Source organism: Serratia sp. J2 (genome assembly GCF_046269175.1).
Classification (GTDB): domain Bacteria; phylum Pseudomonadota; class Gammaproteobacteria; order Enterobacterales; family Enterobacteriaceae; genus Chania; species Chania fonticola_C.
The window spans coordinates 1-46,882 of sequence record NZ_JBKABN010000036.1 but is presented as its reverse complement, the minus strand read 5'-3'; the positions used below and the strand labels follow the sequence as shown (position 1 = coordinate 46,882).

The 46,882-nt window shown below is 50.7% G+C and carries 41 protein-coding genes and 2 tRNA genes; 32 read left to right on the top strand and 11 right to left on the bottom strand.

Annotation, left to right across the window (positions count from 1 at the left end):
- The first annotated feature begins 15 nt into the window (after positions 1 to 15).
- Positions 16 to 1,188, top strand: coding sequence for an Obg family GTPase CgtA (gene cgtA, locus ACKWMY_RS25315; RefSeq protein ID WP_024529080.1), 1,173 nt, complete (start codon positions 16 to 18; stop codon positions 1,186 to 1,188).
- 88 nt (positions 1,189 to 1,276) lie between these two features.
- Here the strand turns inward: cgtA and pmrB are convergent, their stop codons facing one another.
- The 3 genes from pmrB to dacB are packed head-to-tail and all read right to left on the bottom strand — an operon-like array spanning position 1,277 to position 4,445.
- Positions 1,277 to 2,341, bottom strand: coding sequence for a two-component system sensor histidine kinase PmrB (gene pmrB, locus ACKWMY_RS25310; RefSeq protein WP_074031604.1), 1,065 nt, complete (start codon positions 2,339 to 2,341; stop codon positions 1,277 to 1,279).
- Positions 2,338 to 3,000 (bottom strand): two-component system response regulator PmrA, encoded by a 663-nt coding sequence (gene pmrA, locus ACKWMY_RS25305; RefSeq protein WP_024529078.1) that lies wholly within the window; start codon positions 2,998 to 3,000, stop codon positions 2,338 to 2,340. The genes pmrB and pmrA overlap by 4 nt, the downstream gene beginning before the upstream one ends.
- Positions 3,001 to 3,011: 11 nt before the next feature.
- Positions 3,012 to 4,445, bottom strand: a complete 1,434-nt coding sequence (dacB, locus tag ACKWMY_RS25300; RefSeq protein ID WP_059199541.1) for a serine-type D-Ala-D-Ala carboxypeptidase — start codon at positions 4,443 to 4,445, stop codon at positions 3,012 to 3,014.
- Between the two features lie 304 nt (positions 4,446 to 4,749).
- On the opposite strand from dacB, the gene greA reads away from it, so the two are divergent.
- On the top strand, positions 4,750 to 5,226 hold the full coding sequence (gene greA / locus ACKWMY_RS25295; protein WP_021179044.1) for a transcription elongation factor GreA: 477 nt from the start codon (positions 4,750 to 4,752) through the stop codon (positions 5,224 to 5,226).
- 115 nt (positions 5,227 to 5,341) lie between these two features.
- Here greA and yhbY read toward each other — a convergent pair whose 3' ends face one another.
- Entirely contained in the window at positions 5,342 to 5,635 is a 294-nt protein-coding gene (gene yhbY / locus ACKWMY_RS25290; RefSeq protein ID WP_021807520.1) for a ribosome assembly RNA-binding protein YhbY, read from the bottom strand.
- A gap of 143 nt (positions 5,636 to 5,778) precedes the next feature.
- Here yhbY and rlmE point away from each other — a divergent pair, with 143 nt between their 5' ends.
- From rlmE to yedF, 19 genes are all read left to right on the top strand, one after another.
- Positions 5,779 to 6,408 (top strand): 23S rRNA (uridine(2552)-2'-O)-methyltransferase RlmE, encoded by a 630-nt coding sequence (gene rlmE / locus ACKWMY_RS25285; RefSeq protein WP_021179046.1) that lies wholly within the window; start codon positions 5,779 to 5,781, stop codon positions 6,406 to 6,408.
- A gap of 56 nt (positions 6,409 to 6,464) precedes the next feature.
- Positions 6,465 to 8,396 carry an ATP-dependent zinc metalloprotease FtsH gene (gene ftsH / locus ACKWMY_RS25280; protein ID WP_024529076.1) on the top strand — a complete coding sequence of 644 codons (1,932 nt, stop codon included), beginning with the start codon at positions 6,465 to 6,467 and terminating at the stop codon, positions 8,394 to 8,396.
- 138 nt (positions 8,397 to 8,534) lie between these two features.
- Entirely contained in the window at positions 8,535 to 9,368 is an 834-nt protein-coding gene (folP, locus tag ACKWMY_RS25275; RefSeq protein ID WP_024483367.1) for a dihydropteroate synthase, read from the top strand.
- A 7-nt stretch (positions 9,369 to 9,375) separates the two neighbouring features.
- On the top strand, positions 9,376 to 10,713 hold the full coding sequence (gene glmM / locus ACKWMY_RS25270; RefSeq protein ID WP_409487288.1) for a phosphoglucosamine mutase: 1,338 nt from the start codon (positions 9,376 to 9,378) through the stop codon (positions 10,711 to 10,713).
- A gap of 249 nt (positions 10,714 to 10,962) precedes the next feature.
- The gene (secG, locus tag ACKWMY_RS25265) at positions 10,963 to 11,298 is read left to right on the top strand and encodes a preprotein translocase subunit SecG (RefSeq protein ID WP_024483369.1); all 336 of its coding nucleotides are present in this window, start codon (positions 10,963 to 10,965) and stop codon (positions 11,296 to 11,298) included.
- A 67-nt stretch (positions 11,299 to 11,365) separates the two neighbouring features.
- Positions 11,366 to 11,452, top strand: a tRNA-Leu gene (locus ACKWMY_RS25260).
- 60 nt (positions 11,453 to 11,512) lie between these two features.
- Positions 11,513 to 11,589, top strand: a tRNA-Met gene (locus ACKWMY_RS25255).
- A 217-nt stretch (positions 11,590 to 11,806) separates the two neighbouring features.
- The gene (gene rimP, locus ACKWMY_RS25250) at positions 11,807 to 12,259 is read left to right on the top strand and encodes a ribosome maturation factor RimP (RefSeq protein ID WP_024529072.1); all 453 of its coding nucleotides are present in this window, start codon (positions 11,807 to 11,809) and stop codon (positions 12,257 to 12,259) included.
- 21 nt (positions 12,260 to 12,280) lie between these two features.
- Entirely contained in the window at positions 12,281 to 13,789 is a 1,509-nt protein-coding gene (gene nusA / locus ACKWMY_RS25245; protein WP_409487287.1) for a transcription termination factor NusA, read from the top strand.
- Between the two features lie 23 nt (positions 13,790 to 13,812).
- Positions 13,813 to 16,500: a translation initiation factor IF-2 gene (gene infB / locus ACKWMY_RS25240; protein ID WP_024529071.1), complete on the top strand. Its 2,688-nt coding sequence runs from the start codon at positions 13,813 to 13,815 to the stop codon at positions 16,498 to 16,500.
- Between the two features lie 69 nt (positions 16,501 to 16,569).
- Entirely contained in the window at positions 16,570 to 16,980 is a 411-nt protein-coding gene (gene rbfA, locus ACKWMY_RS25235) for a 30S ribosome-binding factor RbfA (RefSeq protein ID WP_021179053.1), read from the top strand.
- Positions 16,980 to 17,924, top strand: coding sequence for a tRNA pseudouridine(55) synthase TruB (gene truB / locus ACKWMY_RS25230; RefSeq protein WP_024529070.1), 945 nt, complete (start codon positions 16,980 to 16,982; stop codon positions 17,922 to 17,924). Before rbfA ends, truB begins: the two co-directional genes overlap by 1 nt.
- Positions 17,925 to 18,039: 115 nt before the next feature.
- Positions 18,040 to 18,309 (top strand): 30S ribosomal protein S15, encoded by a 270-nt coding sequence (gene rpsO / locus ACKWMY_RS25225; RefSeq protein WP_010279698.1) that lies wholly within the window; start codon positions 18,040 to 18,042, stop codon positions 18,307 to 18,309.
- Positions 18,310 to 18,549: 240 nt separating this feature from the next.
- Complete coding sequence (gene pnp / locus ACKWMY_RS25220; protein ID WP_024529069.1) at positions 18,550 to 20,670, top strand: polyribonucleotide nucleotidyltransferase; 2,121 nt, start codon at positions 18,550 to 18,552, stop codon at positions 20,668 to 20,670.
- A 129-nt stretch (positions 20,671 to 20,799) separates the two neighbouring features.
- Complete coding sequence (gene nlpI, locus ACKWMY_RS25215; RefSeq protein ID WP_024529068.1) at positions 20,800 to 21,684, top strand: lipoprotein NlpI; 885 nt, start codon at positions 20,800 to 20,802, stop codon at positions 21,682 to 21,684.
- Positions 21,685 to 21,801: 117 nt separating this feature from the next.
- Positions 21,802 to 21,882, top strand: a complete 81-nt coding sequence (yrbN, locus tag ACKWMY_RS25210; RefSeq protein ID WP_096335046.1) for a protein YrbN — start codon at positions 21,802 to 21,804, stop codon at positions 21,880 to 21,882.
- The gene (locus ACKWMY_RS25205) at positions 21,872 to 23,818 is read left to right on the top strand and encodes a DEAD/DEAH family ATP-dependent RNA helicase (RefSeq protein WP_024529067.1); all 1,947 of its coding nucleotides are present in this window, start codon (positions 21,872 to 21,874) and stop codon (positions 23,816 to 23,818) included. The genes yrbN and ACKWMY_RS25205 overlap by 11 nt, the downstream gene beginning before the upstream one ends.
- A gap of 138 nt (positions 23,819 to 23,956) precedes the next feature.
- Positions 23,957 to 25,171, top strand: a complete 1,215-nt coding sequence (gene yedE, locus ACKWMY_RS25200) for a selenium metabolism membrane protein YedE/FdhT (protein WP_024529066.1) — start codon at positions 23,957 to 23,959, stop codon at positions 25,169 to 25,171.
- Positions 25,168 to 25,407, top strand: coding sequence for a sulfurtransferase-like selenium metabolism protein YedF (yedF, locus tag ACKWMY_RS25195; RefSeq protein WP_021179059.1), 240 nt, complete (start codon positions 25,168 to 25,170; stop codon positions 25,405 to 25,407). The genes yedE and yedF overlap by 4 nt, the downstream gene beginning before the upstream one ends.
- A gap of 194 nt (positions 25,408 to 25,601) precedes the next feature.
- On the opposite strand, the gene ACKWMY_RS25190 is transcribed toward yedF, so the two are convergent.
- Entirely contained in the window at positions 25,602 to 26,627 is a 1,026-nt protein-coding gene (locus ACKWMY_RS25190; protein WP_024529065.1) for an LLM class flavin-dependent oxidoreductase, read from the bottom strand.
- Between the two features lie 203 nt (positions 26,628 to 26,830).
- Between ACKWMY_RS25190 and ACKWMY_RS25185 the strand changes: the two genes are divergently transcribed.
- From ACKWMY_RS25185 to ACKWMY_RS25175, 3 genes are read left to right on the top strand one after another with little or no spacing between them, the layout of a single operon-like run.
- Positions 26,831 to 27,802, top strand: a complete 972-nt coding sequence (locus ACKWMY_RS25185; RefSeq protein ID WP_024529064.1) for an HlyD family secretion protein — start codon at positions 26,831 to 26,833, stop codon at positions 27,800 to 27,802.
- On the top strand, positions 27,784 to 28,938 hold the full coding sequence (locus ACKWMY_RS25180) for an ABC transporter permease (protein WP_024529063.1): 1,155 nt from the start codon (positions 27,784 to 27,786) through the stop codon (positions 28,936 to 28,938). The genes ACKWMY_RS25185 and ACKWMY_RS25180 overlap by 19 nt, the downstream gene beginning before the upstream one ends.
- A complete protein-coding gene (locus ACKWMY_RS25175) occupies positions 28,935 to 30,077 on the top strand; it encodes an ABC transporter permease (protein WP_409487286.1) in 1,143 nt (380 codons plus the stop codon). Before ACKWMY_RS25180 ends, ACKWMY_RS25175 begins: the two co-directional genes overlap by 4 nt.
- A gap of 34 nt (positions 30,078 to 30,111) precedes the next feature.
- Here the strand turns inward: ACKWMY_RS25175 and ACKWMY_RS25170 are convergent, their stop codons facing one another.
- Together ACKWMY_RS25170 and ACKWMY_RS25165 are read right to left on the bottom strand one after the other, a co-directional pair.
- A complete protein-coding gene (locus ACKWMY_RS25170; RefSeq protein ID WP_409487285.1) occupies positions 30,112 to 30,990 on the bottom strand; it encodes a U32 family peptidase in 879 nt (292 codons plus the stop codon).
- Positions 30,991 to 30,998: 8 nt separating this feature from the next.
- The gene (locus ACKWMY_RS25165) at positions 30,999 to 31,994 is read right to left on the bottom strand and encodes a peptidase U32 family protein (protein ID WP_021179065.1); all 996 of its coding nucleotides are present in this window, start codon (positions 31,992 to 31,994) and stop codon (positions 30,999 to 31,001) included.
- 288 nt (positions 31,995 to 32,282) lie between these two features.
- Between ACKWMY_RS25165 and ACKWMY_RS25160 the strand changes: the two genes are divergently transcribed.
- Positions 32,283 to 32,804 carry an SCP2 domain-containing protein gene (locus tag ACKWMY_RS25160; RefSeq protein WP_309047422.1) on the top strand — a complete coding sequence of 174 codons (522 nt, stop codon included), beginning with the start codon at positions 32,283 to 32,285 and terminating at the stop codon, positions 32,802 to 32,804.
- On the top strand, positions 32,798 to 33,301 hold the full coding sequence (locus tag ACKWMY_RS25155; RefSeq protein ID WP_024529060.1) for a GNAT family N-acetyltransferase: 504 nt from the start codon (positions 32,798 to 32,800) through the stop codon (positions 33,299 to 33,301). The genes ACKWMY_RS25160 and ACKWMY_RS25155 overlap by 7 nt, the downstream gene beginning before the upstream one ends.
- On the opposite strand, the gene ACKWMY_RS25150 is transcribed toward ACKWMY_RS25155, so the two are convergent.
- The 4 genes from ACKWMY_RS25150 to ACKWMY_RS25135 form a co-directional block, all read right to left on the bottom strand.
- Positions 33,288 to 33,584, bottom strand: coding sequence for a GIY-YIG nuclease family protein (locus ACKWMY_RS25150; protein WP_024529059.1), 297 nt, complete (start codon positions 33,582 to 33,584; stop codon positions 33,288 to 33,290). The two genes, ACKWMY_RS25155 and ACKWMY_RS25150, sit on opposite strands and share 14 nt — an antisense overlap.
- A 109-nt stretch (positions 33,585 to 33,693) precedes the next feature.
- Positions 33,694 to 36,720: an ATP-binding protein gene (locus ACKWMY_RS25145; RefSeq protein ID WP_409487284.1), complete on the bottom strand. Its 3,027-nt coding sequence runs from the start codon at positions 36,718 to 36,720 to the stop codon at positions 33,694 to 33,696.
- A 31-nt stretch (positions 36,721 to 36,751) separates the two neighbouring features.
- Complete coding sequence (locus ACKWMY_RS25140; RefSeq protein ID WP_029711170.1) at positions 36,752 to 37,405, bottom strand: response regulator transcription factor; 654 nt, start codon at positions 37,403 to 37,405, stop codon at positions 36,752 to 36,754.
- Positions 37,406 to 37,808: 403 nt separating this feature from the next.
- Positions 37,809 to 38,336 carry a LuxR family transcriptional regulator gene (locus ACKWMY_RS25135; RefSeq protein WP_261160649.1) on the bottom strand — a complete coding sequence of 176 codons (528 nt, stop codon included), beginning with the start codon at positions 38,334 to 38,336 and terminating at the stop codon, positions 37,809 to 37,811.
- Positions 38,337 to 40,208: 1,872 nt separating this feature from the next.
- Here ACKWMY_RS25135 and ACKWMY_RS25130 point away from each other — a divergent pair.
- The 6 genes from ACKWMY_RS25130 (at position 40,209) to ACKWMY_RS25105 (ending at position 46,810) form a co-directional block, all read left to right on the top strand.
- Positions 40,209 to 40,730 (top strand): fimbrial protein, encoded by a 522-nt coding sequence (locus ACKWMY_RS25130; protein WP_074031595.1) that lies wholly within the window; start codon positions 40,209 to 40,211, stop codon positions 40,728 to 40,730.
- Between the two features lie 65 nt (positions 40,731 to 40,795).
- On the top strand, positions 40,796 to 41,533 hold the full coding sequence (locus tag ACKWMY_RS25125; RefSeq protein WP_074031594.1) for a molecular chaperone: 738 nt from the start codon (positions 40,796 to 40,798) through the stop codon (positions 41,531 to 41,533).
- A 35-nt stretch (positions 41,534 to 41,568) separates the two neighbouring features.
- Positions 41,569 to 44,106 carry a fimbria/pilus outer membrane usher protein gene (locus tag ACKWMY_RS25120; RefSeq protein ID WP_409487283.1) on the top strand — a complete coding sequence of 846 codons (2,538 nt, stop codon included), beginning with the start codon at positions 41,569 to 41,571 and terminating at the stop codon, positions 44,104 to 44,106.
- A gap of 17 nt (positions 44,107 to 44,123) precedes the next feature.
- The gene (locus ACKWMY_RS25115; RefSeq protein WP_199063856.1) at positions 44,124 to 45,323 is read left to right on the top strand and encodes a fimbrial protein; all 1,200 of its coding nucleotides are present in this window, start codon (positions 44,124 to 44,126) and stop codon (positions 45,321 to 45,323) included.
- A gap of 80 nt (positions 45,324 to 45,403) precedes the next feature.
- A complete protein-coding gene (locus tag ACKWMY_RS25110) occupies positions 45,404 to 46,033 on the top strand; it encodes a response regulator (RefSeq protein WP_409487282.1) in 630 nt (209 codons plus the stop codon).
- Between the two features lie 138 nt (positions 46,034 to 46,171).
- Positions 46,172 to 46,810: a helix-turn-helix domain-containing protein gene (locus ACKWMY_RS25105; RefSeq protein WP_409487281.1), complete on the top strand. Its 639-nt coding sequence runs from the start codon at positions 46,172 to 46,174 to the stop codon at positions 46,808 to 46,810.
- Positions 46,811 to 46,882: the final 72 nt, after the last annotated feature.

Genomic DNA, 46,882 nt, shown 5'->3' with positions numbered 1-46,882 from the left:
TTACGGAGACGGTAAATGAAGTTTGTAGATGAAGCAGCGATCCTGGTCGTGGCAGGTGATGGCGGTAATGGTTGCGTCAGCTTCCGCCGCGAAAAGTACATCCCGAACGGTGGGCCAGATGGCGGTGACGGCGGTGACGGCGGTGACGTCTACCTGGTGGCAGACGAAAACCTGAATACCCTGATCGATTACCGCTTTGAAAAATCCTTCCGTGCCGAACGTGGCCAGAATGGTCAGAGCCGTGACTGTACCGGTAAACGCGGTAAAGACGTCGAAATCAAAGTTCCGGTCGGTACCCGTGTGCAGGATCAGGGCACCGGTGAGATCCTCGGTGATATGACCCGTCATCAGCAGCGTCTGATGGTGGCGAAGGGCGGTTGGCACGGCCTCGGCAACACCCGTTTCAAATCCTCGGTAAACCGTGCTCCGCGCCAAAAAACGTTGGGTACCAAGGGCGAGATGCGCGATATCCTGCTGGAGCTGCTGCTGCTGGCGGATGTGGGCATGTTGGGCCTGCCGAACGCCGGTAAGTCGACCTTCATTCGCGCGGTTTCTGCCGCCAAGCCAAAAGTGGCGGACTACCCGTTCACCACGCTGGTACCGAGCCTGGGCGTGGTACGTATGGACCATGAACAAAGCTTCGTGGTGGCGGATATTCCTGGCCTGATCGAAGGCGCACATGAAGGTGCTGGCCTGGGGATCCGTTTCCTGAAACACCTGGAGCGCTGCCGCGTGTTGCTGCACCTGGTGGACATTGCGCCAATCGACGAGTCCGATCCGATAGAGAATGCCAAGGTCATCATCAACGAGCTCAACCAGTACAGCGAGAATCTGTCACACAAGCCACGCTGGTTGGTGTTCAACAAAGTTGACCTGCTGGACGAGGAAGAGGCCGCCGAGCGCGCCAAGGCGATCGTAGAAGGTATGGGCTGGGAAGGTAAGTACTACATGATCTCCGCTGCGAACCGCGAAGGCGTTAACGCGCTGTGCTGGGACGTGATGAACTTCATCAATACGCAACCTAAAGCCATGGCGATCGAAGAAAGCGCGCCAGAAAAAGTCGAGTTCATGTGGGATGATTACCACCGTGAGCAAATCGCTGAAGTGGAAGCTGAAGCGGACGACGATTGGGATGATGACTGGGATGAAGATGACGACGAAGGCGTCGAAATCGTCTACCAGAAGTAATTCTGCGCAATAAAACAAGGGCTCGGTTCAGTGAACCGGGCCCTTGCTGTTTGTTGAGGTTGCTGAAACCTCAATCGATGGTGCGACGTTAGTGATTTAAAATATTATCAGGTAACCAGCACTGTGCATCCAGGCCGTCGGCATCGGCGCGGTTTTCCAGGCGTAGACAGCCACGGTGCAACTGAACGATACGGATCACGATATTCAATCCCAGCCCGCTGCCGCCATAACGCTGATCCATCCGGCGGAAGGCCTGAGTCAACTCTCCGGCCATTTCTTGTTTGATACCCGGCCCCTCGTCGAGCACCTGCAATCGTTGCCCATCGTTCTCGGGAGTGAGCTGAACACGAATGACACTCTTCTCGGGGCCATAGCGGTGTGCATTTTCAACCAGATTACGCAGCATCAGGCGCAGCAGCACCGGATCGCCATGTGTCACCGCACTGGCTGGCAGTTGCCAGACAATCTTTTGCTCGCGCAGAGCGGCGAGCTCATCCAACTCTTCCTGCAATGGCTCAATAACGTTGGCTACCCAGTCAAACTGCTGGTAATGGCCGCTGGCGAAATCCTGCCCGGCGCGCGACAGCATCAGCAATTGCTCAACCACGTGCATCAGTTGGTCAATGCGGGCGATCAATTGTTTACTGCCCGCAACTCCCTGTTGCTCCATCAGTTCCAGATGCAGCCGGATCCCCGCCAGTGGCGTGCGTAATTCGTGGGCTGCATCGGCAGTGAACAGCCGCTCTTGCTGGATGGTATGGTCAAGGCGTGAAAAAAGCTGATTCAATGCCTTGGTGACCGCCACCATCTCCAGACTGTCGCTGGTTATCGGCAACGGCGTCAGATTGTCTGCCGAACGTTTCTCCAGCTTTTCCTGTAGTTGATTCAGCGGCCGGATAATCCAACTGATGGCCCAGAAGGAGGCCAGCAGGGTCACTATCATCATGATCAGCGAAGGGGCAAGCAGTGACGCGATCGCCTCGGCAATCTCGGTATCGACTCGCTCGTTGCGTACTTTGGCCGACAGGGTTTCATCCACCAGGAAACTGATCTGCTCCTGGCTTTCATGCCATAGCCAAAACGCGCTGATAAGCTGGGTGACCAGCAGGATCAGGGCCAACATCAGCAACAAACGACGGCGCATGCTAATCAAGATGCGGGCTCCAAACGGTAACCGATGCCACGTACGGTGCGGATACGATCTTTGCCCAATTTACGGCGCAAATTGTGCATATGCACTTCGAGGGTATTCGAGCCCAGATCGTCGTTCCAGGTATAAAGATCTTGCTGCAGTAACTCACGGTTGACGGTTTGCCCAGCCCGCATCATCAGACGCGACAGAATGGCAAACTCTTTCGGCGTGACGTCTATCGCCTGCTGTTGCAGATACACCTGCTGGCTGGACAGATTGAGCGTCAGATCGTCCTGTTGCAGTAGGTTATCGCTGTGGCCCTGATAGCGGCGGAGCAGTGCCCGTACCCGGGCTTGTAGCTCAATCAGAGCAAAGGGTTTGACCAGATAGTCATCGGCACCGGCGTCCAGGCCATCGACACGGTCTTGCAACGCGTCGCGTGCGGTGAGGATCAACACCGGGATGCTGATTTGCTGACGGCGCCACTGCCGCAGCAGGGTGGCACCGTCAATATCTGGCAGGCCGAGGTCGAGGATCACCATGCTGTACTGGCTGGTGACGATCAGGCCATTAGCCTGCGCAGCACTGGCCGCACAATCACAGGCGTAGCCTTCGTTAGACATTGCCTGCGCAACGCCTTGCTGCAATAACTCATCGTCCTCAACAATCAGTAGCTTCATGCCCTTGGGCCTCAATTGTTCTGATAGATATCCCGATACAACCGGCTTTCGAACCGCACCAGCGGCGCTCGGCGCTGTTTCTGATCTTCTGGTGGCACCGCGTAACCCGATAGATATTGGACAAAGGCAAGACGCTGACCGCTGGCCGTAGTGATAAAGCCAGCCAGGTTATAGACCCCTTGCAGCGCCCCGGTTTTGGCAGAAACCTTACCGTCGACCCCGGCTTCATGTAGGCCACCGCGATAGCGCAGCGTGCCATCATAACCGGACAGCGGCAGCATCGAGATAAAGTTGAGCTCGCTGTCGTGCTGAGCAATATATTGCAACGCCTGCATCATGGTTGCAGGTGCCAGCAGGTTGTGGCGCGACAGGCCAGAGCCGTCCACCACGATGCTGTTACCTAGGTCTACCCCGGCCTTCTGGCGCAGAACCTGGCGTACTGCATCTGCTCCCGCGCGCCAGGTACCCGGTACGCCAAAGCGTTCATGGCCGATGGTGCGAAACACGGTATCGGCAATCATGTTGTCCGACTTCTTCAGCATGATTTTCAGCAGGTCATGCAACGGTGCAGACTGCGTCTGGGCGATCACCGTGCCCGTCATCCCTGGCTGGGTTTGGCGTTTCAAATGGCCGCCAATCTGGATCCCTGACTTGACCAGCTCATCTTTCAGGATGGCACCGGCATAGCTGGCTCCGTCTTGAATGGCGAATGCCAACGGCAGTGGTTCACTGCGCTGGGTCAGGCATCCGGTCAGTGTAAAGCGGTTCAATTCGCCCGGCACCACATCCAGCTCACAATATTGTGCATCCGCAGAGCCTTTCGCCAGCGTTCTTACCTGGCTGAACATATTGACCGGGTAGAATGAGGCCACGCGAATAAACGCCATCTCACCGGGGTTAGGGGCGCTGTAAAGGGAAACCGAGAAACAGTTGCGATCGACAATCGCTGCCGCTGGCGGGGCGCTGAAACATTGGGTCATATCGTTCCAGGGCCAGCCGGGCGCTTTGTCATGGCTGGCAAATACCGAGGTATCGACCAGTACATCGCCGCTGATTTCGCGAACTCCCTGTTTTTTCAGTTCCGCCACCATATTGCGCAGATTCTGCCGCTTGAAGGTGGGATCTCCGCTGAAACGGGCGATAAGGTTGCCACGCAACACGCCATCCGTGATGTTGCCCTGACTTTCCAGTGTCGTGGTGAAGCGATAATCCGGCCCGAGCTGTAACAAAGCCGCCAGCGCGGTAAGCACCTTCTGGGTGCTGGCCGGGAGTGCCATTTGCTGTGAGTGATAGTCGATGGTTGGCGTAGTCGCGCCAATCTTCTGAACGATCAGGGCCAGGTTCGCCCCATCAGGCAAATATTGTGTGTAATCTTCAACCGGGGCCGCATGGGCATTAACAGCAAATGCGCAGGCCAATACACTGACAATTCGTGAAAAACGCATAATCTCGGGGTAACAGCTGGATAACGTGCTGTCATACTACGGTGCATCAAGGGATAAAGTAAACGATGACCCTTAAGGAACTCTAGGCTAAAATGCGTATCAAAATGCAAAATCGATGCTGACTTGGAACAAACCTCCGAGCTCGGTTTCTTTTGTTTATCGCCTGGAGACGGAAGGCGCAACGCCTGCCGTAATTTCATACGAACACGTCAGGATGACGCTAATGCCCTGGGGATGTCGAGCTGCGCTTAGCTTGCTACACCACGGGTATATTTGAACAGGATAGATTTAGAGGTATTTAACGATGAAACAGATCCCGATGACCTTGTTTGGCGCAGAACAACTGCGTGAAGAACTAGAATATTTGAAAGGTGTGCGTCGCCCGAAAATCATTGCCGACATCGCCACCGCACGCGAACACGGTGACCTGAAAGAAAACGCCGAGTACCATGCCGCTCGTGAACAGCAGGGTTTCTGTGAAGGGCGTATCCAGGAAATCGAGGCCAAACTGTCCAATGCGCAGGTGATCGACATCACCAAAATGCCTCAGACTGGCCGCGTGATTTTTGGTGCTACCGTCTCGGTGATGAACCTGGATAGCGAAGATCAGGTGACTTACCGCATCGTGGGTGATGATGAAGCAGACTTTAAGAAAAATCTTATTTCTGTCAACTCACCGATGGCTCGTGGCCTGATTGGCAAAGAGCAGGATGATGTTGTTGTCATCAAAACCCCGGGTGGTGATGTAGAATACGAAATTCTGAAAGTGGAATATCTTTAATTTCGCCCGAGTTGGTTAAAAGTTCAGCAGGGTTTTGTAAAGAAAGGAAAAAGGCCGCAAGCGGCCTTTTATCTGAGCCCGGCGCATGGCACCGTCTCAGCAAACAGATTGCGGATTAGCGTGGCAAAGTGATCTTGCGCTCTTTCGACGGGCGGTAAAGAATAAGCGTACTGCCGATCACTTGCACATTGCAGGCACCCGTTTCACGCACAATAGCGTCGGCGATCAGGGTTTTGGTTTCGCGATCTTCGGCTGCAATTTTTACTTTGATCAGCTCGTGATGCTCCAGAGCCAGCTCAATTTCAGCCAACACCCCTTCGGTGAGACCGTTATTACCCAGCATGACCACCGGTTTTAACGGATGTGCCAGGCCTTTCAGGTGTTGTTTTTGTTTATTATTCAGATTCATTGTCTTTTTTGCTTAAGTTGGGATTGAAAACGGTACATTCTACCGCCATCTCATGTGTATCACCAAATCGGTCTGCACCGAATTGAGTTTACGTGAGAAGCGAACCTGGCATGAGACTCTTTTTAGGATAGTTGGAATACTCGATGGCAAATAAAAAGCGTTCGGCCAGTTCCAGTCGCTGGCTCCAAGAACACTTTAGCGATAAATATGTGCTGCAGGCGCAGAAAAAAGGGCTGCGTTCGCGTGCCTGGTTTAAACTTGATGAAATTCAGCAAAGTGACAAACTGTTCAAGCCGGGTATGACGGTCGTTGATTTGGGGGCTGCACCGGGCGGTTGGTCGCAATATGTGGTAACCCAGATTGGTGGTAACGGGCGTATCATTGCCTGTGATATTTTGCCAATGGATCCTATCGTTGGCGTCGATTTCCTTCAGGGCGATTTTCGTGATGAACTGGTCCTCAAAGCACTGTTGGAACGTGTAGGTGATAGTAAGGTTCAGGTAGTCATGTCTGACATGGCCCCGAATATGAGCGGCACCCCGGCGGTCGATATCCCAAAATCGATGTATCTGGTGGAATTAGCACTGGAAATGTGTCGTGATGTTCTCGCACCAGGCGGTAGTTTCCTGGTGAAGGTGTTCCAGGGAGATGGTTTTGACGAGTACCTACGGGAAATTCGCTCCCTGTTTACGAAGGTTAAGATTCGTAAGCCAGACGCTTCTCGCGCACGTTCGCGTGAAGTGTACATTGTAGCGACAGGGCGGAAACTGTAGTACCCTAACGCTGTTTGTTAACACAGTTGTAATATGAGGTTAATCCCTTGAGTGACATGGCGAAAAACCTAATTCTCTGGCTAGTCATCGCGGTCGTTTTGATGTCGGTATTCCAGAGCTTTGGGCCCAGCGAGTCTAATGGCCGTAGGGTAGATTACTCTACCTTCATGACCGAACTGACCCAAGATCAGATCCGTGAAGCGCGCATTAATGGGCGTGAAATCAACGTTGTCCGTAAAGACAGCAACAAGTACACCACTTACATCCCGGTCAACGATCCGAAGTTACTGGATACGTTGTTAACCAAAAACGTGAAAGTTGTTGGTGAGCCACCGGAAGAGCCAAGCTTGCTGGCTTCTATCTTTATTTCCTGGTTCCCAATGCTGTTGTTGATTGGGGTCTGGATCTTCTTCATGCGGCAAATGCAGGGCGGCGGCGGCAAGGGCGCGATGTCCTTCGGCAAGAGCAAGGCCCGTATGCTGACGGAAGACCAGATCAAGACCACTTTTGCCGACGTTGCAGGCTGTGACGAAGCAAAAGAAGAAGTGAGTGAACTGGTAGACTACCTGCGCGAACCGAGCCGTTTCCAGAAGCTGGGCGGCAAGATCCCGAAAGGCGTGCTGATGGTTGGCCCTCCGGGTACCGGTAAAACCCTGCTGGCGAAAGCGATTGCCGGCGAGGCGAAAGTCCCGTTCTTCACCATTTCGGGTTCTGACTTCGTCGAAATGTTCGTCGGTGTGGGTGCATCCCGCGTCCGTGACATGTTCGAACAGGCCAAGAAAGCGGCACCGTGCATCATCTTTATCGATGAAATCGACGCCGTAGGCCGCCAACGTGGCGCAGGTCTGGGCGGTGGTCACGATGAACGTGAGCAAACGCTGAACCAGATGCTGGTTGAGATGGACGGCTTTGAAGGCAACGAAGGCATTATCGTCATCGCGGCAACTAACCGTCCTGACGTACTGGACCCGGCGTTACTGCGTCCAGGCCGTTTCGACCGCCAAGTGGTGGTTGGGCTGCCAGACGTGCGTGGCCGTGAGCAAATCCTGAAGGTGCACTCCCGTCGCGTGCCTTTGGCACCAGACGTTGATGCTTCTGTGCTTGCACGTGGCACTCCGGGCTTCTCCGGTGCGGACTTGGCCAACCTGGTCAACGAAGCGGCCCTGTTCGCAGCACGTGGTAACAAGCGCGTGGTGTCGATGGTGGAGTTTGAAAAAGCCAAAGACAAGATCATGATGGGTGCGGAACGTCGCTCCATGGTGATGACGGAAGCGCAGAAAGAATCGACCGCCTATCACGAAGCGGGCCACGCCATCATTGGCCGCCTGGTTCCTGAGCATGACCCGGTGCATAAAGTCACGATTATTCCTCGTGGCCGTGCGCTCGGCGTGACCTTCTTCCTGCCGGAAGGGGATGCGATCAGCGCCAGCCGTCAGAAGCTGGAAAGCCAAATCTCCACCCTGTACGGTGGCCGTCTGGCAGAAGAAATTATTTACGGGCCGGAAAAAGTCTCTACCGGTGCATCGAACGACATTAAAGTCGCTACCTCGATCGCCCGCAACATGGTGACCCAATGGGGCTTCTCCGAGAAGCTGGGGCCATTGCTGTATGCGGAAGAAGAGGGCGAGGTGTTCCTGGGCCGTTCCGTGGCCAAGGCGAAACACATGTCGGACGAAACCGCACGTATCATCGACCAGGAAGTCAAATCCCTGATTGAGCGCAACTATATTCGCGCACGTGCGTTGCTGATGGAAAACATGGACATCCTGCATTCGATGAAAGATGCACTGATGAAATATGAAACCATCGATGCACCGCAGATCGACGACCTGATGAACCGTAAAGATGTGCGTCCGCCAGCAGGTTGGGACGACGTGGCGAAAAGCAACAACTCCGACAACGGTGGCACACCAAAAGCGCCAACGCCGGTAGATGAGCCGCGTACACCAAACCCAGGCAACACCATGTCTGAACAGCTCGACAAGTAATATCGGCTGTAGCGTAAAATAAAACCCCGGCCAGCCGGGGTTTTTTATTGCTGGCTGCAAATTGCCGCCTCTCTTGGGTGTGAGGGGCGGGATCCACTCCAGGCAACAGAGTAGTATTGACTCCAAGGTAGATTAATCATGCAGTTAACCGTGCGCGACCAAATCCTCGATCTCAACCATCCTCGGGTGATGGGGATCCTCAACGTTACCCCAGACTCCTTCTCTGACGGTGGGCGGCATAATTCTCTGAATGATGCTCTGCTGCATGCGCATGCGCTGATTTCGGCGGGTGCAACGATGATCGATGTGGGGGGCGAGTCCACGCGCCCGGGCGCTGCTGAGGTCAGTGAAGAGGAAGAGATTGAGCGCGTCGTGCCGGTAGTTGAAGCTTTGGCGCAGCGGTTTGAAATCTTTATCTCAGTGGATACCTCAAAAGCCGGTGTGATCCGCGAATCCGCTAAAGCCGGTGCGCATTTGATCAACGACGTTCGCTCGCTGCAAGAGCCTGGCGCGTTGCAGGCAGCCGCTGAAAGCGGTCTGCCAGTGTGCCTGATGCATATGCAAGGCGAGCCGCGTACCATGCAGCAAGCACCGCATTACGATGACCTGATGGCGGACGTTAATGCGTTTTTCCAGCAGCATATTGACCGCTGTATTGCAGGTGGCATAGCAAAACAGAAATTGTTACTCGACCCAGGCTTCGGTTTCGGTAAGAATTTAGCGCATAATTATCAGCTTCTGGCCCGATTGGCGGAATTTCATCACTTTGGCTTGCCACTGCTGGTGGGGATGTCGCGTAAGTCGATGATTGGGCAGCTATTGAATGTTCCACCCGAACAGCGGGTGATTGGCAGCGTTGCCTGTGCGGTGATTGCCGCGATGCAGGGGGCGCAGATAGTCAGAGTGCATGATGTCAAAGAAACCGTCGAGGCGATGCGTGTCGTCGAGGCAACACTTTCAGCTAAGGGATAGTAGAGACATGAGCGAACGCAAATACTTTGGTACCGACGGCATTCGTGGCAAAGTGGGTGACAGCCCGATAACCCCAGAGTTCGTCCTCAAGTTAGGTTGGGCGGCCGGCAAGGTATTGGCGCGCCATGGCTCCCGCAAAATCATCATCGGTAAAGATACCCGTATCTCTGGCTATATGCTGGAGTCAGCGCTGGAGGCCGGTTTAGCGGCGGCGGGGCTGTCTGCTTCGTTTACCGGCCCGATGCCAACCCCAGCGGTGGCTTATCTGACCCGAACGTTCCGTGCGGAAGCCGGGATCGTGATTTCTGCCTCACATAACCCATTTTACGATAACGGCATCAAGTTCTTCTCCATCGATGGTGCCAAACTGCCTGACGATGTGGAGGAAGCGATTGAAGCGGAAATGGAAAAACCGCTGACCTGCGTCGAATCTGCCGAGTTGGGTAAAGCCAGCCGCATTGTCGATGCTGCAGGGCGCTATATCGAATTCTGTAAAGGTACCTTCCCGAGCGAACTGAGCCTGAACGGGCTGAAGATCGTGGTGGACTGCGCCAACGGTGCTACCTATCACATTGCCCCAAGCGTTTTGCGTGAGCTGGGTGCCACGGTGATCGCTATCGGTTGTGAGCCGGATGGCATGAACATCAACGAAGAGTGTGGCGCTACCGATGTACGCCAACTGCAGGCGCGCGTGCTGGAAGAGCAGGCACACGTTGGCCTGGCCTTTGATGGCGATGGCGACCGCGTGATGATGGTGGATCATCTGGGTAACAAGGTCGACGGCGATCAGATCCTCTACATCATTGCTCGTGAAGGCCTGCGCCAGGGGCAACTGCGCGGCGGTGCCGTGGGTACCCTGATGAGCAATATGGGCCTGGAGCTGGCACTGAAGCAGCTAGGCATCCCGTTTGCCCGTGCCAAAGTGGGTGACCGCTACGTACTGGAAAAACTGCAAGAGTTGGGCTGGCGCATTGGGGCGGAAAACTCCGGCCACGTGATCCTGCTGGACAAAACCACCACCGGGGACGGTATCGTCGCTGGCCTGCAAGTGTTGACGGCAATCGTGCGCAATAACATGAGCCTGCACGACCTGTGCAGCGGTATGAAATTACTGCCACAGATCCTGGTCAACGTGCGCTTTGTCGGTGAGCATAACCCGCTGGAGTCAGAAGAGGTGTTGAAGGTCGCTGAGCAGGTCGAAGCCGAATTGGCCGGTCGTGGTCGCGTACTGCTGCGTAAATCGGGTACTGAACCGCTGATCCGCGTGATGGTGGAAGGCGAAGATGAACAGCAGGTTATCGCGTTGGCGCACCGTATTGCCGATGCGGTCAAGCTGGCAGGTTAACACGCTGTTTTTACGCAGGTACGTTGTCAGTGCCTGCGTAATTTCCCGATCAGCCCTGTTTTTGCTGTTTTTTTCCGCAAACGCATCGGTGGTTGCAAATTGCCCTTGCGCGCTCAGGCGGCTTTGGTTAGTATTCACACCCGCTTCAGTGGGCTGTTTTAGTGACACGCCACGCCTTCTTTAGTTTGGAAGCATCTGGGGTGAGAAGCATTTGGCACGCGGTGAACCCGCAAGGATACAGGTACCACTATGTACGAAGCTCTTCTGGTAATTTTCTTGCTGATATCGATCGGGCTAGTCGCTCTGATCATGCTACAGCAAGGTAAAGGCGCTGATATGGGAGCCTCATTCGGAGCAGGTGCTTCTGGCACGTTCTTCGGATCGACCGGTTCAGGCAACTTTATGACCCGCATGACGGCTGTTCTGGCGACGTTGTTCTTCGTCATCAGTCTGATCCTGGGCAACCTGAGCACCAATCAGGGCAAGAAAGGCAGTGAGTGGGAAAACCTGGGTCAGCCAGCGCAAACTGAGCAGACTAGCACTCCGGCAGCACCAGCTAAACCGGTCAGTGATATCCCGCAGTAAGCCTGAAAAGTTTGAAAGCGGTTGTTTTAGACCTCAATAGAAACAGCCGTTAGCAGTAAAAATCAGTACCGAGGTGGTGGAATTGGTAGACACGCTACCTTGAGGTGGTAGTGCCCTAACGGGCTTGTGGGTTCGAGTCCCATCCTCGGTACCAAATCCCAGAGATAACTTGCGTTTTTGCAATTATCGGCGTAATATTTGCCACGTTTTCGGACGCGGGGTGGAGCAGCCTGGTAGCTCGTCGGGCTCATAACCCGAAGGTCGTCGGTTCAAATCCGGCCCCCGCAACCACTTTCCTTTAAGTGTTTATTTTCAAATACACTTTTCGATTGAATTCCGCTTTTCTCGATCAACATTTGAAAATGACACTTGCTAGAAAGTTGCACCGAAGCCGCTTTGCGGCAAACAGGGTCCAGTTGCATAAAGCCCCGAATTTTCGGGGTTTTTTGTTATTTGGCAACAGAATCACTGGGCTATTAGGCCCTTTTTTTATGTCTTGGGGGTGGGCTTGTCCACATTAGAGCAAAAATTAACAGAGATGCTTTCCGCACCGGTAGAGGCGTTGGGCTTTGAGCTCGTAGGCATCGAATTTATTCGGGCGCGCCAATCGACACTACGCATCTATATTGATAGTGACAACGGAATCAATGTTGATGATTGCGCTGATGTCAGCCACCAGGTCAGCGCTGTACTGGACGTCGAAGATCCGATCACGGTCGCTTACAACCTGGAAGTCTCCTCTCCTGGCCTTGAGCGCCCTATGTTTACCGCGGAACACTATCAACGTTTTCTCGGTGAAGAAGTCAGCGTTGTTCTGCGTATGGCGATACAAAACCGCCGCAAATGGCAGGGCATCATCAAGTCTGTAGAAGGCGAGATGATCACGGTTACTGTGGATGGGAAAGATGAAGTGTTCGCGCTGAGCAATATTCAGAAAGCGAACCTGGTACCCCACTTTTAAAGTTTGGATGAGGCAACTAGGATGAACAAAGAGATTCTGGCTGTTGTTGAAGCAGTTTCCAATGAAAAATCCCTACCACGTGAGAAGATTTTCGAAGCCCTGGAAACCGCTTTAGCCACCGCCACCAAGAAAAAATATGAGCAGGAAATCGAGGTCCGTGTCAGCATTGACCGTAAGACTGGCGATTTCGACACCTTCCGCCGTTGGGTTGCCGTTGATGAAGTGACCCAGCCAACGCGTGAGATCACGCTGGAAGCTGCACAGTATGAAGATCCGTCCATGGAACTGGGCGGCTATATCGAAGATCAGATCGAATCTGTGACCTTCGACCGTATCACCACTCAAACGGCAAAGCAGGTTATCGTACAGAAAGTACGTGAAGCCGAGCGCGCGATGGTGGTTGACGCCTTCCGCCAACACGAAGGTGAGATCGTCACCGGCGTGGTGAAAAAAGTTAACCGTGACAGCATTGCGCTGGATCTGGGTAGCAACGCCGAAGCGGTCATTGGCCGTGAAGACATGCTGCCACGCGAAAACTTCCGCCCGGGTGACCGTATCCGCGGTGTACTGTACGCAGTACGTCCGGAAGCACGCGGTGCGCAACTGTTCGTCAGCCGTTCCAGCCCGGATATGCTCAAAGAGCTGTTCCGCATCGAAGTGCCGGAAATTGGCGAAGAAGTGATTGAGATTAAAGCGGCAGCCCGCGATCCTGGCTCCCGTGCAAAAATTGCCGTCAAAACCAACGACAAGCGTATCGACCCGGTCGGTGCCTGTGTCGGTATGCGCGGTGCCCGCGTCCAGGCCGTTTCGAGCGAGCTTGGCGGGGAACGTATTGATATCATCCTGTGGGATGATAACCCTGCACAGTTCGTCATTAACGCCATGGCCCCGGCAGATGTTGCCTCGATCGTGGTAGATGAAGACCGGTGCACGATGGACATCGCCGTTGAAGCCAGCAACCTGGCACAGGCGATCGGCCGTAATGGCCAAAACGTGCGTTTAGCTTCCCAACTGTTGAAACAGCATCGTGATGATGATCGCTGGGAACTGAACGTGATGACGGCGGACGATCTGCAGGCCAAGCATCAGGCCGAGGCTCATGCCGCCATTGATACCTTCACCAAGTATCTTGATATCGACGAAGATTTCGCCACCGTTCTGGTCGAAGAAGGCTTCTCTACTCTGGAAGAACTGGCTTACGTGCCAATCAAAGAGCTGCTGGAAATCGACGGTCTGGATGAAGATATGGTTGAAGCGTTGCGCGATCGCGCCAAAGCTGCATTGACCACGCTGGCCCTGGCACAGGAAGAAAGCCTGGGCGACCAAAAACCTGCTGATGATTTGCTCAACCTTCCGGGTCTTGAGCGCAGCATGGCCTTTAAACTGGCCGCGCGTGGGGTTTGTACGCTGGAAGATCTTGCCGAGCAGGGTGTTGACGATCTGGCTGATATTGACGGGCTTAGCGATGAGCAAGCCGGCGAGCTGATTATGGCCGCACGTAATATCTGTTGGTTTGGCGACAACGCGTAATAACTGTAGCAGGAAGGAACAGCATGACGACAGATGTAACCGTAAAATCGCTGGCAGCAGAGATACAGACACCGGTTGATCGCCTGGTACAGCAGTTTGCTGATGCAGGGATCAACAAGTCTGAGACCGACTCTGTGACACAGCATGAGAAAGAAACCTTACTGGCGCACCTAAACCGTGAACACGGTAGTGCGCCAGGCAAACTCACGTTGCAGCGCAAAACGCGCAGCACCTTGAATATTCCGAGCACCGGCGGTAAGAGTAAATCGGTGCAAATTGAGGTCCGCAAGAAACGCACTTATGTAAATCGCGATCCGCAGGAAGCCCAACAGGCTGAAGCGGCTGAGCAGGCACAGCGTGAAGCGGAAGAGCAGGCAAGGCGCGAAGCGGAAGAGCTAGCGAAACGCGAAGCAGAAGCTAAGCGCGCAGCCGAAGAGCAAGCCAAACGTGAGGCCGCGGAGATTGCTAAGCGTAATTCAGCGGAAAAAGAAAAAGTGACCAATCAACATACCGACGAAATGACCAAGCCAGCTCAGGCAGAAAAAGCACGCCGTGAAGCCGAAGCCGCCGAACTGAAACGTAAAGCGGAAGAAGAAGTACGCCGTAAGGTGGAAGAAGATGCCAAACGCGTAGCGGAAGAAGCGCGCCGTATGGCCGAAGAGAACGGTGAGAAGTGGGCCGAAGCCGAAGCAGCAAGTGCTGCGGTTGAAACAGCCGACTACCACGTAACCACCTCCGAGCACGCTCGTGCTGCCGAAGACGAAAACGACGCCAAAGTTGAAGGTGAGCGCCGTAGCCGTACTCGCGGTGGCAAAGCGACCAAACAGAAGAAAGGCAACAAGCTCTCCGAGTCTAAAGCAGACCGCGAAGAAGCTCGTACCATGACCCGTGGCGGTAAAGGCAAGCGTAAGCCAAGCACCCTGCAGCAGGGCTTTAACAAGCCGGCTCAGGTGGTTAACCGTGACGTAGTGATCGGCGAGACCATCACCGTTGCTGAACTGGCTAACAAGATGGCGGTAAAAGGTTCTCAGGTCATCAAAGCGATGATGAAGCTGGGCGCTATGGCCACCATCAACCAGGTCATCGACCAGGAAACCGCACAGCTGGTTGCCGAAGAGATGGGCCACAAAGTTATCCTGCGTCGTGAGAACGAGCTGGAAGAAGCGCTGATGAGCGACCGTGACACCGGCGCGGGCGCCGAGTCTCGTGCGCCAGTCGTGACCATCATGGGCCACGTTGACCATGGTAAAACCTCTCTGCTCGACTACATCCGCTCCACCAAGGTGGCGGTTGGCGAAGCAGGTGGTATTACCCAGCACATCGGTGCTTACCACGTAGAAACCGAAAACGGCATGATCACCTTCCTGGATACCCCAGGCCACGCAGCGTTTACCTCAATGCGTGCTCGTGGTGCTCAGGCGACCGATATCGTGGTTCTGGTAGTAGCAGCAGACGACGGCGTGATGCCACAAACCATCGAAGCCATTCAGCATGCTCAGGCGGCTAAAGTGCCATTGGTGGTTGCGGTTAACAAAATTGACAAACCAGAAGCCGATCCAGACCGCGTTAAGCAAGAGCTGTCGCAGTATGGCGTTATGCCAGAAGAGTGGGGTGGTGAAGCTCAGTTCGTCCACGTATCTGCGAAAGCCGGTACCGGTATCGACGAACTGTTGAACGCTATCTTGCTGCAGGCTGAAGTTCTTGAACTGAAAGCGGTTCGTAGCGGCATGGCGAGCGGTGTGGTAATCGAATCCTTCCTGGATAAAGGCCGTGGCCCAGTGGCTACCGTGCTGGTACAGGAAGGGACGCTGAACAAGGGCGATATCGTCCTGTGCGGCTTCGAGTATGGCCGTGTTCGTGCGATGCGTGACGAATTGGGCCGTGAAGTGACCTCTGCAGGTCCGTCTATCCCGGTTGAGATCCTGGGGCTGTCCAGCGTTCCTGCTGCGGGTGACGAAGCGACCGTCGTGCGTGACGAGAAGAAAGCGCGTGAAGTTGCGCTGTACCGTCAAGGCAAGTTCCGCGAAGTTAAACTGGCTCGCCAGCAGAAATCTAAACTGGAGAACATGTTCGCGAACATGACCGAAGGTGAAGTTTCTGAACTGAACATCGTGCTGAAAACCGACGTACAGGGTACCTGTGAAGCGATTTCCGATTCACTGCAGAAACTCTCCACCGATGAAGTGAAGGTGAAGATTGTGGGTTCTGGCGTAGGTGGTATCACCGAAACCGACGCAACCCTGGCTGCGGCATCCAACGCCATCATCCTGGGCTTCAACGTGCGTGCGGATGCTTCTGCCCGCCGCGTGATTGAGTCAGAAAGCCTGGATCTGCGTTACTACTCCGTGATCTATAACCTGATCGACGAAGTGAAGCAGGCGATGAGCGGTATGTTGGCGCCTGAGTACAAACAGCAGATCATCGGTCTGGCTGAAGTACGTGATGTGTTCAAATCACCTAAGTTCGGCGCTGTTGCCGGCTGTATGGTGACCGAAGGCAACATCAAGCGTCACAACCCAATCCGCGTGCTGCGTGACAACGTGGTTATCTATGAAGGCGAGCTGGAATCCCTGCGCCGCTTCAAAGATGACGTTAACGAAGTCCGTAACGGTATGGAATGTGGTATCGGCGTTAAGAACTACAACGACGTGCGCGTTGGCGACATGATCGAAGTGTTCGAAATCATCGAGATCCAGCGTACCATCGCTTAAGCCTCGAAAAACGCTTAAATCTGTTTTAGGGGGGCCTTGTGCCCCCCGATTTGTCTGGAGGGTTTCCAAATGGCAAAAGAATTCAGCCGCGGTCAACGCGTGGCACAAGAAATGCAAAAAGAGATTGCGATGATCTTGCAGCGTGAAGTCAAAGATCCGCGTGTCGGCATGGCTACCGTTTCAGGTGTTGAAGTGTCTCGCGATCTGGCTTACGCCAAAGTTTACGTCACCTTCCTGAACGTGCTGACTGAAAACCACGATCCGGATCTGGTGACCAACGGCATTAAAGCGTTGCAGGATGCCTCTGGCTATATCCGTACGCTGCTGGGCAAAGCGATGCGCCTGCGCGTAGTACCGGAACTGACCTTCTCCTACGATAACTCACTGGTTGAAGGCATGCGCATGTCCAACCTGGTGACCAACGTAGTGAAGAACGATGCCGAACGTCGCAATGCATCAGGCGATGAAGAGGAGGCTTAATGAGTCGCCCTCGCCGTCGCGGCCGTGACATTCACGGCGTACTGCTGCTGGACAAACCGCAGGGCCTGTCGTCTAACGATGCCCTGCAAAAAGTAAAGCGTATCTATAATGCCAACCGCGCGGGCCATACTGGCGCGCTCGATCCACTGGCGACCGGTATGCTGCCAATCTGTCTGGGTGAGGCCACCAAGTTCTCCCAGTACCTGCTCGATTCCGACAAGCGTTACCGTGTGATTGCCCGTTTGGGCCAGCGCACGGACACCTCGGATGCCGATGGCCAGATCGTGCAGGAGCGGCCGGTAAACTTCACCCAGGCGCAGCTCGATACCGCACTGGACACCTTCAGGGGTAACATCCAGCAGGTGCCGTCGATGTATTCCGCACTGAAATACCAGGGCAAAAAGCTGTACGAATATGCTCGCCAGGGTATCGAAGTCCCGCGTGAAGCACGCAGCATCACCGTGTATGAGTTGCAGTTTATCCGCTGGGAAGGGGATGAGCTTGAGCTGGAAATTCACTGCTCGAAAGGCACTTACATCCGCACTATTACGGATGACCTCGGTGAACTGCTGGGCTGTGGAGCGCACGTGATTTATCTGCGCCGCCTGCAGGTGGCGAAGTACCCGATCGCCCGCATGATCACGCTGGAACAGCTAAATGCGTTAGTGGAGCAGGCACAGGAGCAGAACATTGCGCCAAGCGAACTGCTCGATCCGTTGCTGATGCCGATGGACAGCCCGGCCGAAGATTTCCCTGAGGTGAACCTGTTGCCAGCGGTAGCGGGTTACGTCAAACAAGGGCAGCCGGTGCAGGCCGCAGGGGCTCCGGCCTCGGGTCTGGTGCGCATTACCGAAGGCGAAGAACGTAAATTTATCGGCATTGGCGAGATTGCCGATGATGGCCGAGTCGCACCGCGCCGCCTGGTTGTCGAATATTTCGACTGACCTGCCCGCCTTGCGATCGCCCTGCGCTAAGAGTAGAATGGCGCAGCTTATGCATTGGGTTGCTGAATTAGAGATCGGCGCCTGTATTTATTATCTATAATTTTGGAGTATGACAATGTCTCTAAGTGTTGAAGCTAAAGCTAAAATCGTAGCTGACTTCGGTCGTGGTACTAACGACAGCGGTTCTACCGAAGTTCAGGTTGCCCTGTTGACTGCGCAGATCAACCATCTGCAAGGCCACTTCTCAGAGCACAAAAAAGATCACCACAGCCGTCGTGGTCTGCTGCGTATGGTTTCTCAGCGTCGTAAGCTGCTGGACTACCTGAAGCGTAAAGATGTAGCACGTTATACCAGCCTGATCGAGCGTCTGGGTCTGCGTCGCTAATCGAGCAAGTTTCAGTAGAAAGGGGCCTAATTTGGCCCCTTTCTTCTAGGAAGCATAAGCAAATCAGGTTAATGTATTACTGAGGATCTTCCGTTACAGAGGTTCGCGCGGCTAATGAGAGGCTTTATCTCATGAGAGATAAGGATTGTCATTAGTCGCGAGGATGTAGTGAGAAGGTCAGTGAACCACAGGCGTGTCGAGTCGAAGAACGATTGCGCGCCACCAATTAAGGATTAAATTTTGCTGACTCCGATTATTCGCAAATTCCAGTATGGCCAACACACCGTGACGCTTGAGACCGGTATGATGGCACGTCAAGCCACTGCTGCCGTGATGGTGAGCATGGATGACACCGCAGTATTCGTCACCGTAGTAGGCCAAAAGAAAGCCAAACCAGGCCAGAGCTTCTTCCCTCTGACCGTGAACTATCAGGAGCGTACCTACGCTGCTGGCCGTATCCCGGGTAGCTTCTTCCGTCGTGAAGGCCGTCCGAGCGAAGGCGAAACCCTGACTTCCCGTCTGATCGACCGTCCGATCCGCCCACTGTTCCCAGATAGCTTCCTGAACGAAGTGCAAGTGATCGCCACCGTGGTTTCCGTGAACCCACAGGTGAATCCAGACATCGTAGCGATGATCGGTGCCTCTGCGGCTCTGAGCCTGTCCGGTATTCCGTTCAATGGCCCAATCGGTTCTGCACGCGTGGGTTACATCAACGATCAGTACGTATTGAACCCAACCACCGACGAGCTGAAAGAAAGCCGTCTGGACCTGGTGGTTGCCGGTACCGCAGGCGCGGTGCTGATGGTGGAATCCGAAGCTGATGTGCTGAGCGAAGATCAGATGCTGGGCGCAGTGGTGTTTGGCCATGACCAACAGCAAATCGTTATCGAAAACATTAACGCTCTGGTTGCCGAAGCTGGCAAGCCGAAGTGGGATTGGCAGGCACCAGCGGTTAACGAAGCGCTGCATGCGCGCGTAGCCGAGCTGGCCGAGAGCCGTCTGGGCGATGCTTACCACATCACCGAAAAACAAGAGCGTTACGCTCAGGTTGATGCAATCAAAGACAGCGTAGTGGAAACTCTGCTGGCGCAAGACGAAACTCTGGACGCGTCTGAAATTCAGGACATCCTGGGCACCGTTGAGAAAAACGTCGTACGTAGCCGTGTGCTGCGTGGCGAGCCGCGTATCGATGGCCGTGAGAAAGACATGATCCGTGGTCTGGACGTGCGCACTGGCGTTCTGCCACGTACCCACGGTTCCGCACTGTTCACCCGTGGTGAAACTCAGGCACTGGTTACCGCCACTCTGGGTACCGCACGTGACGCACAGAACATCGACGAGCTGATGGGCGAGAAAACCGACAGCTTCCTGTTCCACTACAACTTCCCTCCGTACTCTGTTGGTGAAACCGGCATGGTAGGTTCACCGAAGCGTCGTGAAATCGGTCATGGTCGTCTGGCAAAACGTGGCGTTTTAGCTATGATGCCTAAACCAGAAGATTTCCCGTACACCGTACGTGTGGTGTCTGAAATCACCGAATCCAACGGTTCTTCTTCAATGGCTTCCGTTTGTGGTGCTTCTCTGGCACTGATGGACGCAGGCGTGCCAATCAAGGCTGCCGTTGCGGGTATCGCAATGGGCCTGGTGAAAGAAGAAGAAAACTTTGTTGTTCTGTCTGATATTCTGGGTGACGAAGATCACCTGGGCGACATGGACTTCAAAGTGGCCGGTAGCCGTGAAGGTATCACCGCGCTGCAGATGGACATTAAAATTGAAGGTATCACCCGCGAAATCATGCAGGTGGCTCTGAACCAGGCCAAGGGTGCGCGTTTGCACATTCTGGGCGTGATGGAACAGGCTATCAGTACGCCGCGTGGCGATATCTCTGAGTTCGCACCACGTATTCACACCATCAAGATCAATCCAGACAAGATCAAAGATGTGATCGGTAAAGGTGGCTCAGTCATCCGTGCGTTGACCGAAGAGACTGGCACCACGATCGAAATTGAAGATGACGGTACAGTGAAGATTGCTGCAACCGATGGCGACAAAGCGAAGTTCGCTATCCGCCGCATCGAAGAGATCACCGCTGAGATCGAAGTTGGCCGTGTGTATCAGGGTAAAGTGACCCGTATCGTTGATTTTGGTGCCTTCGTGGCCATCGGCGGCGGTAAAGAAGGCCTGGTGCACATCTCTCAAATCGCCGACAAGCGCGTTGAGAAAGTGACCGACTATCTGCAGATGGGTCAGGAAGTGCCGGTTAAGGTACTGGAAGTTGATCGCCAGGGCCGTGTGCGTCTGAGCATCAAAGAAGCTACAGCGCCAGAATCCGCTGCGGCTCCTGCACCAGAAGCAGAATAACTGTATCAGCAGTTTTACAGCTCCCTGCCGTTAGGGCTGGGGGCTGTCCTTATCACGTGGGTAGGATACTCGCGTATTAGCAAGCGGAGGACAGGACGTTCATCCAATGTTTGTCTTCGGGAGTGGGAAATGAAGCCTTTCTTGCGCTGGTGTTACGTTGCGACAGCACTATTGCTGGCAGGATGCAGCAACCATGATTGGCGTAAAGACGAAGTTCTGGCTATTCCGTTGCAGCCTACGCTGCAGCAGGAAGTGATCCTGGCGCGCATGGAACAAATACTTGCCAGCCGGGCATTAACGGATGATGAGCGAGCGCAGCTTTTATATGAGCGCGGTGTGCTGTATGATAGTCTTGGTTTACGTGCACTAGCGCGCAATGACTTTTCACAAGCGCTAGCGATACGTCCTGATATGCCAGAAGTTTTCAACTACCTGGGCATTTACTTAACGCAGGCAGGCAATTTTGATGCTGCCTATGAAGCGTTTGATTCTGTACTAGAGCTTGATCCAACTTACAATTACGCGCGTTTAAACCGGGGCATCGCACTGTATTATGGCGGCCGCTTCCCGTTGGCGCAGGATGATCTGCAGGCGTTTTATCAAGACGACCCAAACGATCCCTTCCGTTCGTTGTGGCTTTACCTGGCGGAGAGAGAAATCGATGCCAAGAAGGCCGATGTAGCGCTCCAGCAGCGTTATGACAAAGCGGACAGAGGGCAATGGGGATGGAATATTGTCGAATTCTACCTGGGCAAAATCAGCGAAAAAACGCTGATGGAACGCCTCAAGGCAGATGCAACGGATAACACTTCGCTCGCTGAGCATCTCAGTGAAACTGACTTCTATTTAGGTAAGCACTACCTAAGTCTGGGGGACAAGGACACCGCTTCGGCGCTGTTCAAACTGACGGTGGCTAACAACGTTCATAACTTTGTTGAGCACCGCTATGCATTGTTGGAATTGGCGCTGTTGGGCCAAGAACAAGACGACCTATCGGAATCGGACCAGCAATAGCTGACGGACACTTATCAGCCTGATTTACATTGGTTTTTTGACCAAAGTAATCGCCTTAACGGGCGAGGGCTTTTTTGTCTGTTTTATAATCTAATTTGAGCCGGTTCACACTTTTCAATGAAAATGACTGAAAATTTTCTCGACGAGTTATGTAGACTGGCTGCCATTATTAATGAGGCACGTGTACATGACTACTGAGCTTGAAACCTCTTTTGCTGACCTGGGGCTGTCTGCTCCGATCATTGCTGCCCTGACCGATCTGGGCTACGAAAAACCATCACCGATCCAGGCTGAGTGTATTCCTCACCTGTTGAACGGCCGCGACGTGCTGGGCATGGCGCAGACCGGTAGTGGTAAAACTGCGGCGTTCTCGCTGCCCCTGCTGCACAACCTCGATGCAGCCCTGAAAGCACCACAAATCCTGGTACTGGCTCCAACCCGCGAACTGGCGGTTCAGGTCGCTGAAGCCATGACCGATTTCTCCAAGCACATGCATGGCGTTAACGTGGTGGCCCTGTACGGTGGCCAACGTTATGACGTGCAGCTGCGCGCTCTGCGTCAGGGCCCGCAAATCGTAGTAGGGACTCCGGGCCGTCTGCTGGATCACCTGAAACGTGGCACCCTGAACCTTTCTGGCCTGAAAGGCCTGGTTCTGGACGAAGCCGACGAAATGCTGCGCATGGGCTTTATCGAAGACGTAGAAACCATCATGGCTGAGATCCCGGCTGAACATCAGACCGCGCTGTTCTCTGCAACCATGCCGGAAGCGATCCGTCGTATTACCCGTCGCTTCATGAAAGATCCACAGGAAGTGCGCATTCAGTCCAGCATCACCACTCGTCCGGACATTAGCCAGAGCTACTGGACCGTGCAGGGCATGCGTAAAAACGAAGCGCTGGTGCGTTTCCTGGAAGCTGAAGACTTTGACGCGGCGATCATCTTCGTACGTACCAAAAATGCGACCCTGGAAGTGGCCGAAGCGCTGGAGCGCAGTGGTTACAACAGCGCCGCACTGAACGGTGACATGAACCAGGCGCTGCGTGAGCAGACCCTGGAGCGTCTGAAGAGTGGCCGTCTGGATATTCTGATCGCCACCGACGTTGCCGCTCGTGGCCTGGACGTTGAGCGTATCAGCCTGGTCGTAAACTATGATATCCCTATGGATTCAGAGTCTTACGTTCACCGTATCGGCCGTACCGGTCGTGCTGGCCGTGCTGGCCGCGCGCTGCTGTTCGTAGAAAACCGCGAACGCCGCCTGCTGCGTAACATCGAACGCACCATGAAGCTGACCATCCCTGAAGTAGAACTGCCAAACGCAGATCTGCTGGGTGAGCGCCGCCTGGCCAAGTTCGCCGCTAAAGTTCAGCAGCAGCTGGAAAGCAGCGATCTGGATATGTACCGTGCGCTGCTGGCTAAGCTGCAGCCGGGTGAAGACCTGGATATGGAAACGCTGGCCGCTGCACTGCTGAAAATGGCACAGGGCGAACGTCCTCTGATCCTGCCACCAGATCCAGTGTTCAAACCACGTCAACGTCGTGAGTTCAACGATCGTGACGAACGTGGTAGCGACCGTCGTCGTGACGCACGTCCAGACAGCCGTGAAGCTGGTGCTGAGCGTCCACGTCGCGAACGCCGTGACGTGGGTGAAATGCAGCTGTACCGCATTGAAGTTGGCCGTGATGACGGCGTGGAAGTTCGTCATATCGTTGGCGCGATCGCTAACGAAGGTGACATCAGCAGCCGTTACATCGGTAACATCAAGCTGTTTGCTTCCCACTCCACCATCGAGCTGCCAAAAGGCATGCCGGGCGAGATCCTGAATCACTTCACTCGCACCCGCATTCTGAACAAGCCGATGAACATGCAACTGCTGGGCGATGCACAGCCGCATGAACGTCGTGAGCGTCCTGCCGGTGGTAACGGTGGTGAGCGCCGTGGCGGTGCCCGTCCATTCAACGGCGAGCGTCGCGAAGGTGCACCAGCACCACGTCGTTCTTTCGGTGAGCGTCGTGAAGGCGGTAATGCTGCCGGTGGCGAACGCCGTGGCGGTAACTTCAACCGTGACAAGCCAGCACCACGCCGTGACGATGCAGCAGCTCCTGCCGCACCACGTCGCCGTTTCGGTGATGCATAACCATTGATTTGACCGTTTACGGTTAATCAGCTTAAAAACCAGTCTTCGGACTGGTTTTTTTTTGCCTGGTATCTCAGTTAATACTGCTAAAGGGCGTATCATTCGCAAGGTTTATCTTACGGATGCACAGGAGCTGCCGTGAACTGGCAACAATTCAAATCTCAATACCTGGTGCGCTTTTGGGCACCCTTACCGGCGGTGATCGCAGCCGGGATCCTCTCGACCTACTATTTCGGCATGACCGGCACCTTCTGGGCGGTAACCGGCGAATTTACCCGCTGGGGGGGCCATATCTTGCAGTGGTTTGGCTTTCATCCCGAGCAGTGGGGCTACTTTAAGGTGATCGGCCTACAGGGCACACCACTCGATCGTATCGATGGGCGCATGATTATTGGTATGTTTGCGGGTTGCATCGCCGCCGCGCTGTGGGCCAATAACATCAAATTACGTATGCCGCAGCACCGCATCCGCATTGCACAAGCGCTGCTGGGCGGCATTATTGCCGGTTTTGGCGCGCGTTTAGCGATGGGGTGTAACCTGGCGGCCTTCTTTACCGGTATTCCACAGTTCTCGCTACATGCCTGGTTTTTTGCGCTGGCAACGGCGGCCGGTTCTTACTTTGGTGCCAAATTCACCTTGCTGCCGATGTTCCGTATTCCGGTCAAGCTGCAAAGAGTGAAAGCGGCCTCACCGTTGACGCAAAAACCTGAGCAGGCACGCCGTCGTTTCCGTTTGGGAATGGTGGTTTTCTGCCTCATGGTGGCTTGGTCATTATGGACGCTGTTTGATGCGCCGAAACTCGGTATCGCCATGCTGTTTGGTATCGGTTTTGGCCTGCTGATTGAACGGGCGCAGATCTGCTTTACCTCGGCGTTCCGCGATCTGTGGATCACAGGCCGTACGCATATGGCTAAAGCGATCATTATCGGCATGGCGGTCAGCGCCATCGGCATCTTCAGCTATGTGCAACTGGGCGTTTCGCCGAAGATCATGTGGGCCGGACCCAACGCGGTACTGGGCGGCCTGCTGTTTGGCTTCGGTATTGTGCTGGCTGGCGGCTGCGAAACCGGTTGGATGTATCGTGCGGTGGAAGGACAGGTCCATTACTGGTGGGTGGGGTTGGGCAACATTATCGGCGCCACGCTGTTAGCCTACTACTGGGACGATCTGGCGCCAACCTTGGCGACCAACTACGACAAGATTAACCTGCTAGACACCTTCGGGCCGATCGGTGGTTTGCTGGTGACTTATCTGTTACTGGCCATCGCCTTTGCCGCGATGCTGTGGTGGGAGAAACGCTTTTTCCGTGCCAAGCCAGATGCGCAGGTGGTGAACTTAAGGAGTGAAGTATGAAACAGACCGAGATCGTGCCGGATTACCGGTTGGATATGGTGGGAGAGCCTTGTCCTTATCCGGCGGTGGCCACGTTAGAGGCTATGCCGCAGCTGAAACCGGGCGAAATACTGGAAGTGATCAGTGACTGCCCGCAGTCGATCAATAATATCCCGCTCGATGCCCGTAACCATGGCTACAAGGTGCTGGATATTCAGCAGGATGGGCCAACCATTCGCTACCTGATCCAGCGCTGAGCCCCTCACCCCAACCCTCTCCCGAAGGGAGAGGGAGCTGATAGCCCCTGCTCGTTTGGCCGTAAAGAGATAATCCCAGCAAACCCGATCGCTTTCTCATCCAAGGTGAATCACACTAATTTCAAACATACTCGATCGGTTCCCTCTCCCTGTGGGAGAGGGTTAGGGTGAGGGGCGTCACCAATATATAACCCCTATCCCTTCACTAAATCGCCTTTCACCCCGGCAACAATCTCAAACGACCGTAAACGCGCCTGATGATCGAAAATCTGGCCGTTAACCATGATCTCATCCGCAGCCGTCTCGCGCAGCAGGCTTTGCAGGCCATGGCGGATGGTGCTTTCGCTACCGACGATCGACATGCGCAGAGCCTGATCCACGCCATACTGCTCGCCTGCGGTCCACAGCGCGTGGATATTATCGACCGGCGGCGGCAGTGGACCAGGCGAGCCACGGCGCAGGTTGATAAACTGCTGCTGCATGGAGGTAAACAGGAAGCGGGCGTTTTGGTCGCTGTCTGCGGCGACCACGTTGACACACACCATCGCGTGTGGCTGCTGGCACTGCTCAGACGGCGTAAAGTTCTCACGGTACACATTCAGTGCCTGGAACAGCATATCTGGCGCAAAGTGCGAGGCGAAGGCAAACGGCAGGCCGAGCTGTGCCGCCAATTGTGCGCTGTACAGGCTGGAGCCCAACAGCCAGATTGGTACATGTAGCCCTTGGCCCGGCACGGCCTGTACCGCTTGCCCCGGTTGTACTTCGCCAAAGTAATGTTGCAGTTCCTGTACGTCACGCGGGAAGTTGTCTACCTCGCCTGAGAGGTGGCGTCGCAGCGCCATCATGGTGCGCTGGTCGGTACCCGGTGCTCGGCCAAGACCCAGATCGATACGCCCAGGATAGAGTGACTCCAAAGTGCCGAACTGTTCGGCGATCACCAGCGGCGCATGGTTTGGCAGCATCACGCCGCCTGAACCGAGGCGAATGCTCTGGGTGCCGGAGGCTAAATAACCGAGTAATACCGACGTCGCCGCACTGCCGATGCCGGTCATATTGTGGTGTTCCGCTAGCCAGTAGCGCTGATAGCCCCACTTTTCGGCATGTTGCGCCAAATCCAGCGAGCAGTGAAATGCGTCGCGCGCCTTGGCTCCCTGAGGGATCGGGGATAAATCCAGTACCGAAAGTGGTACCCGTGTGTGTTCAGTCATTTCATCGTCCATTGTGCTTATCAGGTTGATCGCTTAAAGGGCGATTGCAGGGATCTGCAACTAAAAAAGCGATTATGCTTTTAGTGTTAAAAGCATAATCGAAAATACGGTTATAAAAGGGGATATATGTGCTCGCAATATCCTTATGAGAATAATGGGTTTTTTACAGCTATGATGGTTTTTGTTTGCACGCTGATGTTCAAGGGGCTGAAGTAATGAAAAAGAAGACGCTGTTTACCCTGCTGCTGATGGGGATAGCTATCGCCATGGCGGTGCTATTCCGCGCGCATAATCAGGATTTGTTGTTGCAGGGCGAAGTGGATGCCCCCGAAGTGATCGTCGCTTCCAAAGCCAAGGGCCGGGTGATAGAGCGCCTGGTAGAGCGTGGGGACGATGTGAAAACCGGGCAACTGCTGCTGCGGTTGGAGAGTCCGGAACTGATAGCCCAGCTACGTTCGGCGCAGGCTTCGCGGGATGAGGCCCAAGCACAGTTGGATGAATCGCTGCATGGCACCCGTGAAGAAAGCATCCGTAACCTGCGTGCCAACCTGGCACAGGCCGAGGCACAATACCAGAATGCCCAACACGATTACGACCGTAACCTGAGCGTCGCCAGCAAAGGCTACGTATCCAAATCTGAGTTGGACAGTTCACGCCGTGCGCGTGATACCGCCTATCAACAGGTGCAGGCTGCCAAAGCCAATTTGGACGAGGGCATCAATGGCGATCGCATCGAACTGCGGCAGAAATATGAAGCAGCCCTGCGGGCGACTGAACAAGATCTGCTAGAAATTCAGGCCCAGACCGACGATCTCCTGGTTAAAGCTCCGGTTGATGGCGAAGTGGGGCCGATCCCGGCTGAAGTCGGTGAGCTGCTCAACGCCTCTAGCCCGTTGATGACGCTGATCCGCGTACCGGATGCCTATTTCGTGTTTAACCTGCGGGAAGATATTCTGGCTCACGTCCGCAAGGGGGATAAGGTCCAACTGCGCGTCCCAGCGTTGAAAGACCAAACGATCGAGGCCGAAGTGCGCTATATCGCCCCGTTGGGGGATTACGCCACCAAGCGTGCCACACGAGCGACCGGTGACTTTGATCTGAAAACCTTTGAAGTTCGTTTGTATCCGTCGCAGCCGATAGATGGCCTGCGCCCAGGGATGAGCACCTTATGGCAATGGAAAGAGTAAGGGCAGGCTGGCGCTGCTTCAGCCACGCGTTCAGTAACGAGTGCCGCATCGCTTTTCGCCGGCCGGTGGTTCACTGGCTGGGGTGGATCTTCCCGTTGATCCTGTTTGGCCTGATCAGCAGTAACTTCTCGGAAGGGACCTTGCTCGATCTGCCGGTTTCGGTGGTGGATAACGATCACAGCCCGCTATCCAAAAACCTGATCCGCAAGCTGGATGCGGGTTCTCATGCCCATGTGCAAGCCTATGACGGCGGTCTTGATGAGTCGTTGCGCCGTCTGCGTAGCGCGCAAGATTATGCTTTACTGTCTATCCCGGCCGATTTTGAGGCGGACGCGCTGGCGGGCAATCAGCCGAGCGTGGTGCTCTATTACAACGCGCTGTTTTACGGTGCTGGGCTGTATTCTACTCAGGATTTCAGCGGCCTGATGGCCGAGGCCAACGCCAATTACCGCTCGATCATTGCCGGGGCCATGGGCAAGTCGCTGCCGCCGCTGGCGGATGTCACTCTCAACTACGGCAGCCTGTTCAATGCCAGCGGCAGTTATATCTATTATCAGCAGTTTGCCGCCACCATTCATATGCTGCAGCTGTTTGTAGTTACCTGCATGATTTACGTGATGGCACGCAGTAAATCTTTGCTGAAAGCCAAACCCTTTAGTCTGGCACTGTTGGGGAAACTGGCTCCCTATACTCTGTGCTTTACTACCTTGCTGATGGTAGAGATTGCCGCGCTGGTGGGCATTTTTGACGCTCGCGTCAGCGGCAACCCGCTGTTTATGCTGATGATTGGCTTCTTCTACGTGATGGCGGCACAAAGCATCGGCCTGTTGCTGTATACCTTTACCGGCAGTGCCATTACCGCCTACACCCTGATTGGCATGTTGGTGAGCATTGCACTGACTTTCTCTGGCATGGCAGTGCCCGAGCTTTCCATGCCGCTACCGGCGCGTATCATCTCCAATATCGAGCCTCTTACCCACGCGCTGTACGCCATGTTCGACGTCTTCCTGCGGCAGGTGCCCGCCAGCGCCATCCTCAGCGTATGTGCGCTGTTAGTGGTCTACCCGTTGGTGACCGCACTGTTGGTGCGTAAACGGCTGCTGAAGCGGCTGGCAAAAGAGGAGACGGTGGGATGAAAAGCTATTGGCTCACTTTCCGCAAAGTATTGACGAGCATGTTGGAACGGCCGATGTGGCTGATGCTGATCCTGTCGCTGTGCATCATGAGCATGGTTTATGCCAACCGCACCGTGTGGGATCTACCGGTGGGGGTGATCGATCAGGATCACAGCACCGCCAGCCGCCAGCTTATCCGCCAGTTGGATGCCACCCCGAAGATCGCCATCCAAACCTACGACAGCCTGGATGAGGCGAAACGCGATCTGGGTTGGCGCAAACTGTTTGCGGTGATCATCATGCCGGTGGATCTGGAGAAGAAGATCCTCAACGGCAAAAACATCGAGATCCCGGTGTTCGGTGATGCCACCAACCGGCTGGCGAACGGCCAGATCCAGCAGGACGTAGTGGCGGCCTACCAGCAGTTGCTCGGCCAGTACAACACCTCACTATTGATGCGCAGTGGTTTCAGCGAACGGCAAGCCCAGGTCATACTGATGCCGATCCAAGGCCAAACGCTAGACGTATTTAACCCCGGCATCAGCTTTGCGGCGATTATCTTCCCAGGTTTGTTGGTGATGTTATTGCAGCACTCGCTGCTGATCGCCTGCGTGCGCGTCAGCATTGTGTTGAAAGGAACGCCGGGCGGTAAGCCGTCGCTTCCTGTTTATCTGGGGGGGCTATCGGCCCTGTTGCCGATCTGGCTGTTCTTGTCGATTGTGTTATTTGTGTTGTGGCCCTGGGTCTTGGGCTATCGTCAGACTGCAGCAATCCCCGAGATCTTGCTGCTGACCTTCCCGTTCCTGCTTGCGGTGCTTGGGCTAGGCAAGCTGGTGACCGAATGCTTGCGCAGCGTGGAGATGATCTACCTGACGCTGTCGTTTATCACCACCCCGGTGTTTTACCTTTCCGGTACCATCTGGCCGCTGCAAGCGATGCCGCAGTGGGTCAGGGCGATCTCCTCGATGATCCCCTCAACCTGGGCGACCAAAGCCATTGCTGGCGTGAATCAGATGGGGCTATCGCTGCGTGATGTCGGCGGGGACGTCGCCATGCTGCTGTTATTGGGGGCGATTTATACGCTGATTGGTATTGGCGTTGGAGCCGTGCGTAACCGCGTGGGGCTGCGTAATCTATTTCGTAAACGTCGGACTTCCTGATAATCATGGGGCCAGAATGCTGGCCCCATAGTGATTACTGCACCAGTTCCAACCCGGCTACGCGCCGCCAGTAGCCGTTGCATTCGGCATGGTCGGTTAACGTCAGTGGCTGCTTGCCTTGCTCATTAGCCCGGAAGCTGTCGAGCATCGCCAGTGTTTCTTCGCCCTGTGGCGATAGACGTACAATATCCACCAACCCCTGCATGCTGGTCAGTTCGTTGCCCAGGTTGTAGCAGTAGCCGCTCATGGTCTGGATACCGTTGAGCACAAACACCTGTTGGTTCTCTTGAGAATTGACGATTCGCCCCTGCGGATATTTGATGCAGCAGGTTTCGCATTCATCCTTGCCCCGGTTTTCTGAGCGGGCAGTAAAACAGCGCGCCGAATAGGCCAGTGGTAAATGGCCGTAACTCAACACTTCCACTTCAAATCCTTGGCGGAACCCCAATTCATTACATTGCTGCAGTAAATTGACCAGCCAGTCCCGTGAAAGCTCTACCGGCATGCACCAGCGCATCATGCCCTGCTTGTGTAGCAGACGCAGAGTGTAGGCGTTGTAGCAGTTGAGGGCATGCCCGGCGACAAACGGCAAACCGCGATCGGCAGCCATATTCACCGTACCAAGGTCGTTGGCTTCGATCAGGAATTCGCCGTTCTCCACATAACGCTTCAGCTCATTCAGCTCTGAAGGTGCCTGTAGCAAAGCCAAAGTGGAAATTACCACCTGCTTGCCAGATTTGGCGATCTCCTGTGCCAGCGCCAGCCAGTCAGCTACTTTCATCTCACGCCGTTTGGTGCAGACGCTTTCGCCAAGATAGATGATATCGGCACTGCTGCTCATCGCCTGCTGATAAAAGGCCTCTATCTCGCTGTTTGGCCAGTAGTAGAGCACCGGGCCTAATGCATATTTCATGGTTTCTCCTACTGCCATTTGCGGTGGTACGCGCCAAGCGTGGTCTGGGTACCTTCGGACATTGCGCCGAGCGTTTCCATCCAGGCGGCGTCGGCTTGATAGCCAGCCGGGTTGGCCATACAGCGATCTATGGCCTGGCGCCAGACGCGCGCAACCTGGCTGACATAGGCAGGGCTGCGTTGACGGCCTTCAATCTTCACTGAGGCAATATTGGCAGCCAGTAGCTCCGGCAGCAGCTCCAGCGTATTCAGGCTGGTGGGTTCTTCCAGCGGGTGATAGAGCACGTTATCCACCAGATAGCGGCCTTTGCACAGCGTTGGGTAACCGGCGTTTTCGCCGTCCTGATAGCGATCGATCAGCACGTCATTCAGGCGAGATTCCATCCCCTGTGGCGTTTGTTGCCAGCGTACAAAGCGGGCTGGTGAGCAGGCGCCCACGGTGTTAGGCGATTCCCCGGTCAGATAAGAGGAGAGATAACACCGCCCCTCGGCCATGATGCACAGGCTGCCAAAGGCGAACACTTCCAACGGCACCGGGCTGGTGCGCGATAATTGCTTCACTTGGTGCATCGACAGCACGCGCGGTAGCACCACGCGGGCCACATCAAAGTGGCGTTGATAAAAACGGATGGCTTCTTCATTGGTCGCAGAGGCTTGCACCGAAACATGGCGCTCCACCTGCGGATAACGTTCCGCTGCGTACTCCAGCATTGCCAAATCTGCCAGGATCAGCGCGTCGGCACCCAACTGGGCGGCCATATCCACGGCTCTCTGCCAGCGGGCATAGCCATCGGGGTGAGCAAAGGTGTTGATGGCGATATGTAGCTTGCGGCCATGCCGGTGCACATAGTCTGCCGCTTCCTGCAGCTTCTTCTCGGTAAAGTTCAGCCCGGCAAAGTGGCGCGCATTGGTATCGTCTTTCAGGCCGATGTAAACGGCATCTGCGCCATTATCTACCGCGGCTTTCAAGGCCGGCAGGTTGCCAGCGGGGCAAAGCAGCTCCATAGATCTATCCTGATTCCAGCTATACACCTGGCCAGGTATACGCTGTGATAAACGTTGCCGGGCCATTGATTCGCCTGGCAATGATGTAAATGGGGAGACAATTTTAGTGAACCCGAGGTTAACAAGCTTTGATTTGAGGCAGCTTCTGGCGTATTGATATTCAAGCGGTAACTTGAAATCTGTAGGGCAAGATGAGCGTTAATTGCACCATTTGTTGATATAGACCGGTTACGCGTAGCCGCAATGTGGCAAAATAACCTCAGACTGAGTGGAAAGGAGTGAATAACAGTGTTGGAAAAACTACGAGCACGTATTGTGCGTCAAGGGCCGTCGCTGTTGCGCGTACCGTTAAAATTCACGCCGTTTGCTCTGCAGCGTCAGGTTTTGCAACAGGTGCTGAGCTGGCAGTTCCGTCAGGCGCTGGCTGAGGGGGATTTAGAATTTCTCGAATCGCGCTGGTTGAAGATTGAAGTACGCGATCTGGCACTGCAATGGTTTATGACGGTAGAAAACGATAGGCTGGTGGTGAGCCAACAGGCTGAGGCAGACGTCAGCTTCAGCGGCGAAGCCAACGATCTGATTTTGATTGCGGCACGCAAGCAAGATCCCGACACGCTGTTTTTCCAGCGTCGGTTGCAGATTGAAGGAGATACCGAATTGGGCCTGTATGTAAAAAATCTGATGGACGCTATCGATCTGGATGCGATGCCTACGCCGTTACGCGTTGGGTTGCTGCGATTAGCGGACTTTGTGGAAGCCGGTTTGCAGGAGGGCACGGTGCAAACTTCCCGTGTGCCGCAGCCATGTTGATCCGCGTTGAAATACCGGTGGATGCCGCAGGTATTGATGCGCTGCTGCGTAACGCCTTTGGCCGTGATGACGAAGCCGATCTGGTGCAACAACTGCGTGAAGACGGGTTGTTGACGCTGGGCATCGTTGCTACCGACGAAGAGGGCGGCGTGGTCGGTTATGCCGCTTTCAGCCCGGTTGACGTTGCGGGCGAAGATCGCCAATGGGTTGGACTCGCGCCGTTGGCAGTAGAGGAAAGCCTGCGTCGCCAAGGGCTGGCAGAAAAGCTGGTTTACGAAGGGCTGGATGCGCTGAATGAGTTCGGCTATGCCGCCGTAGTGGTGCTGGGCGAACCGGCTTACTACGGGCGTTTCGGCTTTAAAACGGCTGCCCAGTTCGATCTGCATTGCCGCTGGCCAGGAACGGAAGCCGCATTCCAGGTTTATCCGTTGGCGGAAGATGCACTGAGCGGTGTGAATGGGCTGGTGGAGTATTCTGCGCCCTTTAGTCGCTTTTAACTACCGGCAGTAGGTATTCCAATGAGAGGGGCGGATTAACTATCAGCTCCTCTTTTTGCTTTTTGCTCAACTGCTTCACCCGATACTCCAGCCGCAACGCCATTGAGCGATCCCCCACCTGACAGTGAAATACCAGTTCCAGCTCCCCTTTGCCACGTAGGGCTTTGGCCCCTTTACCGGCCTGATGCTGCGCCGCTCGCCGGGCGACGTCTGTCGTGATCCCGGTGTACAGCATCCCGCTTGGCATTCGCAGCATATAGAGATGCCAGGTTGTTTCAGTCATAACGGCCTGCGTAAATTTCTAGTGATCATTCTGGCGGATGGACTGCGCTATTTTTCAGCGTTACCCACCAGAGTTCAACAGATAAATGACCAAGCTGTGAACCATCTGTTTACTCAAGGTTGAGATATCCAAGTTTGTCTAGCTGGCTCTTAAAGTCATCAAGCTGTTGCGCCAAAAATGTCAGAGCCTGTGAGATTGCGTCCGGGTTTGGCGCATTTTCGCGACACAGGGCATCTAATTGATTACATATGCTCACAATGTCATCTTGATGAATAAAACTAAATGGGCCTTTGAGTCTATGTATGGTTTCAGATAGTAACAGCCAATCCCCATTCTGCCGGTGAAGTTGTGCTTCGAGTCGATCGGCCAACGTACTTTGCCAAAGTGACTGCAAGAATATCGCGACTGCAGATTGCTGATTTGCCAAAGCTTCCAGTAAACGTTGTTGTAGACCTTGCTCTAAAGAAAGTTCAGTGCTGGGGTTAAGGGGGGATAGACAAAACTGTGGCAATATTTCGGCCCATTTCGCCAGACCTATAGGCTTACGTAAACAAAGATCCATCCCCGCAGCTATTGCCTCGCCAAATATTTCAGGTTCTACAAAAGCAGTTAAACCAACGATCGGGACTCTGGTTTCTCCTCGTATGACTTCACGCTGGCGTATTTTTTCTGCCAACGTCATTCCTGACATTATTGGCATAGCGACATCGGTGATGATTAAGGAAAATTTATTATTAGCCATCAATTCCAGAGCTTGTACCCCGTCATTTGCAGTCGTGACGTTGGCACCGAGTTGCTGCAATTGAGTAGATAGCAATATTCTATTAGCAGAATGATCGTCAACGATGAGTATCGGGGGAGACTCCGGCAATGATTGCACCGAAGTGGCTGCGTCAATTGGCAAAGCATTCTCAACGGGTTGCACCGCAGGAAATGTGACACAGACATGCAGTTGTGTACCTTTACCCAGTTCGCTGTTCAACGTAATGTAGCCTGCCATCATATCCAATAGGCGTCTGCTAATGGTTAAACCTAAACCGGTGCCTCCGGCATATCTTGCAGTATCCTCAATCTGAGTAAATGGTGAGAACAATCTTGGAATGTCCGATGTTGCAATCCCTACGCCCGTATCACTAACTTCGAATGTTACTGTTATGGAATCGCTATCAGGTTTTCTATTGGCCGTGCATTGGAAGGTAATCTTTCCTTGCCGGGTAAACTTCACCGCATTAGACAGCAGGTTGGCTAAGATCTGGCGCAGTCGCAAAGGATCCGCCAGTAGCCAACAATCTGTCGCATCTCCGTTGAACTCCAAAATAAAATCAAGACCTTTACTCTTGGCCATAGGAGAAAACATCCGTTCTAACAATCCAAGCTGTTCAGACAGACAAACAGGTTGTGGTTGCAAAACCATTTTATCTGCTTCAATCTTGGATAAATCCAGAAGATCATCAATAAGCATTAATAAATGTTGAGAAGATTCATTGGCAATTATCAATTCATTGCGTTGTTGCAGCGCTAATTCATTACTGTGTAGCTGCAATTCCAACATGCCAATGATCACGTTCAACGGGGTACGAATTTCGTGACTTATCGTAGACAGGAAAGTTGACTTGGCACGATTCGCCTTGTCGGCGAGTTCCTTAGCCTGGCGCAGCGCTGTCTCAAGACGTGTACGTTCGCTGATGTCCAGCCAACCGCTTAACATACCCACAATATCGCCAAGGCTGTTATAGAAAGGAATGCTCCAGGTATATAAATGACTGGTTTCATGTTCGGTAGTAAAACTCAAGTCTTTAAAACAGGCTTTTCCGGTATCCTTCGATTGATAATAGATCTCTCTGAGTTGAGTGAAGAAATGGGGATGCTCATTAAGTATGAAGAGAGTGGGTTCATCAGCATCGGAGGCTGGGATTTGCAATAGCTCCATAAAAGCTGGATTGCCTGATTCTATTTGAAAATCAGCTTTCACGACAAACATTGCTAATGGTAAGTTATCAAACAGTACTCGTTGAAAAGACAGTTCATCCAGTAATTTTATTTCCGTGCTCTTTCTTTTTTTTACCTGTATCCACAATAATTTAATCCAGAACAAAGAGAATAAAATAATAATAAAAACAACAGTGGCACCTACAAGGAATTTATTTTGATTCCAAAGGAATGATTTCTCTGGAAAAGGTGAGTTGGCATCATACTGTTGTTTGAATTCAAAGTAATTAGTTGGCAATCCCAGTATCACTTTGTTCATTATACTCAGAAACTCAGGTTGGCCTTTAGCGACACCTATACTGTAAGGAATATAGCTAGGGGGAGGTAATGCGGGCCCATCAATCACCAATTCATTCTGGTAGTTATGTGAAATCTCGTAACTTGCAAGAGTAAAATCAGCGACGACCGCATCGACATTACCTTGGGTTAATAGGTTTAAAGCATCTGATGTTTTTGATTGTAATGTCATATTGACCGGAAAAGACTTGAATTCCTCTAGTAATACGCGCTTGGGTGATGCTGTTAACGCAATAATCTTTCCCTTTAAGGCTGCCATACTCTCAAAGTGTGGCCCTCCTTTACGTGAGATGATGACTAGCAATGAATAGTTGTAGGGGATAGTTAGCGACAGTAAGTCAGGTTTATCTTTAGGCATTTTATAGATATAAGGTATAAATGTGCTATTCCCTTGTTGAATATCAGTGAACAACTCTTGCTGTGTGCGCCTTAACCGGCCCTGAAAAACGACACCAATACGCTGACCTAGATCATTAAGTTTTTCAGCAGCAAAGCCTGCGGGCGTACCTGTAGTTGAGGAAAAAGATAACGGTGTCTCATCATTGGTGATACTATAAAATATTATCGGGTGAGATTTTATCCAATCTTGTTCATCCTGATTGAAAATAATTTTTTGTTCCGATTTTTTTGCATCCCTGAATAGGTAACTCTCAGGGTTTAGGAGGGAAGGTGAATAGCTTGACAAACAACACTCTTTTATCAATTTGGTTGCTGGAAAGGAGGCGGTTGCCGTTTCAATTTTAGTTAATGGCTGTTTTTTTAGGGTTTCGACAGCAGTGACCTTAAAAGAAGTACTAACACTAAAAATAGCTAAAAACATAAAAATAAAATTTATTTTAGCGTTGTTCATAAAATACCTCCTTCTGAAACTCTATAATAAATCAGCCTCCATTGATTAAGCCATGAAGTATGGCGAATGAAGCTATCTCAACAGAACTATTAAGGTTAAGTTTTTTCTTTATATTTAGTTTGTGAGTGCTAACCGTTTTTTCACTTATATTTAATGCCTGTGCAATGCCTATATTACTCTGCCCTTTAGCTAGAGCAATAAAAATTGTGAGTTCTCGATGTGTCAATCTATTAACTATGTCGCCAGTGTCAGAGGTCTTAACTTCTTTACTCCATTGAGAATTCGAAGGGAAACAGTTATATCCAGCAAGTACTGAACGTACCATGCTCAATATTTCCTCCGTGGTGCAACTCTTACTGATATATCCATTACACCCTATTGCGGCTAGTTTTTCAGCGTAAATACGCGGATCATGACTTGAAAAAATTAATATCTTTGAGTTTGCGGCATGATTCTTAATGTTGAAAACAAGCTCGAGACCGTTGGTGTCAGGTAGGATTAAGTCAAGTATAATTAGGTCAGGCTTTAGCTTTTTGACAGCTAATATACCTTCTTGGCCATTACTTGCCTCACCAATAACATCAATATTATTTTCTGTTGACAGGATGGTTCTAAGTGCAAAACGCACTGATGGGTGATCCTCAATAATAACGACTGACTTATTCAACTGAACGTCAAGGGCCATAATACTACTCCAAAACCATATATAATAAAACCGACTTATTAACCCAATTTAAGCATTATGATTTCTAATGGTTATTATCATTATAGTTCATTTATAGAATTATGCTGTTTTTTTAAGTAAATGGTATCATTTAGACCCGGTGTAGCAAAAATCTAATGCGATTAGCGGCATTTAATAGTTGCTTAATCTGTTACCAAACTCGTTTTGTAACAAGAAATGTAGAGCGGATGTACAGAATATGCTCCGTTCATCGCCAACAAAAAATAATTTTAATGGGGCGGTGAAAATTATCCAGAATTATTTCAGGAATAACGCTAATTTATTTCAAATACCACCTTATTGGCTGTTTAAATCATGTTTTTATCTTCTGGCTGACTTGTTTAATATGAAAAAAGCCAACGGTTCAGATCATATGCAAATGTGAGAGTGTTCTAACACCTAGTTTTTTTAGAGCATTTTCTTGCTGAGTGTAAACTGTTTTTATGCTCACTGCTAACAGTCGGCTCAGATTGTATACATCTATTCCCTGAAGTCTATAGCTTAAAATGCTTGCCTCTTTATAACTCAATTTACATATTTTAGGAAGATTTGATATAACGTGTCCTTTAACTATGCTTGTAATGTAATTTTCGTCTACCTTGCAGGATAAGAATGAAGAAAATAAATTAGTATTTAGTAATCCATTTCTATCATAGGGGAGTATATATGCACGACAACAAAAATAATTTAGCATCACTAATATAGACATTGTAAAATTAAAGCCGCCAGCGGCTATCATAAATACATCATCTTCCATTATAAAACCATTTTTACGTGAATTCATCATCATTCTAATGGTAATGAGTTTAACTGAAATTCCGTATTTCTTTTCTACTAAATCATTTAAACCGGCATGGAAAAACATATCTTCTGAAAATAAATAAATATTCAAGTTATCCACCTAAAATTACAAATTAAAAATACCCGATTATCGACTCTCATTGGTCCCTTATTTTATCCAAGGTACCTCAGAGCAAGATTTAACATTAAAAATCAATAAGTTTAAAGTTATAACTCGTTAAACACATAGGCAAGTTTGTTAGTTCCACACCTTAGCATAATAAAATCTATTTACATTGATTTTTGCAGTGCTAAATACTTCAATAAACATCCATTTAAAGTGATTTTTAAAATTAAGTATGGATGGATTGAAAATTGGAACCGATAAAAACTCTTCAACGTCCCCTGGAGGGGGGCTCAAGAGAAAGATTAGATAAAATATACTAATGGTATCGAAAATAGTGTTATCTATTGTATATTTAATGCCCGTTTCATGTGGGGCCTCAAGCTATAATGTGCTCTCATACAACTCTCGTTATGACTGACTTGCAGTCGTGAGATAATAGCTGTCAAGACCATTTAGGTAGTCGTCATCTTTCCTCTATAGTGACCCAATCACCCTTTCCTACAGTACAGCGACTGAACTTAGGCAGTTCCCAGTAATTTATCAAACTATTACTTCTGACTATGACTGATAACCCAGTGTTTTACGTTCAATTTTTATTATCATCAGATCATAATCGATTCTTATTATCCCTGCTTATGATACTGAGGTAAATGTCAATTGGGTATATATTTTATTATTTAACAAAAAATGACATTTTAATCCCGCAAATCAATTTAGGTGTGGTAATTAATTTTATTTATTTAACTAAAACAGCATAATATATCAATCGGCATAGGACAAAGCAAATGTTGATAGGTACGCGCTGCAAGTATATGAAATTAGTTTTAATTGTAAGTGGTATGTTAAAAATAGGCCGTAACAGCCAAATTAATCTCTCGTTAAGCTATAACGAGCGGTTCAATATATATAGTAGTGAAAATAGATAGGTAGTAGACGAAGGGGGCTAGCCGCTGACATGAAAGTGCATATCACTCTTATGAAGGTGATATCACGTGGTCTTTAAGTTGGGTGGGTTAACATGAAGAAAATCAAACAGCTGTTTGTGGCGCTTTCAGCAATACTGGCTCAACAGATGTGAGAACTCAGACTTCGACTACCTGGCCTGCGATTGCCACAAAAGATACTATCCACCAATAGGTTGTTACTCCGTTCAGCAGTTTTCAGGTCTACTACGCTGGCTGCATCAAGGGTTTTAGCCACCGGAAAAATCAGCTTGATTGTGGCTAAAACATTTACCGTCTTGAAATAAACTGACCGTTAAGACGGGGGGATTGGCATCGTTGACCAATTAGGAGACTTCTTTGCCCTGATCGATAAGCATTACCGACAATGGGCCGGTTTAGATGCGGATACTGAAACTACCATGATTTATAACGCCTAAACTTACCTTACCATCTGTATCTGAGTAGATAAATGCTCCTATTTTCAGTCAGCGTCAGGTAAAACCGGCGTTGCAATGACATCTGTATCCTATATCGAACGGATCCACGGTATATTGGAACATGATATAACTATATTGACAAATACGAATGCTTATCAATTAATATAAATACAACGGATATATCGTTATAAATATAACAAAAACAATGGGATGGTATATTTTATAACGGTGTTCTGAGTAAAAAATAAGTAAAATCCTAGAAAAATTCAGGAAAAGGCTTACCCCAAAATGGGGGATTCATATCTATACACAAATAGGAAAAGATAACTATTATAGTCAGGCATTCAAGGCTAAGTGTGTTCTGCTTTGTCGGGGTGTTGAGTTATTAATACTCCCTAGTTCGCTAGGGAATGACTCAAATGATATGATCTAGTCAATAGATTATAGGGAAACTTACTTCTTAAATGGTATTTTAAATGAAAAAAATTGCATTAGCATTATCATTCATCTTGGCTGGTGCCTCCCATTTAGCAAGTGCTGCGGATGGCCAAGTCAATTTCACCGGTAATATCACTGCAAGCACCTGTTCAATTAATGGTGGCGTTGCGGCTCCGCAATTAGTCAATCTGGGCAATGTTCCGGCATCATCCCTGATGACTTCTGGACAGACTGCAGGCGCGAAAAGCTTCGCAATAGAATTGACAGGCTGTACAGGTGGTAACACCGCGGTTGCCGCTCATTTCGAGTCTCTGACGTTGGGTAACCCGGCTGGCCGCTTGAATCTGGATGCTACCTCAGAAGCCAGTAATGTTGAAATCGCGCTCTATGACAACTTGGGTGCTTTGCAGCCTGTCAACGGTGTTATTCCGGCACAAACCTTCGTTACGCTGACTGGTGGTAATGCGACACTGAACTATGTTGCAGCCTATTACGCAACTGGTGAGGCTGAGGTAGGGACTGCAAATTCTGAAGTATCTTACACTCTTTCATACCAGTAAGTTAGCTAATTTATTATATAGAGGGGGGTACCCCTCTATTCATTTTCGATTTTCACAAGACTAATATGAATAAAGCAAATCCCTATATCATCTTGGCATTGGTATTAAGTAACTATGTCAGTTATGCATCTGCTAGTGTTATTATACACGGCACGCGAGTGGTCTTTCCTAGCGATAAACAGGAAGTTTCTCTGCGCATTGAAAATGACAATTCATTGCCAGTGCTAGTACAAGCATGGGTTGATGATGGTCATTCAGCCATGTCGGCAAAAATGCCTAAAACACCGTTTGCTATTACACCGCCAATGTTTCGTATGGAACCTAAGCAGGGACAGTCATTACGTATAATTTATAATGGCAGCATATCGGTAAAAGATAGAGAGTCTGTATTTTGGGTTAATGTCTTTGAAATACCGCCAACAGACGCCAATAATAAAGAAAATAGTTTACAGCTGGCATTCAGAAGTAGGATAAAACTATTTTATCGCCCAGCAGAACTGGCAACACCAAAAACGGATGAGCTGGCTAAACAGATGCAGTGTACTGGCAACAAAGAGACACCGCAGATGCTGACGCTCAGTTGTAAAAATACATCGCCTTACTATCTGTCTTTTTCTCAGGTTGATGTCATGGTGAATAATAAGCCCGTGTCGGTTTCATTACAACGTTTTGGCATGATCGCACCATTCGGGTCCTTGAGTACCAAGGTTAAAGTGCCAGAAAGTACATTGCCTATGAAACTGAACTACCTTCTCATTAACGATCAAGGTGGTGCAAAGGAATATACTGAAATACTTTTATAACCTGCTTTGAATTATATAAGGACGACATTCTCTCTATGGACCAGATAAATGAAGCAAATGCCAGAAATTTAACGTCTAAAGTTGCTCTGGTGTTATTGTTAGCCAATGTAACTCTGGTGGGGGCAGCCTGGGGGACTGATGCATCTGTGATACCGCAGGATAGTTCCAAGGGGCAGGCGTACTTATATAACACTAGTTTCTTAGTGGGCTCAGAAAAGGTCGATGTTGCGCGTTTTGCATATGGTAATGATATTACACCAGGTAGTTATAGTATGTCTATTCTGGTTAATAAAAAGCTTGTGGGTAAGGCTAACTTACTCATTAAAGATATTGAAAATAAAAAAGTAGTCTGTCTGAGCAAAGAGCTAATAAGATTACTGGATCTTAAGGTTGAAAATGTTCCGCTTGATTCAGACTCCGGCAGCTGTGTGTTACTCAACTCACTGATACCTACTGCCAGTTATATCATAAACATGCCAGACTTGGCTGTGGATTTTTCGATCCCGCAGGTTTACTTGCAACGTGAATCTCAAGGGGACGTTAGTCAAGCATTGTGGGATGCGGGTATTAACGCGGGCTTTATTAATTATAATGCAAACTATTATGAATCCCGTATTAATGGTAATCAACAGGCACTTACTAATTCTAACTTTTTCACCTTACTCAATAGTGGCGTGAACTTAGGTTTGTGGCAGCTGAGAAATAATTCCAACTATAGCAGCAGCAATAACGGTATTAGTAAATGGACAACGCTGAACAGTTATCTGCAACGACCATTACCAGCCTTTAAGGGTATGTTGGTAGCCGGTGAATACAATACATCCGGACAATACTTCGATAGCTTAAGCTTTCGTGGCATCCAACTTGCTTCCGATGACCGCATGCTGCCTGCTTCACAGCAGGGTTTTGCACCGGTAGTACGTGGTGTAGCGCGTACCAATGCACTGGTACAAGTAAGCCAGCGAGGAGTCTTGCTAAATAAAACTACCGTTGCTCCTGGCGCTTTTGCGATCGATGATCTTTATCCTACTGGATATGGCGGTGAACTGGATGTGGTTGTTACTGAAACTGATGGGACGGTACAGACATTTTCAGTACCTTACTCTTCGGTAGCATCATTATTACGGGACAATAGCTCCCGCTATGCTGTGACCTTTGGTCAGTTGAATAACCAAATTTTACGTAGCAAACCTACATTTTTGCAAGCACTCTATTCCCGTGGGGTATCTAATAATATAACGGCCTATGCAGGGAGTCAGTTCGCAGAAAATTATCAGTCTGCTGTAGTAGGTTCTGCATTCAATACCCGTCTTGGCGCACTGGGGGTTGATATTACAGGCTCATCGGCAGACCTGCCATCGGGTAACAGCCGAGGTTGGAGTGTTAAAGCCTCTCATAGCAAGTATTTGGAAATTAGCCAAACGTTTTTATCATTAGCGACCTATCGCTATTCAGATAAGGGTTATTATGGCTTCAATGAGGCAGCACAACAGCGTGAGCTGGATTATAGTCATGTTCTGCGCCAGAAAGGGCGCTTTGAACTGGCAATCAGTCAACAAGTTTTAGATTACGGTAGTCTGTTTATTTCTGGTTCTATCCTATCCTATTGGGATAGGTCAGGCTCATCGAGCAATTATCAGGCAGGATATTCATTTTTAGTTAAGAATATGAATGTTGGCACTTCTATTTCGCGAGTAAGCAATAATTCAGGCGAAAGCGAAAATCAATATATGCTGACATTAAGCATCCCCTTTGGGGGTGAACGTTATGGATATCATAGTGTTACCACCAGCCTTAACACTAATAGCGAAGGCTTGTCGCAAACCACGCTGGGTCTTAATGGCTCACTGGGGCAGGATAACTCTCTGTCTTATGGAATGTCAGGCAGTACTGATTCCCACAATCAAAGCTCTGTGTCTGGCAATATGGCTAAAAATCACTCCATGGGTCAGGCATCAGTGTCAGCCAGCCAGGGAAAAAATTTCCGGCAATATGCCTTGGGGATGTCCGGCTCTGCGGTTGTTCATTCAGGTGGGCTGACTTTGGGGCAATATGCTGCAGATGCCATGGCGTTGGTAGAGGCAAAAAATGCCGCAGGTGCCAGAGTGGAAAATATTTCAGGCGTCACTATTGACCGTTTCGGTTATGCGATTGTGCCTTATCTCAGTGCTTATCGCAATAACACTATTAATATCGATCCACAAGGCATGCCTGAAAATACAGAGCTTTTAAGCAGTGGTAGCAAAGTTGTGCCCTACAGTGGCGCAATCGTCAAAGTTAAATTCGATACCCGTTCAGGAAATAAGGCGTTCATCGAAAGTACGACACCTGATGGTGAACCTTTACCTATGGGAGCAATGGTTGTGGATGAGAAGGGAAATAATGTCGGTATGGTTGGTCAGGGTGGCGTACTGTATGCCAGTGGCTTGAATGATGATGGCCTGCTGCTTGTCTCTTGGCGCTCCGATTTAACCGGCCAGTGCCGTATTCGCTATCATTTTGCCAAAGAGAAAGCGACTGACAAAAACCATGGGATGCGCCAATTATCCCTGCCATGTACCCCCATGAAATAAGTGGCCAGAGAACAAAGATGAAACTATTTTTATTAAAAATCATACGTAATGAACGGGCAGTGAGAGTATTGCTTATCACCTTATTGTCTGGCTTGTTACCCCAGCAGGCCCTGGCCGTAAGAGCCTGTGTCTATACCCCTGGCATTCCAGTACTGAGCCCCTACGTAGAGGTGCCCTCGGCAAACGGTATAGTCGCCGTGAATGATGGTAAATACCCCGCCCCGATGAATAGCACTTATGCCACGCCATCATCGAACAGCGGCAGTGCTGCATGGAGCTTGACCTGTACAGCACCCGTGCAGGTCACTCCGGTGTTACAAACACACTTGATTCCAGATACCCGGTTTACCAATAAGGGTTATCCGAATATGCAGCAGACCACCGCCTATGGTAGTGGCAACTATTACTATTCTGCAGAAATGTGGTACAACAGCCCGGCCGGGGATAAGGTCTGGTTTACCGGTGCCGCAGGTACTAATACTCTGGGTGCACCTTTTATCCTGGCTGCCAACGCAACACCTACCAACCCGGTGGTGATCCGTATGCAGGATTTTGGGATCCAGAATGTGGGTTTTCAGGGGTATCAAACGGCTAACGCCGTAGCCGGTTCGTTTACTTGGGGAACAGGTGGTCTCCTGCACTATATGCGATTTCGGATGGTTAATTATACCAGTTCGGATAAAACCGCTTATGATGACTTTTATTTTAACTTATATGTTGACCATGTGAATTTTTCGGTCCGTACCTGCGGCATTGTTTCCAGCGATCTGTTTAAAACAGTAAATATGGGTAACCGGATTTCCTCTGAATTTTCCAGTCAGAATGTGGGGGCGACCACGACACCGGTATCATTCCAAATTGGCCTGCGTTGCTTGCCGAAAACCGCAGTCACTTATCGAGTTAATGCCGGTCAGGCTGATACCATCAATGATCCTAGTAATACGCTTGGCTTGATTGCATTCAGTGGCAGTAATGTGGCAAAAGGGTTTGCACTTCAGCTTAAATCATTACCTTTTGGGCCGTCTGGTGGGCAATACCAACCCGTTAAATTTGGTGTAGCAAACACCTCGTCTGCACTTGCCGTAGGTGATGCGGTGGGTAGTGTGACCTCAGATGTTATTCGGTTCACGGCTAACTATTACAGGACGGCAAATGCGCAGAGTTCCAGCAGTGGAACTGCAAATGCAACGGCAACTATTGATATCAATTATCAATAGCAGATTTCAGATGATTTGCTGTTCCTTAAAAAGTGGCTATTAAAATTTAATGAGTCCTTTCTGCAAGTAGTGGTTTCTTTATGGATACTATAAATAGAGTCATTAAGCCATCAGTTTATATTATTGATGAGCATCCTATAGTTCGTGATTCTCTAGCGACATTAATCAGTAGCCGCTTGGGTATGCGAGTTGTTGGCAACCCTGAAAATAACGTAGATCTCCTTGTGGAGATAATGAAGGAAAAACCAGGATTAATTATTCTGGATGTCAATATGTCAACCATGAAGGTGATTTCCAGTATAAAAAGAGAGTGTAAGAATACTAAGATATTAGTTTACTCTGGAAGTAATGAGGGGATTTATTCGCGTAGGGTTTCCCAGATGGGGGCTAATGGTTTTATTTCCAGGAAACACTCGTTTGAGGTATTGTTGAACGCAATTAATTTAATTGTTAACGACATTAACTGTTTCCCAAGCTACAGTGATCATAGTGATGGCGTTCAGTTGGGTGTTTTTAGTCAGCTTTCAAAGCGAGAGGTTTCTATAGCTATCGCTTTATCCAAGGGGCTTAAAAATAATGAGATCTCTAAATTCTTTAATATCAGTGAAAAAACAGTGAGTTCTCACAAAAGGAATATATTAGGAAAGTTGAACATTAATAGCGTAATCGATCTTGTTGGCTTGCTTGAAGTGAATGATATCATAGACTGAGCATCTGGTTTATTACTGGCTTTTGGATTTTAATGTGTTGTTTTATTTTGTTTCTATATTTTTTTTGGTTAAATTTGCAATAATATCTTATCAATATATCTGTTATGGATAACACGTGAAATATTTAAGGATTTAAAAATGAGTATTACGCATGCTACTATTTTACACCCATGTCAATTTACCCGGTCGGGGCTGATTGGGCTTTTACCAGCAAACTGCGAAGTGCTTAGTACGGAAAAAATACATCAATGCAATTTGCATTTGCTTTCGGAAAACAAACCCAATTTGATCATTCTCTCCTTGCAAGGAGTAGATTATACCGTAATAGATGTTTTATCTTTGATTGATATTATATACAAAGAAAATCATCAGCATCGAATACTTATAATTATAGACGTGTACAGAAATTCTGGTCTGATAGATTACTTGCAGGAGACCAGTAGTCGGATAGGATTTATCGACACACAAAATTCTTTGTCATTTATTACTAGACAGATTAATGAACTCATTGTTGATAAAGACTCAGAGCTTTATTTGTATAATAAAAAAAATCTTAAGCCCTTGTCGCTGCGTGAACGGCAGGTGCTAAGTGGGGTTTTAATGGAGTTTAGCTATAAACAGATAGCTCAAATGTTATCTATTAGTTCTAAATTGGTAGGGCATTATAAGCGGATTGCCTTAAGAAAGTTAGGTGTAAAAAGTATGCAGTCACTATTAATTCCTACTAACCAATTGTTTAGAGTTACACCTATTCAAACTCGGAATCAACGGTCGTGACGCATATTTATTGATAGTGATGAGTATTCAGATGCCAGCCGATAGTCTTACCGTGCATTTCCGCTGACGTCG

Coding starts and splice junctions, on each gene's coding strand:
- ACKWMY_RS25180 (WP_024529063.1), top strand. CDS start 27,784: ATGGCAATGGAAAGAGTAAGGGCAGGCTGGCGCTGCTTCAGCCACGCG.
- cgtA (WP_024529080.1), top strand. CDS start 16: ATGAAGTTTGTAGATGAAGCAGCGATCCTGGTCGTGGCAGGTGATGGC.
- ACKWMY_RS25155 (WP_024529060.1), top strand. CDS start 32,798: ATGTTGATCCGCGTTGAAATACCGGTGGATGCCGCAGGTATTGATGCG.
- infB (WP_024529071.1), top strand. CDS start 13,813: ATGACGACAGATGTAACCGTAAAATCGCTGGCAGCAGAGATACAGACA.
- ACKWMY_RS25115 (WP_199063856.1), top strand. CDS start 44,124: ATGAAACTATTTTTATTAAAAATCATACGTAATGAACGGGCAGTGAGA.
- ACKWMY_RS25110 (WP_409487282.1), top strand. CDS start 45,404: ATGGATACTATAAATAGAGTCATTAAGCCATCAGTTTATATTATTGAT.
- ACKWMY_RS25170 (WP_409487285.1), bottom strand. CDS start 30,990: ATGAAATATGCATTAGGCCCGGTGCTCTACTACTGGCCAAACAGCGAG.
- nlpI (WP_024529068.1), top strand. CDS start 20,800: ATGAAGCCTTTCTTGCGCTGGTGTTACGTTGCGACAGCACTATTGCTG.
- dacB (WP_059199541.1), bottom strand. CDS start 4,445: ATGCGTTTTTCACGAATTGTCAGTGTATTGGCCTGCGCATTTGCTGTT.
- rlmE (WP_021179046.1), top strand. CDS start 5,779: ATGGCAAATAAAAAGCGTTCGGCCAGTTCCAGTCGCTGGCTCCAAGAA.
- nusA (WP_409487287.1), top strand. CDS start 12,281: ATGAACAAAGAGATTCTGGCTGTTGTTGAAGCAGTTTCCAATGAAAAA.
- ACKWMY_RS25145 (WP_409487284.1), bottom strand. CDS start 36,720: ATGAACAACGCTAAAATAAATTTTATTTTTATGTTTTTAGCTATTTTT.
- ACKWMY_RS25185 (WP_024529064.1), top strand. CDS start 26,831: ATGAAAAAGAAGACGCTGTTTACCCTGCTGCTGATGGGGATAGCTATC.
- ACKWMY_RS25150 (WP_024529059.1), bottom strand. CDS start 33,584: ATGACTGAAACAACCTGGCATCTCTATATGCTGCGAATGCCAAGCGGG.
- greA (WP_021179044.1), top strand. CDS start 4,750: ATGAAACAGATCCCGATGACCTTGTTTGGCGCAGAACAACTGCGTGAA.
- truB (WP_024529070.1), top strand. CDS start 16,980: ATGAGTCGCCCTCGCCGTCGCGGCCGTGACATTCACGGCGTACTGCTG.
- pmrA (WP_024529078.1), bottom strand. CDS start 3,000: ATGAAGCTACTGATTGTTGAGGACGATGAGTTATTGCAGCAAGGCGTT.
- ACKWMY_RS25140 (WP_029711170.1), bottom strand. CDS start 37,405: ATGGCCCTTGACGTTCAGTTGAATAAGTCAGTCGTTATTATTGAGGAT.
- ACKWMY_RS25190 (WP_024529065.1), bottom strand. CDS start 26,627: ATGGACGATGAAATGACTGAACACACACGGGTACCACTTTCGGTACTG.
- ACKWMY_RS25175 (WP_409487286.1), top strand. CDS start 28,935: ATGAAAAGCTATTGGCTCACTTTCCGCAAAGTATTGACGAGCATGTTG.
- yedF (WP_021179059.1), top strand. CDS start 25,168: ATGAAACAGACCGAGATCGTGCCGGATTACCGGTTGGATATGGTGGGA.
- ACKWMY_RS25130 (WP_074031595.1), top strand. CDS start 40,209: ATGAAAAAAATTGCATTAGCATTATCATTCATCTTGGCTGGTGCCTCC.
- secG (WP_024483369.1), top strand. CDS start 10,963: ATGTACGAAGCTCTTCTGGTAATTTTCTTGCTGATATCGATCGGGCTA.
- ACKWMY_RS25205 (WP_024529067.1), top strand. CDS start 21,872: ATGACTACTGAGCTTGAAACCTCTTTTGCTGACCTGGGGCTGTCTGCT.
- rbfA (WP_021179053.1), top strand. CDS start 16,570: ATGGCAAAAGAATTCAGCCGCGGTCAACGCGTGGCACAAGAAATGCAA.
- ftsH (WP_024529076.1), top strand. CDS start 6,465: ATGGCGAAAAACCTAATTCTCTGGCTAGTCATCGCGGTCGTTTTGATG.
- folP (WP_024483367.1), top strand. CDS start 8,535: ATGCAGTTAACCGTGCGCGACCAAATCCTCGATCTCAACCATCCTCGG.
- ACKWMY_RS25165 (WP_021179065.1), bottom strand. CDS start 31,994: ATGGAGCTGCTTTGCCCCGCTGGCAACCTGCCGGCCTTGAAAGCCGCG.
- yhbY (WP_021807520.1), bottom strand. CDS start 5,635: ATGAATCTGAATAATAAACAAAAACAACACCTGAAAGGCCTGGCACAT.
- yrbN (WP_096335046.1), top strand. CDS start 21,802: ATGAAAATGACTGAAAATTTTCTCGACGAGTTATGTAGACTGGCTGCC.
- ACKWMY_RS25105 (WP_409487281.1), top strand. CDS start 46,172: ATGAGTATTACGCATGCTACTATTTTACACCCATGTCAATTTACCCGG.
- glmM (WP_409487288.1), top strand. CDS start 9,376: ATGAGCGAACGCAAATACTTTGGTACCGACGGCATTCGTGGCAAAGTG.
- rpsO (WP_010279698.1), top strand. CDS start 18,040: ATGTCTCTAAGTGTTGAAGCTAAAGCTAAAATCGTAGCTGACTTCGGT.
- ACKWMY_RS25120 (WP_409487283.1), top strand. CDS start 41,569: ATGGACCAGATAAATGAAGCAAATGCCAGAAATTTAACGTCTAAAGTT.
- ACKWMY_RS25125 (WP_074031594.1), top strand. CDS start 40,796: ATGAATAAAGCAAATCCCTATATCATCTTGGCATTGGTATTAAGTAAC.